At 41.4% G+C, this 57,671-nt stretch carries 43 protein-coding genes and 3 tRNA genes (1 of these 46 running past the window's edge); 11 read left to right on the top strand and 35 right to left on the bottom strand.

Annotated features, from left to right (window positions below; all coding sequences use genetic code 11):
* Positions 1-160: 160 nt before the first annotated feature.
* From L884_RS0107190 to L884_RS0107215, 6 genes are all read right to left on the bottom strand, one after another.
* A tRNA-Cys gene (locus L884_RS0107190) sits at positions 161-234 on the bottom strand.
* A 13-nt stretch (positions 235-247) separates the two neighbouring features.
* Positions 248-323: transfer RNA gene (locus L884_RS0107195), tRNA-Gly, on the bottom strand.
* Positions 324-475: 152 nt separating this feature from the next.
* Positions 476-1,024 carry a CDP-diacylglycerol--glycerol-3-phosphate 3-phosphatidyltransferase gene (pgsA, locus tag L884_RS0107200; protein ID WP_028766857.1) on the bottom strand — a complete coding sequence of 183 codons (549 nt, stop codon included), beginning with the start codon at positions 1,022-1,024 and terminating at the stop codon, positions 476-478.
* A gap of 47 nt (positions 1,025-1,071) precedes the next feature.
* On the bottom strand, positions 1,072-2,901 hold the full coding sequence (uvrC, locus tag L884_RS0107205) for an excinuclease ABC subunit UvrC (protein WP_028766858.1): 1,830 nt from the start codon (positions 2,899-2,901) through the stop codon (positions 1,072-1,074).
* 20 nt (positions 2,902-2,921) lie between these two features.
* Positions 2,922-3,566: a UvrY/SirA/GacA family response regulator transcription factor gene (gene uvrY / locus L884_RS0107210; protein WP_012277434.1), complete on the bottom strand. Its 645-nt coding sequence runs from the start codon at positions 3,564-3,566 to the stop codon at positions 2,922-2,924.
* A 209-nt stretch (positions 3,567-3,775) separates the two neighbouring features.
* Positions 3,776-3,866, bottom strand: a tRNA-Ser gene (locus L884_RS0107215).
* 383 nt (positions 3,867-4,249) lie between these two features.
* Here L884_RS0107215 and L884_RS0107220 point away from each other — a divergent pair.
* Together L884_RS0107220 and fabA are read left to right on the top strand one after the other, a co-directional pair.
* Entirely contained in the window at positions 4,250-5,956 is a 1,707-nt protein-coding gene (locus L884_RS0107220) for a S16 family serine protease (RefSeq protein WP_028766859.1), read from the top strand.
* Positions 5,957-6,023: 67 nt separating this feature from the next.
* Entirely contained in the window at positions 6,024-6,539 is a 516-nt protein-coding gene (gene fabA / locus L884_RS0107225) for a bifunctional 3-hydroxydecanoyl-ACP dehydratase/trans-2-decenoyl-ACP isomerase (protein WP_028766860.1), read from the top strand.
* Positions 6,540-6,640: 101 nt separating this feature from the next.
* Here fabA and rmf read toward each other — a convergent pair whose 3' ends face one another.
* The 5 genes from rmf to rlmKL all read right to left on the bottom strand — a co-directional run bounded on the left by rmf (position 6,641) and on the right by rlmKL (position 13,185).
* The gene (gene rmf / locus L884_RS0107230; protein ID WP_028766861.1) at positions 6,641-6,817 is read right to left on the bottom strand and encodes a ribosome modulation factor; all 177 of its coding nucleotides are present in this window, start codon (positions 6,815-6,817) and stop codon (positions 6,641-6,643) included.
* A gap of 185 nt (positions 6,818-7,002) precedes the next feature.
* Positions 7,003-8,874, bottom strand: a complete 1,872-nt coding sequence (locus L884_RS0107235; protein ID WP_028766862.1) for a DUF3466 family protein — start codon at positions 8,872-8,874, stop codon at positions 7,003-7,005.
* Between the two features lie 28 nt (positions 8,875-8,902).
* Positions 8,903-10,822: an ABC transporter ATP-binding protein gene (locus L884_RS0107240; RefSeq protein ID WP_028766863.1), complete on the bottom strand. Its 1,920-nt coding sequence runs from the start codon at positions 10,820-10,822 to the stop codon at positions 8,903-8,905.
* A gap of 1 nt (position 10,823) precedes the next feature.
* Positions 10,824-11,060 carry a glutaredoxin family protein gene (locus tag L884_RS0107245; RefSeq protein ID WP_028766864.1) on the bottom strand — a complete coding sequence of 79 codons (237 nt, stop codon included), beginning with the start codon at positions 11,058-11,060 and terminating at the stop codon, positions 10,824-10,826.
* A complete protein-coding gene (rlmKL, locus tag L884_RS0107250; protein ID WP_028766865.1) occupies positions 11,050-13,185 on the bottom strand; it encodes a bifunctional 23S rRNA (guanine(2069)-N(7))-methyltransferase RlmK/23S rRNA (guanine(2445)-N(2))-methyltransferase RlmL in 2,136 nt (711 codons plus the stop codon). The genes L884_RS0107245 and rlmKL overlap by 11 nt, the downstream gene beginning before the upstream one ends.
* A gap of 482 nt (positions 13,186-13,667) precedes the next feature.
* On the opposite strand from rlmKL, the gene L884_RS0107255 reads away from it, so the two are divergent.
* On the top strand, positions 13,668-14,273 hold the full coding sequence (locus L884_RS0107255; protein WP_028766866.1) for a peptidylprolyl isomerase: 606 nt from the start codon (positions 13,668-13,670) through the stop codon (positions 14,271-14,273).
* Positions 14,274-14,517: 244 nt separating this feature from the next.
* Here the strand turns inward: L884_RS0107255 and L884_RS0107260 are convergent, their stop codons facing one another.
* The 13 genes from L884_RS0107260 to L884_RS0107320 form a co-directional block, all read right to left on the bottom strand.
* Positions 14,518-15,054 (bottom strand): cell division protein ZapC, encoded by a 537-nt coding sequence (locus tag L884_RS0107260; protein WP_028766867.1) that lies wholly within the window; start codon positions 15,052-15,054, stop codon positions 14,518-14,520.
* A gap of 174 nt (positions 15,055-15,228) precedes the next feature.
* Complete coding sequence (gene pyrD, locus L884_RS0107265; protein WP_028766868.1) at positions 15,229-16,248, bottom strand: quinone-dependent dihydroorotate dehydrogenase; 1,020 nt, start codon at positions 16,246-16,248, stop codon at positions 15,229-15,231.
* Positions 16,249-16,307: 59 nt separating this feature from the next.
* Positions 16,308-21,152 carry an NAD-glutamate dehydrogenase gene (locus tag L884_RS0107270; RefSeq protein ID WP_028766869.1) on the bottom strand — a complete coding sequence of 1,615 codons (4,845 nt, stop codon included), beginning with the start codon at positions 21,150-21,152 and terminating at the stop codon, positions 16,308-16,310.
* A gap of 261 nt (positions 21,153-21,413) precedes the next feature.
* Positions 21,414-23,714, bottom strand: coding sequence for an efflux RND transporter permease subunit (locus L884_RS0107275; protein WP_028766870.1), 2,301 nt, complete (start codon positions 23,712-23,714; stop codon positions 21,414-21,416).
* Positions 23,715-23,726: 12 nt separating this feature from the next.
* Entirely contained in the window at positions 23,727-24,743 is a 1,017-nt protein-coding gene (locus tag L884_RS0107280) for a YCF48-related protein (RefSeq protein WP_028766871.1), read from the bottom strand.
* Positions 24,744-24,795: 52 nt separating this feature from the next.
* Positions 24,796-26,160, bottom strand: a complete 1,365-nt coding sequence (locus L884_RS0107285) for a DUF1329 domain-containing protein (RefSeq protein WP_028766872.1) — start codon at positions 26,158-26,160, stop codon at positions 24,796-24,798.
* Positions 26,161-26,178: 18 nt separating this feature from the next.
* The gene (locus L884_RS0107290) at positions 26,179-28,227 is read right to left on the bottom strand and encodes a DUF1302 domain-containing protein (RefSeq protein ID WP_028766873.1); all 2,049 of its coding nucleotides are present in this window, start codon (positions 28,225-28,227) and stop codon (positions 26,179-26,181) included.
* 316 nt (positions 28,228-28,543) lie between these two features.
* A complete protein-coding gene (locus L884_RS0107295) occupies positions 28,544-28,777 on the bottom strand; it encodes a DUF2835 domain-containing protein (RefSeq protein ID WP_037410549.1) in 234 nt (77 codons plus the stop codon).
* Between the two features lie 74 nt (positions 28,778-28,851).
* A complete protein-coding gene (gene pepN / locus L884_RS0107300) occupies positions 28,852-31,413 on the bottom strand; it encodes an aminopeptidase N (protein WP_028766875.1) in 2,562 nt (853 codons plus the stop codon).
* A 201-nt stretch (positions 31,414-31,614) separates the two neighbouring features.
* A complete protein-coding gene (gene prc / locus L884_RS0107305) occupies positions 31,615-33,660 on the bottom strand; it encodes a carboxy terminal-processing peptidase (protein WP_028766876.1) in 2,046 nt (681 codons plus the stop codon).
* Positions 33,661-33,693: 33 nt separating this feature from the next.
* Complete coding sequence (gene proQ / locus L884_RS0107310; protein ID WP_028766877.1) at positions 33,694-34,329, bottom strand: RNA chaperone ProQ; 636 nt, start codon at positions 34,327-34,329, stop codon at positions 33,694-33,696.
* 286 nt (positions 34,330-34,615) lie between these two features.
* The gene (locus L884_RS0107315; protein ID WP_028766878.1) at positions 34,616-35,074 is read right to left on the bottom strand and encodes a GAF domain-containing protein; all 459 of its coding nucleotides are present in this window, start codon (positions 35,072-35,074) and stop codon (positions 34,616-34,618) included.
* Between the two features lie 83 nt (positions 35,075-35,157).
* On the bottom strand, positions 35,158-35,454 hold the full coding sequence (locus tag L884_RS0107320) for a YebG family protein (protein ID WP_028766879.1): 297 nt from the start codon (positions 35,452-35,454) through the stop codon (positions 35,158-35,160).
* A gap of 191 nt (positions 35,455-35,645) precedes the next feature.
* Between L884_RS0107320 and L884_RS0107325 the strand changes: the two genes are divergently transcribed.
* The 3 genes from L884_RS0107325 to L884_RS0107335 are packed head-to-tail and all read left to right on the top strand — an operon-like array spanning position 35,646 to position 39,502.
* Positions 35,646-36,269, top strand: coding sequence for a paraquat-inducible protein A (locus L884_RS0107325; protein ID WP_037410553.1), 624 nt, complete (start codon positions 35,646-35,648; stop codon positions 36,267-36,269).
* Positions 36,259-36,903, top strand: a complete 645-nt coding sequence (locus tag L884_RS0107330) for a paraquat-inducible protein A (protein ID WP_028766881.1) — start codon at positions 36,259-36,261, stop codon at positions 36,901-36,903. The genes L884_RS0107325 and L884_RS0107330 overlap by 11 nt, the downstream gene beginning before the upstream one ends.
* Positions 36,881-39,502: a PqiB family protein gene (locus L884_RS0107335; protein WP_028766882.1), complete on the top strand. Its 2,622-nt coding sequence runs from the start codon at positions 36,881-36,883 to the stop codon at positions 39,500-39,502. Before L884_RS0107330 ends, L884_RS0107335 begins: the two co-directional genes overlap by 23 nt.
* A gap of 55 nt (positions 39,503-39,557) precedes the next feature.
* On the opposite strand, the gene L884_RS0107340 is transcribed toward L884_RS0107335, so the two are convergent.
* Positions 39,558-40,784 (bottom strand): nucleoside recognition domain-containing protein, encoded by a 1,227-nt coding sequence (locus L884_RS0107340; protein ID WP_028766883.1) that lies wholly within the window; start codon positions 40,782-40,784, stop codon positions 39,558-39,560.
* 59 nt (positions 40,785-40,843) lie between these two features.
* Here L884_RS0107340 and rsmF point away from each other — a divergent pair, with 59 nt between their 5' ends.
* A complete protein-coding gene (gene rsmF / locus L884_RS0107345) occupies positions 40,844-42,265 on the top strand; it encodes a 16S rRNA (cytosine(1407)-C(5))-methyltransferase RsmF (protein WP_028766884.1) in 1,422 nt (473 codons plus the stop codon).
* A 281-nt stretch (positions 42,266-42,546) separates the two neighbouring features.
* Here the strand turns inward: rsmF and L884_RS0107350 are convergent, their stop codons facing one another.
* The 8 genes from L884_RS0107350 to apbC form a co-directional block, all read right to left on the bottom strand.
* Positions 42,547-43,335 carry a TatD family hydrolase gene (locus L884_RS0107350; RefSeq protein WP_028766885.1) on the bottom strand — a complete coding sequence of 263 codons (789 nt, stop codon included), beginning with the start codon at positions 43,333-43,335 and terminating at the stop codon, positions 42,547-42,549.
* 45 nt (positions 43,336-43,380) lie between these two features.
* The gene (locus tag L884_RS0107355; protein ID WP_028766886.1) at positions 43,381-43,707 is read right to left on the bottom strand and encodes a PilZ domain-containing protein; all 327 of its coding nucleotides are present in this window, start codon (positions 43,705-43,707) and stop codon (positions 43,381-43,383) included.
* Positions 43,708-43,713: 6 nt separating this feature from the next.
* On the bottom strand, positions 43,714-44,625 hold the full coding sequence (holB, locus tag L884_RS0107360; RefSeq protein WP_028766887.1) for a DNA polymerase III subunit delta': 912 nt from the start codon (positions 44,623-44,625) through the stop codon (positions 43,714-43,716).
* Between the two features lie 7 nt (positions 44,626-44,632).
* Positions 44,633-45,271 carry a dTMP kinase gene (tmk, locus tag L884_RS0107365; protein WP_028766888.1) on the bottom strand — a complete coding sequence of 213 codons (639 nt, stop codon included), beginning with the start codon at positions 45,269-45,271 and terminating at the stop codon, positions 44,633-44,635.
* The gene (mltG, locus tag L884_RS0107370; protein ID WP_028766889.1) at positions 45,268-46,275 is read right to left on the bottom strand and encodes an endolytic transglycosylase MltG; all 1,008 of its coding nucleotides are present in this window, start codon (positions 46,273-46,275) and stop codon (positions 45,268-45,270) included. The genes tmk and mltG overlap by 4 nt, the downstream gene beginning before the upstream one ends.
* Positions 46,272-47,156 carry an aminodeoxychorismate lyase gene (gene pabC / locus L884_RS0107375; protein ID WP_028766890.1) on the bottom strand — a complete coding sequence of 295 codons (885 nt, stop codon included), beginning with the start codon at positions 47,154-47,156 and terminating at the stop codon, positions 46,272-46,274. The genes mltG and pabC overlap by 4 nt, the downstream gene beginning before the upstream one ends.
* A gap of 143 nt (positions 47,157-47,299) precedes the next feature.
* A complete protein-coding gene (gene udk, locus L884_RS0107380; RefSeq protein WP_028766891.1) occupies positions 47,300-47,938 on the bottom strand; it encodes a uridine kinase in 639 nt (212 codons plus the stop codon).
* A 12-nt stretch (positions 47,939-47,950) separates the two neighbouring features.
* A complete protein-coding gene (apbC, locus tag L884_RS0107385) occupies positions 47,951-49,066 on the bottom strand; it encodes an iron-sulfur cluster carrier protein ApbC (protein ID WP_028766892.1) in 1,116 nt (371 codons plus the stop codon).
* 160 nt (positions 49,067-49,226) lie between these two features.
* Here apbC and metG point away from each other — a divergent pair, with 160 nt between their 5' ends.
* Positions 49,227-51,266 carry a methionine--tRNA ligase gene (gene metG, locus L884_RS0107390; RefSeq protein ID WP_028766893.1) on the top strand — a complete coding sequence of 680 codons (2,040 nt, stop codon included), beginning with the start codon at positions 49,227-49,229 and terminating at the stop codon, positions 51,264-51,266.
* 79 nt (positions 51,267-51,345) lie between these two features.
* Here the strand turns inward: metG and L884_RS0107395 are convergent, their stop codons facing one another.
* Positions 51,346-52,098: a Nif3-like dinuclear metal center hexameric protein gene (locus tag L884_RS0107395; protein ID WP_028766894.1), complete on the bottom strand. Its 753-nt coding sequence runs from the start codon at positions 52,096-52,098 to the stop codon at positions 51,346-51,348.
* A 248-nt stretch (positions 52,099-52,346) separates the two neighbouring features.
* Here L884_RS0107395 and L884_RS0107400 point away from each other — a divergent pair, with 248 nt between their 5' ends.
* On the top strand, positions 52,347-52,697 hold the full coding sequence (locus L884_RS0107400; protein WP_028766895.1) for a hypothetical protein: 351 nt from the start codon (positions 52,347-52,349) through the stop codon (positions 52,695-52,697).
* Positions 52,698-52,828: 131 nt separating this feature from the next.
* Here L884_RS0107400 and L884_RS0107405 read toward each other — a convergent pair whose 3' ends face one another.
* Positions 52,829-54,703, bottom strand: coding sequence for a choice-of-anchor I family protein (locus tag L884_RS0107405; RefSeq protein ID WP_425423477.1), 1,875 nt, complete (start codon positions 54,701-54,703; stop codon positions 52,829-52,831).
* Between the two features lie 439 nt (positions 54,704-55,142).
* On the opposite strand from L884_RS0107405, the gene L884_RS0107410 reads away from it, so the two are divergent.
* Positions 55,143-56,372 carry a multidrug effflux MFS transporter gene (locus L884_RS0107410; protein ID WP_037410557.1) on the top strand — a complete coding sequence of 410 codons (1,230 nt, stop codon included), beginning with the start codon at positions 55,143-55,145 and terminating at the stop codon, positions 56,370-56,372.
* Positions 56,373-56,817: 445 nt separating this feature from the next.
* Positions 56,818-57,671: the 5' portion of an acetolactate synthase 3 large subunit gene (locus L884_RS0107415; protein ID WP_028766898.1), read on the top strand. The gene runs 868 nt beyond the window's last position; 854 of the gene's 1,722 nt are visible here — the first part of the coding sequence; the start codon lies at positions 56,818-56,820; its stop codon lies off the right edge, out of view.

Genomic DNA, 57,671 nt, shown 5'->3' on the forward strand with positions numbered 1-57,671 from the left:
CAGCGAGGGATTTTAAATCCCTTGTGTCTACCGATTCCACCACACGGGCAAACTCTTTGATTTTGATGATACGTACTGTCGGTATCAATACTGCTTGTTTCTTATCGAAGAAACTAAACTCACCAAATTCTTGTTCTGATTCTATAAACATTAAAGTTTATGGAGGCGCGACCCGGAGTCGAACCGAGATCGACGGATTTGCAATCCGCAGCATAGCCATTCTGCCATCGCGCCATTTCGATTAAATTGGAGCGACATATCGGGTTCGAACCGATGACCTATACCTTGGCAAGGTATCGCTCTACCAACTGAGCTAATGTCGCTTTTCAATTTATCTTCCAGTCAGGTTAACGCTTAACTTGCTTCCCCTTGACTACGGAATGGCATTCTACCGATTAAATGCCAAGAGTCAACGCTATAATTACCGATAAATGACTGTTTGCACACTAATCGAACTTTTCGTTGCTTTTAACAGCTATTCAGCAGTTAAATCTTTCCACGCGGCAAGAATGTAGCTCATCATAGACCATAGAGTTAAAACGGCTGCTACATAAAACAAACCAAAAGCGACGTAAGTTAAAAACTCATTGGGTTGCCAAATCAAACCTGTGATTGCAATCATTTGTGCGGCAGTTTTATATTTACCAATCCAAGAAACTGCAACCGCTCCCCTTTTACCTATCTCAGCCATCCACTCTCTGAGCGCAGAAATAACGATCTCTCGACCAATCATGATGAGCGCAGGTAAAGTTAGCCAAATATTACTGTATTCAGAAACCAACAACACTAATGCCGTGGTTACCATGATCTTATCTGCTACAGGGTCGAGGAAGGCACCAAAACGAGTAGATTGTTTTAATTTTCTCGCGGCATATCCATCTAAGGCATCCGTCACTGCAGCTAACCAAAAAACAAATGCAGATGCAAAAGGAGACCAAGGCTCTGGAATATAAAAAAGAACAACAAAAACAGGTAACAGTAATAACCTGAATAATGTTAACGCAATAGGAATGTTAAACGGCATTGTAGAACCTATTAGTCAAAAGCAGCGCCAATCTTGCCTTAATTTTGTTACCCTCGCAATGCATCATGTATCGTTTGTGCCATTTCTAAGCTAATACCGGGAACTTTTACCAATTCCGACACACTTGCGCCCTTCACTTCTTGAATACCACCTAGATATTGTAAAAGCGCTTTACGACGTTTAGGCCCAACTCCGGCGATTGATTCAAGTGAAGACGTATTGCGTGTCTTTTGGCGTTTGTTTCTATGGCCAGTAATAGCAAAACGATGCGATTCATCACGAATATGTTGGATCAGATGCAAGGCTCCTGAATCTGCAGGCAAAGTGAACGACTCTTCATTCTCACCATAGATAAGTGTTTCAAGGCCAGGTTTTCGCCCCTCGCCTTTGGCTACACCGATAAGTGTAGGCGCATTATCTAATGCAACAAATTTTTCATCGACAATCTTCTGCGCAATACGTAACTGACCTATACCGCCGTCAATGAACAAGATGTCGGGAATTTTACCTTTATCTGTAATTTTGTCGAAACGACGACTGATAGCCTGTTTCATCGCTGCATAATCATCACCTGGTGTAATACCGGCAATATTATAACGCCGATAATCGGCCTTGCTTGGTCCTTCACGATTAAACACTACACAAGATGCGACAGTGCTTTCTCCCATGGTATGGCTGATATCAAAACACTCCATACGTTTGATGCTATTAGTAGCCTCAATGGCTTCTTCCAGCAATAAGAAACGCTGCTCGACAGTATTCTTATGAGAAAGTCTAGTATTAACCGCGTTTGTCGCATTGGTTAATGCTAAGCGTAAAAAACTTGCTCTTTCTCCGCGAACGTTGGTTTTGATTTCAACCTTTTTGCTTTTCGCACTTTGAATCGCTTCAGCAAGTTCTAATTGTTCTTCAAACGGCTCACTAATTAAAATCTCTTTTGGCGTAAGACGCTGGCTGTCTGAGTTTAAATAGAATTGCAACATGAAAGAACGTAATACTTCTGACACCTCTGTGTTAGCAGGTACCTTTGGATAATAACTTCTGCTACCGAATATTTTGCCTTCACGAATAAACAGTAAATGAAAGCATGCAACGCCGGAAGCATAGTAAGCACCAATAACATCCATATCGCCTGAGGCATTAGATACCTCTTGCTGTTCAGACACCTTTCTTAACGCGGTGATTTGATCTCTAAAGGCCGCAGCTTGTTCATAGCGCATCTCAGCAGCGGCAAGTTCCATTTGCCCAACGAGTACCGACATCACTTGGCTATTTTTACCTTTCAAAAATAGCGTAGCTAAACGCACTTGCTCTTGATAATCATCCGTACTGATTTTATCAACACAAGGCGCACTGCAACGACCAATCTGATACTGCAAACAAGGTCGAGAACGAGACTTATAGTACAAATCTTCACATTGACGAATGGGGAAAATCTTTTGCATTAAATGCAAACTTTCGCGCACCGCACCACCATTTGGGTAAGGCCCAAAATATTGGCCCTTGTCGCGCTTTGGGCCTCGATGATAAGCCAAGCGTGGATGTTTATGATTACTGAGTAAAATATAAGGATACGATTTGTCATCTCTAAGCAATACATTGTATTTGGGCATGTATTGCTTGATGTAATCGTTTTCAAGAATGAGTGCGTCTGTTTCACTGTGAGTCAGTGTGACATCTATATTGGCGATATGCGAAACCAATGCTTGGGTTTTTACATTGGCCAAGTTTTTACGAAAATAAGAGGAAAGACGCTTTTTTAGATCTTTCGCCTTGCCAACATAAATTACAGTCCCTTTTTCATCATACATCCGGTATACACCGGCCGATGAAGTCACTGTTTTTAAAAATTCTTCGGCATTAAAAGCATCTGGCATAACAGCTTTGCGGCCTTAAGTTAAAATTGTCCTGTATCTAACATTTTATATCTAATCGCCAAGCGAGTCAGCTCTACGTCACCACCGATCCCCAGCTTGGCAAATAGTCGATAACGATAACTGTTCACTGTTTTAGGACTCAGGTTCAATTGCTCTGAGATCTCACTGACTTTTTCACCATTTGTGATCATCAACATAATTTGCAACTCACGTTCAGACAGCGATTTAAATGGGTTCTCTTCAGATTGATTAAACTGGCTGAGCGCCATCTGCTGTGCAATCTCTGGTGATAAATAGCGTTGCCCATGAGCAACCTGCCGAATAGCTTGTAACACTTCTGGAGAAGTTGCACCTTTGGTTAAATAGCCTGATGCACCGGCTTGCATGACTTTAGTTGGAAACGGATCTTCTGTATGGATAGTTAACACGATTATTTTAGCGTGCGCCTGAAACCGCAAGATCTTACGCGTGGCTTCTAAACCACCTATGCCGGGCATATTCATATCCATCAAAATAACATCGGCTTCATTCTTACGGCACCACTGTACAGCCGTTTCACCGTCGCCGGCCTCGCCGACCACTTTTATACCGCGCTCGTCTTCGAGGATCCGTCTGATCCCTGTTCTTACTAATTCGTGGTCATCAACTAAATATACAGAGATCAAAGCTGCTTTCCCTTTCAGAAGTCTCACCCTGACGCAATAACTAAGGTCAGAATCAAAAGTGTTATAACGCTTAATTTATCGCATATAACCAAAGATAGAAAGAAAAACTTAGCAAAAGCAAGTAGATGAAAATTTATATAACAGTTTGTTTATTATAGCTTTAAATTCAGAAAAGCAAAAAGGCAGCCGTTAGGCTGCCTTTTTAAATATGGCGGAGAGATAGGGATTTGAACCCTAGATGGGCTATAAACCCATGCCGGTTTTCAAGACCGGTGCATTCGACCACTCTGCCATCTCTCCGAGGCCGGTAAATATATGTGTTTCTCGTGATGATGTAAACCCATATAACAAAATTAATGGCCTGTAGCATCTCTTATGCTGAATATCTATCCAAATATGATGTCATTACTATTGGCACAAGCGATTAGGTCATTTGGTAAAATGGCTGTGCCATAACCATAAACAGTATTTGACTAGAGTTAATTACCACAATTATCAGCTTAGCTTTTACCTTCGATAACAAAGATCAAAAATTTACGTGACTATCAATTTAACTAAAGACAATCAATAATCAACGCAATCCTTGTATGAGAACCTATTCCAACTTTGTAATGCAGGTTAGCTATCAAAGAGTTTGCAAAACTGTGCTAGGATCAGCCTACTAAAAATAGCCATGCACTTTTATGAACTCAAACGTTATTCCAGCTCAAGCTCTTACTCCTCAGTTTACACTTGCTACTGAACATACATTCATTGCTAACGCCAGTGCCAATTTGTTAGCCCAAGAGCGCTGCTGCGACGCATTTACACTGCTAAGCGAAACAGACAATCAACATATGTTTATTGCAGAGTATTTTGGCTGCAATCGTAAACGTATAATTGAGTCTCTCATTGAAGCCCACGGCGTATTTAAAGAGCATGTTTTACAACTTGATGAGCACAATAGTCCTGTGTGGCAACAAGCACATCCGGACAAAACTCTGCTAGCAGCAAAACAGCATAAATTTCAATATTTATCTGGCACCATTCGCAAAGCAGACTTAGTTGGCCAATATAATGTTGAAACCAACGAATATAAACCAGGCCTGCTGGCAAGCTGTCATTACCTATTTATTTGCGCCGATTCCTTATGGAAAAGAGAAGCCCTTTGGGATCTGCTATTAGAGATCCTTGATAAGCAACGTTATCAGGTGCATTCGCGCTTTATAGAATTACCACTAAATTGCAAAATAGTCCTGATAGGATCGAGTCACCAATATGGTTCTTGCTGGTTAGGTGAGCCTAGTTTTTCACGACACTTTCCTTTACTAGGTGAGCTAGTAAACGAAGTAGATTTGGCAGAGCATACAATCAATGATTATTGCCACTGGCTTGCAAGTATTCTTGATGAGCATCAATTGCAGCTTGAAAGTGATGCGTTAGTACTATTACTGCGCTTTTGTTCAAAGCTTGCTGACCACCAAATGCGGCTGAGTTTAATGGCAACTAATATTGAACATTTGTTAGCTCAAGCTAAAGCCTATGGTGGTAACTCTCTCATCACATTGAACGCTTTAACTCATTCAATAGCAATGCTTAATCAAAGGCACAATGCTTCTGAAAGATTGTCTGAACAGAACTTTGACGATCTATTTATCAACTTACCGACTCAAGATGAAGTCATTGGCCAGATTAATGGTTTAACCGTTGTTGAAAACGCTGAGTATAGTTATGGCGAGCCTGCACGTATTACTGCATCAGTTCATTACGGTGACGGTGAAGTGGCAGACATTGAGCGAAAATCTGAGCTAGGAGGCAATATCCATGCAAAAGGCATGATGATTCTTTCGGCTTGTCTTTATCGAATTTTTGGTAAAGATGCACCACTTCATTTAAATGCCAATATTGTTTTCGAACAGTCCTATCAAGAAATTGATGGTGATAGTGCCTCACTTGCCGAATATTGTTGCCTGATATCAGCAATAGCAGAAAAACCAATTAATCAAAGTCTTGCAGCTACTGGAGCGATTGACCAATTTGGCAACGTACAAGCTATTGGCGGCGTTAATGAAAAAATTGAAGGTTTCTTTAAGCTTTGTAAACGCCGCGGTTTAACTGGTAATCAAGGTGTCATAATCCCCTTCTCTAATATGCAACAATTGAACCTACATCAAGATGTTATTGATGCTGTAGAGCAAGGCTTGTTTTCTATATATCAGGTTAAACATATTGATGAAGCTGTTGAAATACTGATGCAGCTTCCAGCGGGTAAGGCTGATGAAGATAATCAATTTCCCGATGAGTCTTTATACGGTTTAGTTCAATCTCGTTTAGAAAATTTGGCTGGCTATCAAGAAGAGGAAATGAGCCTTTTTGAGAAACTACGGGATAAATTTAAATTTTCTAGCTGATCGGAGTTGTTTAGCGTACACGTGTTCGCTAACCTTGGCAGCTCAAATTGCTGGAGTATGAATAATAATGAGTTACGCGAACAGTTTTACTAAAGAAGACCTTATTGCCTGTGGACTTGGCAAACTATTTGAACCAAATTCACCAAGACTACCAAAAGACAATATGTTAATGATCGACCGAGTGTTAAAAATTAATGCTGACGGTGGTGAATTTGGCAAAGGTGAAATTGTTGCGGAACTTGATATCAACCCAGATCTATGGTTCTTTGATTGTCACTTTGCAGGCGATCCGGTTATGCCTGGTTGCCTGGGCCTAGATGCTATGTGGCAATTAGTTGGTTTCTTCTTAGGATGGGAAGGTGCTTTAGGTAAAGGCAGAGCCCTGGGTGTGGGCGAAGTGAAATTTACAGGCCAAGTGTTACCTGACGCTAAGAAAGTTACCTATAAGCTCACAATTAAGCGCAAAGTATATCGTAAGCTAGTTATGGGTATTGCTGATGCGACTATGGAAGTTGACGGTCGTGAAATTTACAGTGCAAAAGATCTAAAAGTAGGTATTTTCACTGACACTACTAGCTTCTAATAAGCAACGAATAGCCAATAAAATGCCCTCTTAATTGAGGGCAAAAATGCTGAGAAACTCATTCCTTGTAATATCAAAAGACTTTCAGTAATGGCAACATATTATTTATTAAATAGGCCACTTATTCGTCCATCAACGCCTTCGCGCCAACCGCCAAGCCAATGTGATTTTGAATCAAGTGTCGAGTAAGGACAGTTCTCTTTCGATCGCCCTCCAATTCCCGCTTGGAAACCTTTTGAAAAAGCTCTATCTAATCGATCTCTTTTTTGTCTCTTCATGCAAGCATCCTCTCTTTGATAACAAAAGAAGCTATCGCTTCACCCCATAAATAAAACTTTTTTTGGTAGAGATCAATCCCCAAAACGGCTCTTATTTGCGGTTATTTTTTAAGCTACTGAGAAGTCTTACAAATTTATTGCAAAAAAAATCGAGGCATTTGCCTCGATTTTTCTCGTATTGAATTTTACTTCATACGACGTCTAAACCATAACAATGGTAAAGCAAATAACCAAGCGAAGCTCGCTGCGCCCTTACGCACATAATTCTCATTATTATCGTCTTCATCGACAACAGTACAAGCTTCAGCTGTAGCACCTGCTGGTTGCAATACAACCATACGCGGTAAGTAAGATGTCACTGGCTCACCGTTACCGTTTAATTGGAAGAATGGTAAACCATCATCACCAATCACCAAGTTACCATCATCATCGAACTTATAAGATGGTTTACGGATAAAGGCTGTGCCAACAATAGTGCCATCTTCATTAATGCTATTCGCTTCAACGATAAGAATATCGCTTTTGTAAGTTAGCTTCTTACCATCACCATCTGTCACTTCAACTTCATTACGCTGCCAGTTACCTTCTGCATTTTGCTCGTAACCTTTAGACTCACAAGTTAGCAAATCATTAAGGTTCTTAAATTCACCTTCAGGGAACTCTGAGTTAGGTAATTGATATAGGAAACCCGCTTTTGGACGCGGCTTTTCTTTATCGTGAGTCGTTTCAATATAACCAACAACTTGCCCTTGGTTATTGATATCACGACCACGGCTACCTAAATCTGAAATACTGTTATAGAAATCGTTTGGTGTAACTAACGGTGTTTCAGGATTTTTAGTATCAAAGTAGAAAAACTTATCACGACGATAGCCATTGATATATTTGTTGTAGCTACCAACCAAGATCCCATTATCGTTTATATCGTAAGCAATTGATGAATAAACATCACGAGCTTCATCAACATCGACCCAGTTATACTTATACTCACCTGTAGCAGCATCTTTAGTCCAATAAGCAGCATCGTAATACAATCTATCTTTATTGTTATCACGATATACATAAGAACGACCCGCTACCGAGCCTTCATTATTGATCCCTAATCCTTGCGCGCTATAAACTGAATCATTAGTGACTTCGAGGCCTAGCGGTAACATAGTCGGCGTGATCACACCTGCATCATATTGCCAAACATAGCCACGAATTTGATATTTAATGTCGCTATAACCGTATTGATTTGGAAATTGTGCCGCTTGAATACAGATATCTTGTGGCGCTGTTTCACTATTATTATCCACACATGAGTTAATAATATTGCCGCTATTTTCGCTGATATCGGTACTCGCATAACCAGTAATTAAACCATTCTGATTGACAGCAGTTGCACTTGAAACGCCGCCGACAGAAATAGTCTGCTCTTCAGCTTCGCCTTCTTTGTATACATAATCAGTATAAGGAGGTAATAATGCAATTTCAGCATCACTGCCCTGCTTTACAAAGCCACGTTGCTCGTAATCACGGTAATACCAAAACTCTTGAGTGTCACTACTGCCTTCATAGGGTAACGTTTTCTCGGCAGATGTCATCGCCCCCACTTTCAAGCCGGAGTCGTTAATACCGTAGAAAAACGTATCTACCGAGTTTACCGTATCTTCATCTTCAGGAAAGGTCGGAGCGGTTGTGCCGTTAACGCTTTCAAACGTAGGGAGCCATGCATTACCAATTGAATTAAAAGTAAAGTTATTGGCAATAATCGGCAAATTAACGGAGTAAGTAATAGTCTCAGAATCCGCCACACCATCTTCGATATCAATAACGCCATCATCGTCTTCTGAAACGGTCAGCTTCTTTTTACCTTTAGCAACGCCAACAGCTTCATTATTACTATTGACCGCCATGCCATAACCATTTCGAGTATTCGCTATGGTGCCGTTTAGATCATAGGTATCTAAATCAATATTGATAATTTCATATACCGGCGCCGCATGGACACCTTGAAGTACGCTTATAACGCCAACAGCTACTAACGATAGGGTTTTATCCAACTTAAACTTCATTAACTCGCTTCCTATTTCTTATTTTAGCTTACTTCAATGATTCGAGCTCTTCCCATCGCTCAAAGCAACTTTCAAGCTCTGCTTCCTTATCGGACAACGCTTGCAAGTTTTCATTCACTATTTTTTGTTCCTGACTATAAAAGTCAGGGGCGCTGACAATCGTTTGCAACGCTTCCAGCTCTTGCTCTAACTGCTCCATAAGTGCAGGAAGTGCTTCTAATTCACGCTGTAATTTATATGACAGCTTTTTCTCAGTCTTCTTTGCAGCGACTTGTGCTACCGGTTTTACCTCTGCTACAGGTGCTTCGACAACCTTAGCAGCTTGTTGTTCCTCAGAATAAAAACGTGCACCTTGAGAAACCGCATCCTCATAGCCACCAACATACTCACTCCAGCCACCATTGCCTGTATACCACCAGCTACTGGTTACAGTATTATCAATAAATGCTCTATCATGGCTTACAAGTAACAATGTACCTTTATAATCAGTGAGCAAAGACTCAAGTAACTCCAACGTCTCAATGTCTAGATCGTTAGTTGGTTCGTCGAGAATAATCAGGTTTGCAGGCCTTAGCAACAAACGCGCTAATAATAAACGGTTTTTTTCGCCACCAGACAAAGCTTTCACTGGGGTTCTTGCTCGCATAGGCGAGAATAAAAAGTCCTGTAAATAACTTAAAATATGGCGATCTTGGCCGTTAATTGTAACGGTTTTCTTACCTTCACCGACATTATCTTCAACGGTTTTCTCAGGATCTAAGGCTTCACGATATTGATCAAAGTAGGCAATTTCAAGCTTGGTTCCTACTTTAACACTGCCAGATTGCGCTTCTAACTGGCCTATCAAGAGTTTTACTAGTGTTGACTTACCACAGCCATTAGGACCGATTAACGCAATACGGTCACCACGAATAACTGTTGAACTGAAATTCTTAACCAGATTTTTTTCAGGCAAGTTATATTCTAGGTTCTCAATATCGAAAACTAATTTACCAGAACGCTCGGTATCAGCTACCGCCATTTTTGCGCCGCCTTGACGGTTTAAGCGCGCCATCCGCTCTACGCGTAACTCCTTCAGAGCACGAACGCGGCCTTCATTGCGGGTACGACGTGCCTTAACTCCTTGGCGGATCCACGCCTCTTCTTCAGCTAATTTCTTGTCAAAGTGTGCATTTTGTTCAGCTTCAACACGTAACCACTCTGCTTTGCCTTCAAGATACGCTTGATAGTTCCCCGGCCAAGAAGTGACGACACCTCGGTCTAAATCAACGATTCGAGTCGCCATACGTTGAATAAAGCCGCGGTCGTGGCTGACGAACACAATCGCGCCACGATAGCTAAGTAAAAACTGCTCAAGCCACTCAATAGTATCAATGTCTAAGTGGTTTGTCGGTTCATCTAACAACAGTAGATCTGGCTCGCTCACTAAAGCGCGCGCCAATGCAACTTTACGTTGCCAACCACCAGATAGCTCAGACAGAGGTTTATCGGCGTCTAACCCTAACAACTCACAGTTCTGATTGATACGGGTATCTAATTGCCAACCATTTAGATGATCAATATCTTCTTGTAGTCGCTCCATCTGCTTAAGCATGCGTTCCATGTCATCAGCAGAGGCCGTCGCTAAATCGTGGGACAATTGATGGTAACGCTCAAGCTTTTCACCCACTTCTTGCAAGCCTGCCGCAATGTATGCGTATACAGTACCTTGCTCTGCCTTAGGTGGGTCTTGCTGTAAACGGCTGACCTTGACGTCTGTTGCGATGTTAAATTCACCTTCATCTAGCAACACATCGCCACTTAATATTTTCATTAAGCTCGATTTACCGGCGCCATTACGGCCAACAATACAAACCCGCTCACCGGCTTCAATGGTGAAATCAGCATTTTGTAATAGTGGGGTGTAACCGTAGGCTAAAGAGCCGTTATTAATACGTACGAGACTCAACTTACGCTCCTAAAAAATGTTCTAATGCTTCGAGATCAAATGGCCAATTAAGTTCAGTCTGAGCTGCAACTAATTTAACGACTGGAATACGAATGCCGTACTCTTCAACCAGAGATTGATCATCACAAATATCGATCATGCGATAAGATACCTTTGCGGTATCAAGTAGCTCAGCAGCTAGTTCACACAGATGACAAGCATCTGTGTGATAGAGAATAATCGATGCATTACTTGGCATGTGTAATTAACCAAGTGTTATGAATATGTGGGTTACGCTTGTAATCAAGCGGTAAAGTTTGATTGTCGATATTCTTAACTGCCATGCCCCTAGCTTCAAGCTCGGCTTTTTCCATCTTAAATTTACGTTTATTGTTAGAGAAAACGATCTCTCCACCAAGATTCAGTAATTTAAAGATATCTGTCAGCATATCCACATGATCTCGCTGAACATCAAACGAATCTTCCATACGCTTTGAGTTAGAGAAAGTTGGCGGATCAATAAAGATCAAATCAAACTTATCATGAGTGCGTTTAATCCACTGCAAACAGTTCGCTTGTACAAACTGGTATTTATTGCTGTTCAATCCATTGAGTGCAAAGTTCTCTTTCGCCCAATCGATATAGGTGTTTGACATATCAACAGTGGTAACAGAGGTGGCACCGCCAAGTGCGGCATGCACTGATGCAGAGCCCGTGTAAGAGAATAAGTTACAAACACTGCGGCCTTTAGCTTTTTCACCCACAAGCTTACGAGTTAGACGGTGATCAAGGAATAAACCAGTATCAAGATACTCTTTAAGATTCAGCTTGAACTTAGCACCGTATTCAGTAGTAATAAGCTCTAATTTATTTGCTGCAATTTTCTCGTATTGATTGGTGCCCTTCTTGCGCTCACGAGTCTTTAAAATAATATTGTTTGGGTCAATACCAATTGCACTTGGTAAAGAAATAAGCACATCAGTTAAACGACGTTTAGTCACCGCCTCTGGAATTTGCGACGGCGCTGAATATTCTTGGATTACTACGTAATCAAGATACTTGTCTACTGCAACATTATATTCAGGAAGATCTGCATCATATAATCGGTAACTGTCGATGCCTTCTTTCTTAGCCCACTTTTCTAACTGCTTAAAGTTCTTTTTAATCCGGTTTGCAAAAGGTACAGCAATATCACTCACATCGCCTTCTACCTTAATGTTTGCAGGGTCGATACGGCGAGTATTTTCGGCATGTACTTTATAAAGATTGAATGCACACTCTAATGCACCGTTATTCATCTTCATCTGTTTATCAGCTTTAAGCTTTAACGCAGATAACAGTTCAATATCACTATTTAAAATAGCAATATTCCAACCACCAAATTCGGCTTTAAACTTATCGCCTAATTGATAATACAGCTGCAGCAAAGAAGTGACGTTACCTAAACGCTCACCGTACGGTGGGTTAGAAATTAAAAAGCCTGCAGTTTCTGGCACTTCAACATTGAGTGCATTACATACACTGAAATCAATCAACTCTAATACGCCGGCGTTTTCAGCATTACGTTTCGCCAACGCCACTAGACGTGAATCGATATCTGAACCGTAAAACTTAAGTTTGCAGCGAGTCTTACCAATAGATGCTCGCGCATCGGCTTCAGTTAATAGTTCTTGCCATACTTTTTTATTGTGCGGCAACCAGTGCTCAAAACCGAAGCGTTCACGATGAATGCCCGGTGCGATATCACAGGCCATCATCGCCGCTTCAATCAAAATCGTACCACTACCACAAAATGGATCTAGTAGATCTGTTGGTGTTTTCTGCCAGCCGCTACGAACCAGCATATTTGCTGCTAAGTTTTCTTTTAATGGCGCTTCACCTGTTGTAGAGCGGTAACCACGCTTATGTAGAGCTGGACCAGAGAAATTAAATCCAATAGTGATCTCACCACGTCTAAAGTGGGCATCGATTCTAAAATCAGCATCAACACGTTCAACATTTGGGCGACTGAAATCATCATCACGGAAACGATCTACAATCGCATCTTTGATTTTTAGCGCCCCAAATTGGGTGTTTTTAATAAAGCCACCCAAGCCATGAAAATCAATGCTAAATGTACTGCGATTTGAGAACTGCATTTGCCAGTCAATACCGTAGGCAGCATTGTATAGCTGTTCAGGCGATTCACATGGGCCTCGATAAATCACGTAAATAATTCTGCTAGCAAGTCTAGACCAAAGCGTGATGCGGTATCCCAGCTCTAATGGTGCAGTGAAGTACACGCCAGCGACACTTTCTTTAATGTCAGTGGCACCTAGCTCAGCAAGTTCAAGAGATAACGCGTATTCGTAGCCCCGTGGAGCTGCAGCAAAAAAATTTAACATTGATATTCATCGACACACAGTAAAAATTAGTCGGCTATTATACCTGTTAGCGACGTTAAAAGATAAAAGTTATTGGCTAAAGCAGAATTAAATCTACCTTAATGCCGACTATCGATGAAAAATATCGTTTTAAATCTCTAAACATTGGCATAAGTTGCAAGCTATCACCATAAACCAAAGCGATTATCTATGCCGTTAATTTATGTTGTTACACATAGCTAAACTTATACGATGTTTCCCGCCTGATTAAAGCTTAAGCCTTGCCAATTTCATCAATTGACCGCTTAAGCTTATGCCGTCAAAACAAAACAGACACTTTACAATCAAGTAAAGAGTACAAACTCTTAAAATGCGACACTTTGTAACTATCACCTTTAATCCATTGATTTAACAAGCTAGCTAGATAAACTTGCGCAAACAAAAAACACAACAACAAAAAAACAATCCAGCAACAGAACTATAAAGATAATAGTGAGAATAAAATGAAAAAACTGGTACCCACCTTTCTTTTATTAGGGCTTACAGCCTGTGGTGGTAGTGATAACAATAGCAGTGAGATCACCCCACCCAAAGTTGTACCCGATTTACAAGCAGACGTTTGCTATTTAATGGCAACGACTATGGGTGATATCACCCTAGCTATCGATTTAACCAACATGCCAGTCACTGGTAAAAACTTTAAAGATTACGTCGATAGTGGTTTTTACGACAGTACCCTCTTTCACCGCGTTGCTTACAATTTTGTCATTCAGGGTGGAGGATTTACCACAGGAATGGTCGCTAAGCCGGGCAATACACCCATTGTAAACGAAGCTGATGTAGGAATTAGTAATGAGCGAGGAACCATTGCGATGGCACGCACCACAGCTCCGGACTCTGCAACATCGCAATTTTTCATTAATGTGCTAGATAACCCTCAGCTTGATGCTTCAAGCTCAAGTTATGGCTATGCCGTTTTCGGTAAAGTCGTTGAAGGCATAGAAATAGTCGACCAAATTAATATTGTTGATACTGGCAGTAATAGTGAAATCCCAGTTGAAGAAGTGATTATCAACTCAGTTACAGAATTCACTTGTCCTGTTGGCTAGTCATAAACATAGTGCCAATCAGTATAAGACTACTGGTTGGCATATTTTTGCAAAGTAAAAGTGAGACGCAGTTTAGGAATAAATTATCAATAGAAATGAAATCGGTTACTAAACGCTATGACAAGCTACAAATATTATCTGGAATAAGATGACTATTACGACTAAATACAGCAAACAAATAAAGTCTGACAAATGTAAAAATAACTTACAGGCTTTGCCTTACAAATCAAAAAAACACTTATCTCTAAGCAGCGTTAACCCGATTTATTTTAACTGGTAATGGACCTAACCTATCATTCATCACCTTAATAGTATCAAACTGGAATAAGCTTTTTGTGTCAGTTAAGCGGCACTCTGCTGACATAATCATCATTAAAGATGCTTGTAAACCAGATTCCACCACGAGTGCTAATACTGAGTGTTCATTGGTTGTTAACTGTAGCAATTTACCCACTTCACTATATACACATTGATGGGAAACGTTAAAAAACCAAGATTTTGGCATTTGAGGTTTTAATAAAAAATGGGCAGCTGTTGCATTGAGGGCAATTTGAACAATTAGCGCATCATTTAATGAAAGTGATTTAGATAAACGGTCTACCAAGTCAATATAAAACTTAGCATGTTCAACACTAAACTCTAATGGTTGTTTGGCATCTGGTATTAGGGTCTTTAATCCATAAGGTGACAAAAACTCCATGTCATCCCCTAGCGAAACACTTAATACTTGGTGCTTCTCATTATATCCCCACTGCCAATCCCTTTTTGGCATTAATAACATAACGTTTACCTTTATTTTAATATAATTGGATAATAGATGATTATTTCATCAATATCAAAATAAATTTAATGGTTTTAATTTGATCCCTATTAAATAAAAAACGATCATCTAGATCTTATATTTGATCTAAATGATCGTTTAACGATCAAATAACTATTTTACGATCGGTACTAACTATTTAATACGATACGCTTCAACAATGTCTTTAATTAATTTTGGACCTTGATAAATAAATCCAGTATAAATTTGTACCATTTCAGCGCCTGCATCCAATTTATCTAACGCATCTTCTGCAGCATTAATACCACCAACACCAATGATAGGAATTTTACCTTTCAAGCAATCTGCTAGTTGTTTAATTACAACTGTTGACAATGAATTCAATGGCTTACCACTTAACCCACCGGCTTCATTAGCGTTTAATAAACCACTCACACCATCTCGAGTTAGTGTAGTATTGGTGGCAATCGCGGCATCAAACTCACTTTTAATTAGTGCTTCTGCAATCTTTTCAATTTCTTCAGTTGATAAGTCTGGTGCGATCTTTAACGCAATAGGTACATACTTTCCATGCTTCTCTGCAAGTTCTTTTTGTTTTGCTTTTAATGATCCTAATAGATCATCAAGAAGATCGCCGTATTGTAAAGTACGTAAACCAGGTGTGTTTGGAGAAGAAATATTCACCGCAATATAGGCAGCATATGGATAAACTTTATCCATACAGATCAAATAATCTTCCTTACCTTGTTCAACGGGGGTGTCTTTATTCTTACCGATGTTAACACCAACCATTGCATTAGATTTTACTGCTTTTAAGTTTGCAACAAGGTTGTCGACACCTTTATTGTTAAAGCCCATACGATTAATAATCGCTTTAGCTGGCTTTAATCTGAAACAACGAGGTTGATCATTACCAGGTTGTGGACGAGGTGTAACTGTACCAACTTCAATATGACCAAAGCCCATTGCATGAAATGCGTCGATACACTCACCGTCTTTATCCATACCCGCTGCTAAACCAACAGGGTTTGGAAAAGTCAGTCCCATCATAGTCACCGGGGCTGGCTTAATATTTTGCGCATAAAAGCAATTTAGAGGCGAATTACCAGTAGACTTTAAACTGCCCATAGCAAAATTATGCGCTAGTTCTGGATCCATCTGAAACATGAACTTTTGTGCGATTTTATAAAACATGTTTTCTCCTAGACCGAAAAAAGCCCCGGCAATTGCCAGGGCTTCTGATTTAAATCAGATTACTTTTGTCCTTCACAATGAAGGATCAAAAGGTTAAGTTCACGTAAGGCTACAGAGAACTTTGCAAACTCATGGCTTTGCGAAGTCTTAAAGTCAGATAGCATATGGAACCAACGTTCCAATAGACTTTGATTAGACTCAATCCATTCTGAGATGATCTTGTTCGCATCGCAGCTTTCAGTACAAGTTCTTAATACAACAGAACTTAATGATCTTTGCTGCCAATCAAGCTCTTCTCTAAATGCTGCTCTAGCAAGTGCTTGCCAGTGGTTCGTAACTGGTTGCGCGCTAATTTGTTCAAGGAACCAGTGTAGATCTACACTTGCGCCTAGTTTAAAGTAGGTTTCAGCAACCAATGGAACAGGCTTACTCTCAGATTCACAAATTTGAGCGATATCCAATGCTGAGAACAAGGTGCTGACATTCGCTACAACCATAGCGACGTCTTCAGGTACACCTTCTTTAATCAATGCGTTCGACTCAGCTCGAATACCCTCAACCTCTTCACTCACCATGTACTGATGAACACTTTCTTTTAATTCATCAAAGACTGGTTTAAAGAAGGCTACCGTTTGCTCGATATTCAAGTTGCGATTACGATGACGTAGGAACCATCGACTCGCACGACGAATGTTGCGACGTAATTGGTGCAACATTTCACATTGTACAACAGCAGGTATAACGCCATTCAAATCTGTTATAGATTTAGTTAAATCAGCTAAACCAAACACTTCGCGAGCCATAGTATAACAAATTGCAGCTTCCGCTACTGAGGCACCTGTCTCATCTTGCATACGTTGCACGAAATTAAGTCCCATATCATTGACTAATTCGTTGGCTAACGATGTTGCGATAATCTCGCCTCTTAGCGGATGCTGTGCCATGTTGGCGCTATACTTTTCTTGCAATTGCTTAGGGAAGTACTCAACGAGCAACTGACTCAAGAAACTGTCTTCAGTAATTTCTGGGGTTACTAACTGCTCTTTTAAAATCATCTTAGCGTAAGCAACTAACACTGAGAGTTCAGGTCGTGTTAACGATTTACCGTTTACTAAACGGTCTGCAAGCTCGTCTTCGTTTGGCAAGAACTCGAGTGCTCTATCTAGCTTACCTTCTTTCTCAAGATAATGAATAAAGCGAATTTGCTCTTTTAATTGCTCAGCACCACGCACCTGAGTAATCGAGATTGAACGCGTTTGGTCTTTACAATCTTGCAAGACAATTCGGCTAACTTCGTCAGTCATCTCTTCAAGCAGACGGTTACGCTGCTTCAAAGTTAACTCACCATCGGCAACCAAGGCATTTAGCAAAATCTTAATGTTAACTTCGTTGTCAGAGCAATCTACACCACCAACGTTGTCAACAAAGTCGGTATTCATACGGCCGCCATTCGCACAGTATTCAATACGACCTAATTGTGTACAACCTAAGTTACCGCCCTCACCGATGATCTTGGCTTGAACTTCGTTACCATTAACACGGATCGCATCGTTAGCACGATCACCCACTTCAACATGAGATTCGCTAGTCGCTTTAACGTAAGTACCAATACCACCATTCCAGATAAGATCTACTTGCATCTTAAGTAGCTCTTTTAATAATTCTAACGGTGTCATTGATGCTTTTTGGCTACCGAGCATTTTCTTCATTTCAGCCGATAACGGGATAGACTTAGCAGAACGTAAGAATATGCCACCACCTTTTGAAATCAGCTCTTTATTGTAATCTTCCCAGCTCGAACGCGGCAGTGCGAATAAGCGCTCACGCTCGACATAGCTTGTCGCTGCATCTGGATTTGGATCAATAAAGATATGCATATGGTTAAAGGCTGCAACTAAGCGTGTGTGCTTAGATAACAGCATGCCGTTACCAAATACGTCACCAGCCATGTCGCCAATTGCCAAACAGGTAAAATCTGTTGTTTGGCAGTTTACGCCCATTTCACGGAAGTGACGTTTAACTGACTCCCATGCGCCACGAGCTGTAATTCCCATTTTCTTATGGTCGTAACCGTTACTTCCGCCAGATGCAAACGCATCACCCAGCCAGAAGTTATATTCAATGGCGATTTCGTTAGCGATATCTGAGAAAGTTGCAGTGCCTTTATCAGCTGCAACGACCAAATAAGGATCATCTTCATCGTGACGAACAACATTGTCTGGGGCAACAACCTCACCATTAATAATGTTGTCACTGATATCTAGTAAACCGCGAATAAATAATCGGTAGCATTCTTGGCCTTCTGCAAAGAATGCTTCGCGGTTACCGTCTGTTGGAAGCTGCTTACAAACAAAGCCACCTTTCGCGCCAACTGGTACAATAACCGTATTTTTAACTTGCTGAGCTTTTACTAGACCCAATACTTCAGTACGGAAGTCTTCACGACGATCTGACCAACGTAGACCACCACGAGCTACTTTACCACCACGAAGGTGCACACCTTCAACACGCGGTGAATAAACAAAGATTTCGTATTTTGGCAGCGGCTTAGGCATTTCAGGGATCAAGCTCGGCTCAAACTTGAACGAGATATAAGATTTAGGTAAACCTGACTCTAAGACTTGGTAGAAGTTAGTACGATTAGTTGCATTAATTAAGTCAAGGTAACGTCGAATAATACGGTCGTCATCAAGACTTGATACGTCTTCTAAGCGCAGATCAATTTGCTCAATGAACTTGTTTAGTGTTCGTGTTTTCAACTTAGGGTTGAATTTACGAATATACATTTTCACAAGTAAATCAGCAATTTGCGGATAACTTGAGAAGGTTTCTTCAATGTAAGCTTGGCTAAATGTTGAGTCGATTTGACGCATATATTTAGCATAGGCACGTAAAACTGATACTTCACGCCCTGTTAGACCGGTAGCCAACACAAGTCGGTTAAAACCATCGTCTTCTAGCTCTTTTTTCCATACTTGTGATAGTGCAGTTTGGAAACGCTCTTGGCTATCGGCAAGATCATCTGTGGCAACATTTTGCGTTGTCATCAAGAAGTCTAAAATCCAATATGTTGCGCCATCTACCGTCTTAACTTCATAAGGTCTTTCGTTAATAACACGAAGACCGAAGTTTTCTAGCATAGGTAGTACGTCAGACAGATGGATTGGCTCATCTTTATGGAACAGTTTTAAACGCACTTTGTTGTCGTTTAACGCTGTTTCCTGTGGTTGATAAAACAGCATGCCCAATTTATGGTCATCATCTAATTCTTCAAGATGCTGAATATCCACTACCGCAGAGTTAGGCAATACATCTTCTTTGTAGCTACGAGGGAATGCATCAACATAACGCTTAATTAAGCTGTTACCGAGCTCTTCACCTTGAGCGCTTATTACTGCGCTCGCTAGTTTGTCTTCCCAAGAGCGAGCTGCTTCAGTTAAATTATTCTCAATCGCTGCCACATCGACATCCATATTATTATTGTCAACTTTGATAATGTAATGGGTACGCGCCAAAGTTGATTCAGAGAAATAAGTCGTAAACTCAACGTCTTCGCTGCTACCAAAGTGCTGCGCTAAAATGCGTTGGGTATCCTCACGTAACTTAGTGTTATAACGATCTTTTGATACATACACTAAACATGAGAAGAAACGACCAAAACCGTCTTTACGAACAAACAATTTAAGTTTGTCGCGATCTTGCATCTCTAAGACACCATGGGCGATAGACGCAAGCTGATCAACACTTGCTTGAATAAGCTCATCGCGTGGTAATGTTTCAAGAATATGCATTAATGCTTTGTAATCGTGAGAGCGAGGCGCTAAACCTGAATTATCCAAAACACGTTGCACTTTTTGCGCAAGCAGCGGAATTTCACGAGGGCTACGGTTATAAAGGTTTGATGCGTAAAGACCGATAAATCTGTCTTCACCAACGACATTGCCCTGTTCATCAAAACGTTTAATACCAATATAATCTACGTATGCTGGGCGGTGTACCCGGCTTTTTTCACTGCTTTTGGTTAACACTAATAAGCTATTATCAAGCGCTTCTTTACGGGCACTTTCAGAAAAGTTAGACAGTAATAAGCCAGATTCAGATGTGTTTTTTGCAGACTTGGTCATTAGACCTAAACTAGTCGACTTATCGGCAACAAGTTCTAAATCACCTTCTACTTTATGTAAATCGTAACGGCGGTAACCAAGTAAGGTAAGATGATGGTTATTTAGATAAGACAGGAAATTCTTTGCTTCATCAAGCTCTTCTTTCGTGCCTGGGTAAGGACGACTATCAAGTTCAGCAATGGTATCACTTAGCTTTGCCGACATGGCTTCCCAATCATTCACCGCAGCTGCAACATCGGCAATAACGGATTCAATTTCTTTGGTTAGCGTCTTAATATCTGCATCACTGCTTTGTCTGTCAATTTCAATCAGAAAAACAGCGACTTTATCGACATTACATTGCTCATCAGAGCTATAGCTAATGTGGGTTACAGTGCCATTTTCACGCTCAATAGCCAATGGAGTATGCAACATCATGTGTGCAGTAATTCCAAGACGATTAAGCGCCATGCCGACGGAGTCGACTAAAAACGGCATATCAGGCTGGATAATTTCGATAATTGAATGACTAGATTGCCAGCCGTGCTTTGACTGACTAGGGTTAAACACTCTGATATGACCTTCCCCGACGAGGGTCTTATTGAGTGCATTCCACTGACTTAACACAGCGCCGTAGAGATCGCTATCATTGCGCGCATTGAGGTCATCTTTCGACATATGCGCATATAGGCAGGTTGCGAATTGTTCTACTTGTTTTGCTTGTGAATTAGGTACTTTTGCATGAATTAGGTTGACTACATTTTCGAGCAGTACTGAAGGCATTGCATCTTTCAAGGCCATGTTGCTATTTCCTTAGGGGCTATGGCAGCGCTTTTTAATTTTTATGGATGCTTCGTAAACCGACCTGAGCCTTTTTTTGTGACCTAGGTCATAAGCCGAAGTCTATTACTAAATTCGCAACATTTCGAGAACTATTTTAGTGGTACATCCTCATTATGGCGGTGTTTTGAACGATTAATTTCACAAATTTGCGAGAACAATCGCCTATTACGTGTTTTTATGCATAAAAAAAGAGGAGCCAAGGCTCCTCTTATGCTGATATTACTTGGGCTGCCGCCAAAACAGCGCTGCAATTGCTGGTAAGATAATTATTGCTCCCAACATATTTACCAAAAACATAAATGTTAGCAATATTCCCATATCCATTTGAAACTTTAACGCAGAGAAGAACCAAGTACTCACTCCTATTGCTAAAGTTAATCCGGTAAAGATCACCGCACTACCGCGCTCAACTAGTGCTTCATAATAAGCTTGTTGAACAGGCATACCATCACGCAATCGAACAGCCATGGTAGATAAGATATAGATCCCGTAGTCAACGCCAATCCCCACTCCTAACGCGATCACCGGCAGTGTGCTCACCGCAAGACCAATATCCAATTGAGTCATCAGTGCTTGAGCCAAAGTCGAAACGACATATAACGGCAGAATAACGGCAATCGTTGCTCTCAATGAACGGAAGCTGATCAAACAAAGTATAAATACCGCACCATATACATATAGCATCATTGGAAGCTGAGCTTCTGCCACCGCTTCATTGGTCGCAGCCATCACACCAACCGGGCCTGAAGCCAACTTAAACTGGATTTGTTCATTATCCATTTTAAGTTTTAGCTCGTTTACTTTTGCTATCACCGGCTCAATAGTTTCAGCTTTATGATCCTCAAGGAACAAGTAAACCGGCATCACAGAACAATCGCTGTTGAGTAACCCTGAAGTCGTTGGCACCTGACCTACCGCCTGTACTAAGCTGGCAGTAGTTCTAGGCAACACGCTCCACTTTGGATTTCCTTCGTTAAAGCCTGCATTAACCCTTTTTGCAACCGATGCTAAGCTGGCAGTTGACTCAACTCCCGGAGTGTTACCTACCAACCACTCAAACTCATCAATTTGAGTTAATACTGAGTGATAAGTACAGGCCTCAGGAAATGCTTCAACTATTACCGTCATTACATCTGTAGTAATTGAAAACTTATCGGTGATAAAAAAGGTATCTTGGTTGTAACGTGAATCTAAATGCAGTGCGGGTGCCCCACCCTGTAAGTCACCAACCTTCATCTTGTTCGCTTGTTGCAGCCCTACAGCATAAAGTACAGCTGTAATAGCTAAGACCCAGACCGCGTACTTGAGGGTGGCAAATTTCGACAGCTTAAGCCAAATCGGGTTGGCCGCAGGTTGCTGCTCATGATTTGGGCTTACTTTGGTGTACGAGATCAACAGCGGTAATAACATCAAGTTGGTTAAAATAATAACCGCCACACCTAAAGAGGCAGAAATAGCCAACTCACGAATAATACCAATATCAATCGCTAATAAAGTCATAAAGCCGATGGTGTCAGACAAAAGTGCCACTCCACCGGGAATTAACAAACTTCTAAAAGCCAATGCCGCCGCTGCTTTGGTTGTTTGACCATCCGTAACTCGGCGTCTGACCGCATTGATCATTTGCACGCTATGACTCACCCCGATAGCAAACACTAAAAACGGGATCAGAATAGACATTGGATCTAAGCCAAATCCAACAACTGTCAGCAAACCTAATTGCCAGATAACCGCAACTAAACTACAAACCAGTGGTAAAATTGTTAATGCGACAGATTTTGAGAAAAAGTAAACCATCACCGCCGTGACAAGAATAGCGATAAGGAAAAACAACAATACACCTTTAGCGCCATCTGCGACATCACCAGCCATTTTGGCGAAACCAATAATATGTATTTTTATGGCATCGGTTTCATATTGCTCACGAAGTTGTTCTTCGAGTTGCGCAGCAAAAGCGAGGGTATCAAGTGCTTCACCCGTTTGTGGATCAAAATCCATCAACTGGGCACTGACCATTGCAGCCGAGTAATCTTCAGCAATTAAACGTCCAACAATCCCTGCTTTCTCAATATTGCCTTGTACGACTTTTAAACCATATTCTGTGGTTGAAAAATCTGCCGGGATCACAGGTCCTCCAGCAAAACCATCTTCAACGACCTCTGTAAAACGCGTCGACGGTGAAAACAGCGATTTCACCTGAGCGCGGTCTACTCCGGGAATGAAAAATAACTGATCATGGACATTCTTTAAGGTATCAAAAAAATTGGCGTTAAAGATATTGCCGCTGGTATCTTCCACTGCCACCATAATACTATTCGCACCACCAAACTGTTTTTGGTGTTTCAAGTACGTTTGCATGTAGCTGTGGTTCAGCGGAATGTTTTTAACAAATGCAGCATCCATTTTTAGATTACTTGCTTGTAAACCTAAAAATATCGTCGCTAGGGTAAATAGAAATATGACAAATGCTCTATGACGAAATAGATAAGATTCGAATCCATTAACTAATTTATCTAACATAGTAAGGCCCTATTATTTTTGTTCTAATTTGATGAGACCTTTATTGCCCGCTACCCAAATGTTTCCCTCTGAGTCTTCGGCAATCGCAACTAAGTTTTCACCTTGTCGCTGCTCCACTAATTGACTTTCTCCCGTGGTGGTAATGTCAATGATTACACCTCCATTGCCCACAGCTCGTAATGTCCGTTCGCCTAAACGCAAGCCAGCGTTAATCGTTGAGTTTACTGGTAAATTAACCTTAGACCACTCAGTCAATTTCAGGTCAGAAACAAATACATTACCTCGTAAGCCCATAACAAACGCGGTACTCTCTATCACGGCAGCGTTAAACAATGAACCTTCATATAAAAAATCCTGCTTCAACCAGGTATGGCCTTTATCGAGTGAGGTCGCGACAAGTCCCAATTCGCCAACCATAAGTAAGGTATTATTGGTTACCGGGATAATACGGTTAAAATGAGGTAATAGTGTGCTGCGTTCTGAAAGATAAAGCGCTTCATCTTCAGCTTTAAGCTCTTCTAGATAAGCCACATCTTCTTCAAATAACAGTTCTTGATGATATTCACTATTCCAAGTGTTACCACCATCTAACGTTCGATAAAATAGACCGTAAGCGCCTACAGCCACACCTTCTTGCTCATTAAAAAACAATACATCTAAAAATGGTTTTTCAATTTCAGCTGATTGCATCTGCAACTGCCAAGATTGTCCGCCATCTGCGGTATGCAAAATGGTTGCATCATGACCCACAGCCCAACCTTTTAACGGTGAGATAAAGAAGACTTTGGTTAAAAGCGCATCAGTAGGCGTGTTAACCTGCTGCCACGTTTTATTGAAAACAAAAGCGTGGCCTCGTTCACCAACTGCGACCATGGTTTGTTGATTATTTGCGATATCTAAAATAAGAGAGTTTGCAGCAAGAGGTTGAATTTGTTGTTTTAAATTTTTCTCTTGAGCCAATACAGGAACTGAATGAAAAAGGCTAAAAACACTCACTATTGAGATAAATCGAAGCATGCGAAACGACATACAAACTTCCTTTAAAATTGAGAGGGGCAAACGCCCCTCTTAGCGCGGTGGATTAACGGATACCAGCTCGGCGTAACGCTGCAGGAGTGAAGTTAGCTTCACTTAACTTGGCATCGAAATCATACATACGACCTTCATTATCAAGCCCCATAGCAATATAACGACGCGACTGTAGGTCATGGAATACTTCTAACGTGCTCCACTGAGTTGGCACTTCGTAGTAGTTAAGACCATGCGCAATCGCTACACGGTATAGTTCATCACGGTTATCGTAAAGATCCGCAACTGATACCTGCCATGAATCCTCATCTATGTAGAAAGTACGTGCCTTATAAATATGGCGCATGCCATCTTTTAAGGTTGCTTTTACAACCCAAACACGGTGTTTTTCGTAACGTACATATTCAGGGTTGATATGGCCTGGAGTGATAATTTGCTCATAATCGAGTTTGTCAGAATGCAGTTTATAATCATTATATGGAATATACAGCTCTTGCTTACCGACTAACTCCCAGTTGTAACGTACTGGTGAGCCATTAAACATATCGAAATCATCAGTGGTCCTTAAACCGTCAGATACTGTACCCGGCGTGTCAAATGCGACGTTTGGCGCTTTACGTACGCGGCGCTGACCTGTGTTATATGTCCATGCTTGACGAGGTAATTTTTCTTGATCCATGGTTTCTTTTACAAGCAGTGCTGTACCTGCTAAGCGTGCAGGCTGAGTCACAACTTGTTTAAAGAAAAACAAGGTATTTTCTTTTGATAACTTATCTAGCGTCATCTCAGGGCGAGAGTATTGGAAACGGATCTCTTCTGCGGTTTCAACGAGTGTATAGCTACCGCCAGCAGTTGGTGCCGCTTGGCTACGTGAGGTTTTAATATCTACGCCACGAAAACGCAGCACGTGATTCCATATCACTTCCAAACCATTCTCTGGGATAGGAAATGGAATACCAATTGATGCGCCTTTAATGCCGTTACCGCCATCAATAAGCTCTGCACGCGTAGCATTGTCTTTAGTTGCGTCATAGACAAACTGCGGTACCGACGCAGAACGACGAGTCTGATACACATTCATTTTGAATGTCTCTGGATAAAGTTCAAACAGCTTCATCTGTCCCGGTGATAGATACTGCTTATATTGGTCTTTATTAGCATTAGTAATCGTAAATTCGATTTTATCATTCGGAAATGGGTCTGGGTGATGCATGCCTTTACTGTAACCAGCGACTGGCTTTGTTATGCCGCCGTCCCATGCAGGAATAGAGCCATCAGCATTTCCCGCTTTTTCGCCACCTAATGGCGTCAATTCGGTGCCTAATTTAGCCGCATCTGCTTCAGAAACTTTTGCCATTACAGTTGGTGTACTGATCGCAAACATCACTGCTACAGGCAATATCGCAAGTTTATTCATTGTTATTGTCCTTGTGATTTAGATTGAATACTTAATGTTGAACGAAACGTAGTCTCGATCAGCCATAGCGTTAGTTGTTCCTACCCCACCAAAGAAGGTGTTATATGAAATATCTGCTCCCCAGCGGCTTTGATAATCAAAGTTAACTCCAAGCGCAACAGACTTCTTACCTTCAGTGAATAGGAACATTGGATCCGGCGTAATACCGTTAACATCGTGGGAGAAAATCACTCGCGGTGCGATATTGATCCCGCCCCAAACGTTGTTGTAATCCGCTTTTGCAACTAAACGATAACCCCAAGCAAAATCAGTAGGGAATGGATTAGTCTCAGGGCCATTGTGCAAGGCTTCGATTATGCCCGGCATATCAGGATTCCCGCCAGAACGTGCTGTACCAGGGCCATTCAAACGCAGCTCATCATGGCTTGGCATGTCGTGGATCCAAACACCGCCAATTTCGGCAAGCATGGTTAAGTTATCTGTACCAAGTGTTGGTCCAAACAAGTGGGTAAAAGTGGTTTGTGCTTGAGTGGTATCTAAACGAATAAAGCCTTCAGCATATTGACCTGGGCCATAATTCTGGACTTGAGAAATACCGTCTAAGTCAGGACGTAAACCTGCGTTAGCAAGCTGTTGTGGCATTGCGGCAAATAGTAACTCAACATCATCAATTTGCAGCGGCTCATCCAAGCGGTGAGCGATTTCACCAGCAACAGATGTGTCACCAAACAGAGTATTAAAACTAAAGCCCATCAGCTGAATATCTTCAGGATAAACAATCTGTGCTTTTGAAAAGGTTTCTAGCGCAAGCAGATCTTCGCGAGTCATCATCTCACCAGATTGTGCTTTGCCGCCTAAACGTTGTAAGTCACGCCCGATAGCTTCTTGAGTGAAGTTTGCAGTGGTACCACTGATCAGAGGTCGGCGGCTATGGTAGTTCATGTAGTACAGACCAAACTCCGTTTCACCTAACTCTGGAGAATAATAGCCAAGTTTCACACCCCATTGACCGTCATCACTCGCTTCTGCGGGATCTTCAACTAACGTCGCTTTTGTTGGATATGCTAGCGCCAAACTTGCTAAGGTTGCGGAATCTACTTGGCCAGAACCAACCATACCTACTAGGGTATTATATTCTGACATTAGGAAGTCTAAGTTCATATCTGGGTTTGCGTTGAAACCTAACTGCGCGTTTTGGTTATAACCACCGTAACCTGCAAAGTCGTTAGTCGAAAAAATTGACCCTGGAGTTGGTACCCAAACAGGCTCCCAATCATATTGATAAAAACCTTCTACAGATAAATTATCGGTTACACCTAGCGAGGCCCAAACCATCCCTTGCGGCCTAAAGGCTTCTTTAAGTTCAGCACCAGGAGCATTTAGAATGTTCAAGTCTACAGGGTTAATCACACCGATACCGTGAGCAATTAATGTGCTTTCACCCCACGAGACCACTTGATTACCGACACGGATTGATAATGGGTTGGCGCCGTCATTAAAATCAAAATCTGCATATACAAACGCATCGAGTAAGCGAATGTCTTTACATTGAACTTCTGATGCTTTGCTATCTTCACAAGGATCAAACTCCTTGCCTGTTAGCGGATCATTGAAGCCGAAATCCCCATCGTTAAGCTTTCTATCATAAAAATACATACCTCGGGCAAATAAGCCAAAGTTTTGGTATTTCAATGATAACTCGTGTAAACCTTTAACGATTTCTGAGGTTGTATCGCCTTGTGAATAAAGTAAGTTACTTAAGTCACCATTACTTGAATATGAACCAGGCTGGGCCCAAATTTCAGTTGAGCTATATTTTGTATCTCCAAATGCAGAATAACCAGACCAATCAAATTGAGGGTGATTCACCTTACCAATTTGATTATCCCAGTCTCTCTTCTCAACGCGCCAACTTGCACCAGCAGTCCAAGTCGAGTCGAATGTACCTTCTACTTCCCCCCAATTGAAAGAAACTGCGCTAGCTTGATTTGTCATACCAAAGCCAAGCGCAGCGACGATCCCCAAAGCGAGCGTAGACTTGTTAAAGCCGTTTTTAACCTTTTTCATTTAGCGATTCTCCGTAACCTGCTGGATTCTTTTGTTATAGGAATTGATAACCAACATGCTGTTAGCGTACAGGTAACACCATTGTTACAGCATTTACACGAAGTGAGCAAGGATGAAACATAGAAAATATTTAAAAGATTTCGCGACTTAGAATGATTTTTAAATTCACTAGTTGGCAGTGTATTTAAATCAGAAACGGCTAAAGCTATTGATCAATTAATGAATAACTATATATAGTTATTTTACAAAGCCTTACGAGTGCACTGCAGGAGAGGTTAACTTTGTTTAAAGTAATCGTATGTTTGAAGTAATTACTCTAATATTTTTTAAGGCTAATTAAATTTCCTTGTCCATCAATGGTCATACAAAAATAAGCTCGGATGCCATTAGATGTTAAAAAAGGTCGAAAATGCTTTGCATTTACCCATAACGTTTGTCCTTTGCTATCGACGACTTCTACCTTATTAACTTCACCACGATAATAAGGTAAAAACTCTTGATAACTGATATTTAGTGGAAATTGAAATTGTCTGCTTTGAACCGACACCATCATTCACTCCTATTAAAAAATACGCCTCAACTAAAGCAACAGTTGAGGCGCAATAATATTTTATAACAACAGCTCTAAGCCAAAGCTTTAGTCACTTTCTCATAAAGATCTTTTGATAAACCATCAACTTGCAAAATTCGTTTCAGTTGACTAATCATCAATGACTGACGCTGCTGGTCGAACTTTTTAAATTGAATTAATGGCGTAATGATCCTAGCCGCGACCTGCGGATTAAGCGTATTGAGTTTAATGATTGCATCGGCCAAAAACTGATAACCAGCGCCATCTTTTCTGTGGAACTCAAACGTATTCATCGCTGCAAATACACCGATTAACGAACGTACTCTATTCGGATTATTGAAACTAAATGCTTCATGCTCAAATAACGACTTAAGCGTCTCAATACAGCAGGAATGATTTAAGGTTGCGTGCAAGGCAAACCATTTGTCCATCACTAAAGGTGTTTTAAGCCACTTTTGCTCAAACTGTGTCATCAACTGCTCGCGCATCGCCGAAGGTTCTGCATTCAATGCTGTTAATGCAGCTAAGCTATCTGTCATATTGCTTGCTTGGTCAAATTGTTCGCTAGCCAAGCTGCTATAGCTATTATCAACTTTAACTAATAGGTATAAACCAATATTTTTTAGCGAACGAGTTGCTGCATCATCAACACCTGTAAGCGCTCTTACTGTTGCAGCTAGCTCATCTTCACATTGACATGCAATTTCTCCAACCACAAACTCGCGAGCAAGGGCTAAATTGTCCAAATCTACAGCTTGTGTTTGTTCAATTAATGAGCCTGCACTTGGCATAGTTAAAATCTCAGCCATTAGTGCTTTATCTAGATCTTCGGCAAGTAGTACGCCTTTAAACGCATCGATTATCCTTGGATCAATAAACATCGCTTGTTGCGATTGCAAGCGCTCAACGTTTTGCCAAACTGACTGACTAAATAACGCAACTGACGCTTCCCATTTAGCCACTTCGCTGCTGGCGTAACGCATAATATGTACGAGTTGCTCAACCGAATAATCAAAGCATAATTTCACCGGAGCAGAGAAATCTTGCAGTAATGAAGCAACAGGTTTTTGCGTTAAGCCTTTGAATTCGAATACTTGTTTTGCTTCAGTGAAATCGAGCACCTTATTAACAATCGACTGGCCGTCAATATCAATGAGTTCAATATCAAACGGTATATGCAGTGGCAATTTAGCTGAACCGTCAGGGGTTGCTGGAATAGATTGCCCTAGCGTCAGAGTGTAAGTGCTTGTTTGAGAATTAAACTCCTCGGTTACATCAACTTGCGGGGTGCCTGCTTGACTATACCAACGTTTAAATTGAGTCAGATCGACGCCGCTCGCATCTTGCATCGCCGCGACAAAGTCATCACAAGTAACCGCTTGGCCGTCGTGACGCTCAAAATAAAGTGCCATCCCTTTCTGGAAACTCGTTTCTCCCAATAAGGTGTGCATCATCCGGATCACTTCAGCACCTTTATTGTAAACAGTAACCGTATAGAAGTTATTCATCTCGATAACCGATTCCGGACGGATCGGATGCGCCATCGGACCTGAATCTTCGGCGAACTGTTGATTTTTCATCACCTTAATAGCATGAATACGGTTTACCGCCCGAGATCCTAAATCAGAGCTAAACTCTTGATCTCTAAATACCGTTAGCCCTTCTTTTAAACTTAGCTGGAACCAGTCTCGGCAAGTCACTCGGTTACCTGTCCAGTTGTGAAAATATTCATGCCCAACAACTGATTCGATACCATGATAATCATCATCTGTCGCAGAGTCTTTATCTGCCAATACAAACTTAGTATTGAAAACGTTGAGACCTTTATTTTCCATCGCTCCCATATTGAAAAAATCAACCGCGACAATCATATAAACATCTAAGTCATACTCTAAATTAAAGCGACTCTCATCCCATGCCATCGATTTTTTAAGTGATGCCATAGCATGATGCGCTTTATGTAAATTTCCTTTATCTACAAACACTTGCAGTTTAACCTTTCTGTTACTGCAAGTCGTAAACTTATCTTCCAATAGGTCAAAATCACCAGCAACTAAAGCAAATAGATAAGCCGGTTTTGGGAATGGATCATGCCATTGCGCGAAATGTAGGCCACCGTCTAGCTCACCTGCTTCTACTAGGTTGCCGTTACTGAGAAGGTATGGGAACGCTTGCTTATCGGCTGTGATACGTACCGTATAGATTGCGAGTACGTCAGGGCGATCTAAGAAATAGGTGATCCGACGAAAGCCCTCAGCTTCACATTGAGTACAATAAGCTCCGTCAGACATATACAAGCCTTCGAGACTAGTATTCGCTTCAGGATCTAGGCTAGATGAGATTTGCAATTCAAACTCATCAAGCTCAGTGTCAATGACAAGCTCACCGGTTCTTTCTGTATAACTAGCAGGTGAACCATTGATCAGTAGAGCTTGCAAAACAATATCATCACCCACCAGAATTAAAGGCGCTTTATGTTGTCCTTGACGCTTAACTTTGCTTGTAGCAACAATCTTTGTTTCTTTACCCGCTAACGAAAAGTCGAGATTTATATGGCTAATATGAAAATCGGGTGCTTGGTAATCTTTTAGGAATTTAGCTTGTGGCTGGGACATGAACTACCCTCGTTATTATGGCAAATAAACTAAGCGACACTTCCCTTCAACCTTTTAAATCAATTCCTATCGTTCGCTTGAATTGTCTAAGGCAAAGCATAGGAAAAAACTAAAAAGGAGTGTAATCACAGAGGGGTAAATGTACTTATCTAGTTTTTTTATTAAAAAAAACGCGCTTAACGCGCGTTTTTTCAGTTGTAATTATTTTTGTTGGTTTTTGGCCAACTTTTCAATGTCGACCAAATCCAGAGTGATCAGTGCCGTTTCATCTAAGAATGCATCAGCAACTTCTAAGTCATCAGGGATATCGTCGAGTGACTCAACTTTATCTTGCCCTTCTCGTACAAGTCTATCGTTGGCTCTATCTAGCTGTTTCTGATCATTTTCATCACGCTCAGCTAGACGCTCACTTTTGACCAAAGAGACAGTTTTATCATCGTGGTTCTTTTTGAACTCAGCGATATCATCAAAGATATAGCCAAACTCAACATCAGACTTAATGCGATCTTTATGCTTAGTATCTAGGTTAGCGATCAGCTGAGGATAAATTTCACCTAGAGTGCCATATTGAGCAACTGGTACTTTATCCCAAGGTAATGCGTTTTCTTCTTCAGCTTCGCCGTATTCCCCAGGCTCTAATGCGCTTGGGAATGGAATATCAGGCGTTACACCTTTGAGCTGGGTACTGCCGCCATTGATACGGTAGAACTTAGCAATGGTATATTGCACATGTCCAATAGGCTTTTCATACATATCGTAGATCCGGCCTAAGCTCTTGTGTTGTTGTACAGTACCTTTACCGAAAGTCGATTCACCAACAATCAATGCTCGGTCATAATCTTGCAGTGCTGCAGCAAAAATCTCAGATGCAGAGGCACTGTAACGATCAACCATAACCGTTAATGGGCCATCGTAGGTGACGCGACCATCATTATCACGATTTTGAGTAACACGGCCGTTAGCGTCACGTATTTGTACAACAGGTCCCTGCTCGATAAACAGGCCTGTTAACAATGTAGCCTCAGTTAACGCACCGCCACCATTGCCGCGAAGGTCAATAATAATGCCTTCAACTTTAGCTTGCTTCAGCTCTGCTAATTCTTTGGACACGTCCTTAGACAAGTCCATATAGAAGCCAGGTATTTGAATCACACCAACCTTACGGTTGGCATAAGGCCCTTCTAAAGGTTCAATAACTTTAGATGTCGCTGCGCGATCTTCTAAGCGAATCTTATCCCGGACAATGGTTAGTTCAAATGTTTTCGCACTGGTTCCACCTTTTTTAGGTAGGATCTCTAGCACGACTTTACTGCCCTTCGGACCTTTAATTAACTCAACAACATCGTCTAAACGCCAACCAATGACATCAACAATCTTTTCGCCTTCTTGACCAACACCAACGATTCGGTCTTCAGGAGACAGTTTTTCGCTAGATGCCGCAGGGCCTCCAGCTACCAAGCTTTTAATAACGGTATAGTCATCATCAACTTGTAACACAGCGCCAATACCTTCCAAGCTCAAGTTCATTTCCATCTGGAAACGCTCTGCGTTTCTTGGAGACAAGTAGCTAGTATGAGGCTCAACTGTGCGAGCAAAGGCATTCATCACGCCTTGGAATACATCTTCACTATGAGTTTGACTTAAACGCTTAATCGCATTGTTATAGCGCTTTTGTAAAACCTCAACTATCTCTTCCCAGTTCTTACCCGTTAGGGACAGATTTAGTGCATCGTATTTTACACGTTGGCGCCAAAGTTCATTTAATTCAGCTTCGGATTTTGGCCAGCTTGCATCTTCACGATCGTATTCATATTTGTCGCCAGGCACATCAAAGGCCATCTCTTCATCAAGTAAGGACAACGCATAAGCAAATCGCTCATAACGACGTTTTTGCACTAGCTCAAACATCGCATAAGCTTGAGTTAAATTACCGCTTTTTAACATATCATCAAATTCAGTCGAATAAGCTTTAAAGCTGTCAATATCTGACTGAAGTAATACATTTTTACGGAAATCTAGCTGCTTTAAATAACGGTTGAATACCTGCTCAGAGAACGCATCATCCATCTCAAACCTATGGTAATGCGAGCGAGTGAAGAGTCCAGTAACACGTTTACTGGCGACTTTATGTTGCGGTTCCTGCTTAAGAGCGGGCAACTCGCTGAATTGAATTGTTGGGCTCACTGCCCACGCCGAGAATCCGACAAAAATACCAGCAATGGATACAGCCAGAGAAAGTTTTCGCATCAACAAGTTACTCCTTTAGGTGCTTTTAAGCCATTACAGCAGTATGTGTTCTGCTCTAACTTTAATTGTTAAGCCAGAGTCTAACTGAACTTGAACATCTTCTTTCTTAATGTCCACAATCACACCTGCAACAGGTGCCTTACCTAACTTAACATTAACACGTTGATTTGCTTTAAGCTCTGTTAAAACTGCAGGTGTTAAGTTTTCAGCCACAACTGCTTCTTTAGCAGGTTTGTTAGCTTGAGCAGGCTTTGGACGTTTTGCTACAGGCTTTTTAACCGGCTTCTTCGCAGCTTTAGCTGGATTCGCATTTTTTGCCTGCGCTACTCTTTTAGCCTTTGCTTTTTCTTGGCTTTCTTTAAGTGTAGCTGCTGCATGGTCAACATGCTCTTGCTCTAGCTCACCACATTCATTGCCATCTAAGTCAATACGCTGTGCACCCGCTTTAACGCACTTAAGGTAACGCCAGCTGCTAGTGTATCTTCTTAGCGCGATTCTGAGCTGAGTTTTACTGACTTTAGAATCATCAGCTAACCTTTCCGCTAAATCTTGAAATAAACCGATTTTTAATGGCTTAGTTTCACCTTCAGCTATAAAGCATAAAGGAAATGTTTCGTACAAATACGCAAGAATAGCGTTGGTATCGGTCAACTTTTCTGTTGATTCCATCTTTACTTCCACAGTTTAAAAAAAGGGACACAACCGACAAGCAAATCGCTTGTATCAGTATCCGTGTCGTTTATATTCGTCTGATCATGGAATAAAACACAAATGAATATTGATTAACATTTGTTTTTACACTCTAAAACCAAACCTACCTTAGCAATTAGAAATAATAAACTCCAACCATTCGTTCAGCGAATAAATTGAGCTTGGTTTTTCTATTACTCAAACCGCTTATTATAGAGAGGCTTCAAATGATTGCGACCTACAATTCACGATAATTGCTCGCAGATTAACCAAATAGGCAAATTTCGAGACTTTTAACCAGAGTTTCTACGCCCTGTTGATCATTTTCAGTGAATCTTGATAACAAAGGACTATCAATATCTAACACACCAATAATGGTTCCATTTTGTTTTAACGGCACCACAAGTTCTGAATTACTCGCACTATCACAAGCAATATGCCCCGCAAACTGATGAACATCATCAACTCTTTGACTAGCATCATTCGCAACTGCTGTACCGCAAACACCTTTACCTATAGCTATACGAGTGCAAGCCACTTTACCTTGGAAAGGTCCCAACACCAATTGATCATTTTTCACTAGGTAAAAACCGACCCAGTTTATATCTTCTAGGTTATCGTTAAGTAACGCTGAAAAATTAGCTAATGCAGCAATAACATCATCTTCACCGTCAAATAGAGCCTGCACTTGACGATTTAGTGTATCGTAAAAATCTTTCACTATGCTTATCCCTAACCGTTTAAATAGCACTATCGTGTTAAGTTTGCATTCTAACAATAAACGCTAGTTTGGGATCAAGTGCTTTATTATGCGTCTTTTGCTTCTTTTGTATCAGCTTTTTTCGGCGCTTTCTTCGCTGGGGCTTTTTTTTCAAGACTGCCACCTTTTAACAATACTTGAAGATCATCTTTATTCTGCGCTAAATAAAAGCTTAGCTTTTCTACATCAGCCTCTGTTAACTCAAGTTCGCTTTTACTTAAAAAAGGCATGAGGTTGTCTGCGACATCAAGCATCTTATCGTAGGCGTCAGCTTCCTTTTTCGATGTAAAAGTCATCTTTTCAACCCCTTCTCTCACCACTACAAATTGCGTTACAACGGCCATATCCAACCCCACACTGTTTTTATATACAGTAAAGAGTCTCATAGATTGAAGTTCTTATGCAAGTTTTCTTGGATTTCTGATAAACTTCTTTGATTAATGACTCAATATTTTCAATTGCATAGCTGCATTGTCATAAGATTATTGAGTCTCTAGAGGACGGCTTACGTCTATTTGAGTGATAACGGGTGGGAATGGAAGCAATAGATCATAGTATCAGTTTATGTCGGTCTTGTGACTTAGTCATCAGGAAGCGTGCCTTACCAACTGGGGTGCGAGCCTTATGTCCGCGTTGTCACACGCCTATTTACGATACGCCATATTGTTCAATAAACGGCATGCTTGCACTTTGCTTAACAGCAATTTTCTTTTTTGCGCCTGCAAACCTCTATCCAGTATTAGCGTTAGAGTTTCTTGGTAGCTTGCGAACCACCACGGTCATTGATGGTGCGCTTGCTGTTTATAATCAAGGTTACTGGGTGGTCGGCTTTGCTGTGTTAATTTCTGCAGTTATTGCTCCCGGCTTTCTACTGTTGTCTATTTTAAGCCAAATATTGATTATCAAATATGGACTAAAGTCTTTAGTCCTAAAAAAGGTATTAAAACAACTGTTAAAGCTGCAAGGTTTGCTTACCCAACTTACAATGCTCGAAATCTATGTGATTAGTTTTTTAGTAGCAGCATTTAACCTCGCAGACTTCGCCACAGTTTCTTTTGGCTTCGGCACATTTTGTTTCACCATGCTGTTCATCATGACCTTATTTCTAATGCGCGAATACGATCTGGAGCATATGTGGAGTTTTCTCGATGAGCAATAATAACGAGACTGCAACTTTAGGTAAGGATATTGGGCTCACCCTATGTCCAACGTGCCATAAAGTCACTTGTTGTAAATCTGAACATTGCAGCCGCTGTGATGCACCACTGATTGTGCGTGATTACGCGAGTATTCAAAAAAGCTGGGCACTGTTAATTACTGCCGCTATTTTATTATTCCCAGCCAATATCTACCCTATTACAACCTTGACCAATCAAGGGCGTGTCACTCAGGACACCATTTTCTCGGGTATTGCTCATTTAGTGAAGACAGATATGATCCCTATTGCGATCATTCTTTTTACTGCCAGTATTTTAGTGCCTATTTTAAAAATTGTAGGCTTATCCATCTACTTATCAGCAATCACTTTTAAATTACCCATATCCAAAAAGAAATTGATGACAGGTTTCCACGTCATCGAGTGGATTGGCCGCTGGTCTATGCTCGACCTGTTTGTCATTTCACTTACCGTAGCAGTCGTTAATATGGGGCAATTGTTAGATGCCAAACCAGCACCAGCTGCAACAGCATTCGCACTGGTTATTTTACTCACGCAGCTTGCTGCAAAAGTCATAGATACCCGTTTACTCTGGGACAGATTGGAAGCAAAAGATGACTCAAGTACAAACACCTAAAATCGTAAAGAAAAAATTATTCTCACCGATTTGGTTACTGCCTATTATTGCACTTGCACTAGGAGCCTGGCTTGGAATAAAAAGCATTAGAGAGTCGGGTATTGAGGTCACTATCCACTTTCCAAGTGCTACAGGTATGGATATAGGTAAAACATTAGTAAAATATCAAGGACTTACTGTAGGTAAAGTTGTCGATATGAGTATCGATGACACGCTACAAGGTGTTGATGTTAAAGTGCTTATGGATTACCGTTCAGCGCCTTTTATTAACGATGGTACAAAATTTTGGTTAGTAAAACCTAAAGCAACTATCACCGGCGTTGAAGGGCTAGACACCCTTTTTTCTGGAAATTATATCAGCATATTGCCAGGTGAAGGTGACTCACGCTCCTACTTTGAAGCTGAGACAAAAGCACCTGTCATCACCCCTGGTGTAGAAGGTCTAATTGTTCATATCAAATCAGACAAATTGGGTTCACTTGATGTAGGCTCACCGATCTTCTATCGCCAAATTCCTGTTGGCCAAGTGGTTGGTTACCATTTAGAAGGTACCGATGACATTTTAGTCACCGCTTTCGTACAGCAGCAGTATGCAGAACTGGTAAAAGTCGACTCACAGTTTTGGAATGTATCAGGGATCAGCGTTGATGCTTCATTTTCAGGAATTAAAGTAAACAGCGAAAGCCTAGCATCAATTTTAGCTGGCGGAATTAGTTTTAGTTCCAATAGCCATTCATCTATTGCGCAAAATAACCATGAATTTACCTTGTTTGAAAACGAAGAAGAAGCTCTTGGTGGGATCAGCTTTAATCTAATAGGTGATGGCAGTGAATCTGTTTCAAATAACACATCTATCGTTTATCGCGGTATTCAAATAGGTCAGGTTGTAAACAAACGATTAAGTGATGACGGCATAATACTTTCAGCAAAAATTAATAACCTCTATCAAGAATTGTTAACTGATAGCGCGCATTTTTGGTTAGAAGGTGCCGATATCTCATTATCTGGCATAAAGCATCCTGAAAGGTTAATAACTGGCAGTGTGATTAATTTTATCCCTGGAACCGGCGCAGCCAGAAGCAGTTATCCATTGCTGCAGCATGCACCAGAGTCCACTAACAATAAAAAGCGCCTGTTAACTTTAAGCGCCAACTCCAATCCGGGCGTCAGTTCGGGAGCTGAGATCCGCTATAAAAAGATAAAAATAGGCCAAGTGCTATCTAGCCAGCTCTCTGACGACTTCAACAAAGTAGTGTATCAAGCAGAGATCGATGCAGATTTTGTCGAGCTAGTAAGTAGCAATAGCTACTTTGTTACCGAATCAGCATTTGAACTTGATGCCAGTATTGAGGGTGTGAAAGTCAGTACTGGAGATCTAAACACACTTACAAATGGCGCATTAACTTTAGTGAGAGGCACAGATAAAGCGTTAGCAAAAGAAGGAGATAATCTAAACGTTTTTGCAAGCGCTGATGATGCAAGTGCATTTTTCCACCAGCAAGGGCTGATCAGTAAACGTCTTATTCACCAAGATGCGGCTGACCTCAGCCCCGGTTCACCTGTTTATTATAAAAAAATGCAGATAGGTGAAGTCACACAAGTTAACTGGCAAGCAAATGACAACAATTTCGCCATTGACCTAGCTATAGAAAAGGCATTCGCAAGCTTATTAACAGAGCGCACTGTCTTTTGGCGAAATAGCGCTCTTGCAATTAATGCTAGCTTAAGTGGTGTCGAGGTTGATGTCGCACCGTTAATGGGAGCGTTAAAGGGCGGCATTAGCCTAGGCCTTTTAGACGCAGACAGAGTCAGCAATGGTAAAAACCTATACGACAATCAATTTTTAGCCCTAAGTCAGGCACAAATTATCACCCTCAGCGTACCTGCGAGCGCGAGATTGGCGGCAAAAGCGCCAATCCGTTACCTTGGCCATAAAGTGGGTGAAGTTGAAACTGTTACATTAACCCCAAATTTAAAGGAATTAACGGTTACAGCTTATCTTTACGGTGAGTATGCAGCCAGCTTTACGCAACAAGATGCCTCTTATTCAATTGTAGATGCCAATATTTCTTTGGCCGGGATCACGGCGCCAGAAACCATTTTAACAGGACCATATATTGAGGTATTTCCAGGTAGCAGCAGCGCGAAAGCTAGCTCATTTACAGCTGCAATCGCTTCAGCATTCCATAATATCGATAATGCCTTGGTATTTAACCTAAGTAACAATACCTTGGGCTCTGTAAAAGCGGGCACAGCAATCTTCTTTAGAGGTGTAAAAATCGGCCAAGTCGATAGCTATGAGCTTTCGCCTCAAGGTACTGGCGTAATTATGCAAGCTCACATCGAAAATAAATACAAACATCTCGTGAATAGCACGAGTGTATTCTGGGATTTATCTGGTGTGAAAGTTGATGTCGGCTTGTTTTCTGGCGCCCAAATTGAAACAGGCTCTCTTGAGACTATTCTAGCTGGCGGCATAGGCGTTGCGACAGAAATGCCAACCTCTTCGGCAAACCAGATCACAAATGAGCAAACGTTCCCGCTCAATAAAAACCTCGAGCCAGAGTGGTTAAATTGGGCGCCTAAGCAAGAGCTATAAATAATCTTGGATTAAAAAGCGAGGCTAAATGCCTCGCTTTTTTATTTGATTAGAATTAACCATAAAATTGATAACACACTAAAATTGCCGCAATAATCCCCGCTAAATCGGCAAACAAACCACAGGCTAAAGCATGCCGTCCATTACGGATCCCTACAGCACCAAAGTACACGGCTAACACATAAAAGGTCGTTTCTGTACTGCCCTGCAAAATAGCAGCTAAGCGGCCAGCAAAAGAGTCCACGCCATAATGCTGCATCGTTTCTAGCATCATAGCTCGCGCACCTGATCCGCTAAAAGGTTTCATTATTGCTGTAGGCATTGCATCGACAAAACGTACATCGCCACCGGCAAAAGCAACCATACCTGCAATGAGCTGAAGTAAATAATCTAATGCACCCGAAGCGCGTAATAAGGCAATTGCGAGTAGCATAGCTAACAAGTAAGGTATTAACTTTATTGATTGACTAAATCCCTCTTTAGCTCCTTCGATAAATTCATCATATACCGCAACTTTTCTTATGCCTGCGACCAATACAAAACTAAATATAAGCAACAGCAAAATACCATTGCCAAGGACTGTACTCACCTCACCTATTGCAGTAACCGTCAATGTACTTAAGTAAAAAACCAAGCCGATAATCGACGATAAGATCACCCCGGCATAAGCCAATACCACAGTATTGAATAACGACAGACGCTGTACCAAAGCAACCATAGTTAGACCCGCTAATGTCGAGGCCGTGGTCGCGAGTAATATAGGTAGAAAGATATCTGCTGGTGCAGCTGCACCTTGTTGAGCACGATATAAAAACACCGTAACTGGCACTAATGTTATTGACGAGGTATTAAGAACTAAAAATAAGATCTGCGCGTTCGTCGCCACCTGCTTGTTGGGGTTTAATGTTTGTAGATCTTGCATCGCTTTCAAGCCAAGGGGCGTAGCAGCATTATCTAGCCCCAGCATATTAGCAGTAAGGTTCATGGTCACACTGCCATATGCCGCATGTCCCCGCGGTACTTCAGGCATTAACTTTGACAGTAATGGTTCAAATAGTTTTGAAAACATCGCCACAACACCGGCCTTTTCGCCGACACGCATCAAGCCCATCCACAGCGACAGCACTCCGACTAAACCCAAGGCGATTTCAGCGGCAAGCTTGGCACTGGAAAAAATCCCATCAACGCTTTGGGATAACACTTGGGTTTGCCCTGTCAAAAGCTGTAAAACGATAGCCAACAAGGCTACCGCAAAAAAGCTAAACCAGATCTTATTTAGCACGCAATTTATCTCATTAACTCTGTTATAATCTCAGTACTTTACCGCATTATCTCCAACATATGGCTCATTTTAATCAGAATTTTCTCGACAGTATCGAACGCGAACTTCCAACACACTTATCGATGGATGACTTTATTGCCTATAGCAATAAACCTTTACGATTATCGATTAGAGTCAATACCCTCAAAATTAGCGTCGACAGTTTCATCGAATTGATGACAACCAAAGGCTGGCAATTTGATCCAATCCCTTGGTGTGCTGAAGGCTTTTGGGTTAGTAATAGTGTAGATATTCAGCTAGGTAACACTATTGAACATCTACAAGGTTTGTTTTACATACAAGAAGCTAGCTCAATGCTGCCTCCAACCGCTTTATTTGATGGAGAGCACGCAGATATCAATGCAAACCTTCGTGTACTTGATATGGCATCTGCGCCTGGGTCAAAAACCACTCAGATAGCAGCTTTAATGGATAACCAAGGCTTATTGGTTGCGAATGAGTACTCAGCCAGCCGAGTGAAAGTATTGCATGCCAATGTTGCTAGAATGGGCGTCGCTAACTGCGCTTTAACCCATTTTGATGCCCGTGTATTCGGCGAGTACCTTTATGAAACATTCGATTCAATATTATTGGATGCACCATGCAGCGGTGAAGGTACTATTCGTAAAGATCCTGACGCGCTTAAGAATTGGGATAATAACGAAAACAAAGGCATAGTTGATACGCAAAAGGCACTAATTGAGTCAGCATTTCTAGCGTTAAAAGTGGGTGGCCAATTGGTTTACTCCACCTGCGCGTTAAGTCGACAAGAAAACCAAGATGTTTGTCATCACCTAAAAACTGTGTTTGGCGATGCAGTTGAGTTTACATCGTTGAACAAACTTTTTCGTCATGCTGAAAAGGCTTGTACTGAAGAAGGATTTTTACATGTTTGGCCACAAATTTATGACAGCGAAGGTTTTTTTGTCGCAAAAATCAAAAAACTAACTTCAGTTGAGCGCCAAGTTGAAGAGCCTAGAAAACAGAAAAACTTCCCATTCTCCGAGGCTAAGCCTAAACAGGCCGCAGAGTTAAAAAGCTATTTCAAAGAGACTTTCGGTATTACATTACCAAAGCATGCCGAGATTATGGAGCGTGATTTAGAGTATTGGCTATTTCCGAAAGCCATGACTCCGTTAATCGGCAAAATGCGTTTTCAGCGTATAGGACTTAAACTGGCCGATGCGTTAAAGAAAGGCTACAAAGTTCGCCACGAAGCGATTTTAGCGCTGTCATCGCCTAATATGATTAACCTTACCGATGAACAAGCAAAAGAGTTCCTGATGGGCAGAGATATCAGCTTGACTGAAAAAGTGAAGCCTCAAGGAGAAGTCATTGTAGCTTACGCAAATGCGCCGCTTGGTGTTGCTAAGCACCTAGGTAATAAATTAAAAAACAATCTTCCCAGAGACTTAGTTAAAGATAAGATCGCTCTGTATTAGTCACTTTGCCACTAAGGAAACACAAATAGTTACATTTAGCCCCCTTGAGCTAAAAAATAACCCGTCAAAACTTAAAAAGCTAGTCTACACTGTATAGCATCGGTTTTGAGATTGAACTGCCCGTAATGTTAACCACATTAAAAAGCTAGATAGGCAGTTCATCGGAGAGTTTTACCTAAGTGGTATCAACAGTAGCGCACGGCTCCTTGTGAGCCATTCCCCTAGACCCAGAACAATTGGAATAGTTTTGGGTCTTTTTTTGTCTGGGATTTGCTAAGAAATTAACGTCCAGCTAATCGTGCAGCATCTTTAAATAAATTGAAGAAGTTTTCAGTGGTGTAATCTGCAAGATCTGGGTATTTCTCGCCGCGTAACTCTGCTACGAACTCAGCAACATCACGCACAAAAGCGGGTTGATTTTCTTTACCTCGATGCGGTACTGGTGCTAAATACGGTGAATCTGTTTCGACTAAAAGTCGATCCTTTGGTACTTTTCTAATAACTGTTCTTAATTCTGCAGCATTCTTAAAAGTAACAATGCCTGAAACTGAGATATAGAAACCAAGATCTAACGCTTGCTTCGCCATTTCCCAACTCTCAGTAAAACAATGAAGCACACCACCAACGCTATCAGCATTACCCTGCTTAAGAAAGTTAATCGTATCTTCACGCGCATCACGGGTATGAATAATTAGCGGCTTATTCACTTTAACTGCTAGATCAATCTGCTGTTCAAAGCACTGTTGTTGCAGCGATTTAGTTTCATTAGCATAGAAGTAATCAAGGCCAGTCTCACCGATAGCAATGACTTTTTCATCACGTGCAAACTGTTCCACCTCTTCAATATTCAAACCATCTTGAACATCAAGCGGATGCACACCTGCCGATAGAAAGACTTCATCAAACGCTGCCATTTTCTGCTTCATTTCTACAAAGCCTTGCTGACGAACATTAACACAAAGAAAATAGGCAATATCCCGTGCTTTGGCAGCATTGATAATTTCTTGAAGAGACGCCTGATCTGGCGCGATTTTAAGGCGATCTAAATGACAGTGTGAATCGATAAGCACGTTAAAAACCCAACAAACAACAAAAAGGACAGCAAGTCTACCCAGCTACATAGTTGAGGTCAAATCTGCAGAGGCAAGCTCACTGGAAAGCAGCTTTTCAATATGATGTTTGTGAAAATCTGCTTCAGTCAAAATCTTTACTCCGACACCAGCAGGTCGACCGCCTGACGCGCCTACTGGGTTAATCCACACGACCTTGCCACTAAAATCATAAATTTGATTCATTGCAGGTAGTTGATATGAAACCCTTACCTCTTGCCCTAATGTGAAGCTATCAGCAGTCGCAACAAACATACCTATTGGTTTAATAAAAGGCATATAAGCACGATAAAGCTGCTGTAAAGATTCAAATTTAACAACAAGATTTGGCATAGGGTTTTATTGACTCATTAACTGATTATATTCAAGGGTTAACCCTTCAAATAATGCCAATGTATTAACATTTGGCATTACAGATAAACGGTTTTCCAACTGCATTACTTTGGCAGCAAGAGTGACTAGGCTTACCCTTTTAAGCGGATCTAAATCCTGCTTTTTTACTAACACTCGGTGCAAAACAAGATATAAAACTTTAAGAGCATCAGAAACTTGCTTTTCGCTTACATTGGCTAAGCTATCACACAGATGCCCTGACGACAAACTTTGCAACCAAGCCTGCCTGTAATCAAGCAAACTTTTATCTCGGCCAGTTTCAACCGCCTCTACAATCGCTAATGGGCCACCCACGACCGGTAAACACCAAGAAACATCTTCAGTGATCGCTAGTTTTTGCTTTAGCCAGCGTTTTACTTCAGCTCGTTCAGGAATATTAATGGCTAAGCGTTGGCAGCGACTGCTAATCGTCGCTAACAACCGACTCGGTGAGTTAGCTTGCAACAACAAAATCGTCTCTTTGCCAGGCTCTTCTAAGGTTTTGAGTAACGCATTAGCTGAAGCTTGATTTAAGCGCTCCGCATTTAAGATTATCGCAACTCGGCGGCCACCTTGCTGGGAAGTGGTGGCAAGCTTTTGGCACAAATCGCGGATCTGATCGACTTTAATTTGAGCGCCGTCAGCCTCAATACGATAAAGATCTGGGTGACTATTTGCTTCTATTAGCTGACATGGTTTACAAAAGCCACAACTGCCACTGTGACCAACTTGACTGCATAAAGCCGCTTTAGCAAGCGCTAGCGTTAGCTCTTCGCCACCGTAACCCTGCTCCATACCAATTAGGTAAGCATGACCTACCCTATTGATGCTTAACTGACTACTAAAGGCTGCTATGGGATCTTGTAACCATGGTAACATCTTGCAACTACCAACTTAGTTCTTGAAGTAAGGCGATGATATCTTTATGAACCTCTGCCATTGTTTGGCTAGCATCTACAATTTTAATCGAATCATCAGCATCTGCGAATTCAAGAAAAGTCGCTCGCGTACGATTAAAAAACGCTATTTCTTGGTTTTCAATTCTGTCTAGTTCACCGCGGCGAGCGGCGCGTTCAAGGCCCAATTTTGGCTCGATATCTAAATATAGGGTTAAGTCTGGTTTAAACCCTTTTAGCGTTGCATCACTTATCGCTGATACCAAAGGCATCAGTCCGCGACCGCCACCTTGATATGCCAATGAAGATAAATTGTGCCTGTCACCTAAGACCCAATCACCTTTAGCCAAAGCAGGCTTAATAACATTGGCAACTAACTGAGCTCTTGCTGCATAAAACAGTAAACATTCAGCTTCATCACACAGTGGATCGCTTTCATGTGCAACTTTAACTAAATCACGCATCTGTTCAGCTAGCGGCGTACCACCGGGCTCTCGAGTACAAACAGGTGCTTTACCTGTATGTTTTTCAATGAAGTCTCTTACCAAAGCGATTGCACTCGATTTACCTGCGCCTTCGAGCCCTTCAATAACAATAAATTTGCCGTTACTTGGTGTATTCGTATTCATCGATTTCTCTGATATTTATTCACTGCACGGTTATGTTCGTTTAGTGTTTTTGAAAAAACATGGCTGCCATCATTTCGTGAAACAAAATAAAAATAATCCACATCAGCTGGATGTGCTGCAGCCTGTAATGCCGCAAGACTTGGTGCAGCAATAGGTGTAGGCGGTAAGCCATTAATTCTATATGTATTAAATGCGGTTGTTTCTCGCAGATCTTTACGGGTGATATTGCCCTTATACCTATCACCCATACCGTAAATCACGGTTGGATCGGTTTGTAATCGCATGCCTTTACGTAAGCGATTGATAAATACTGCAGCAATCCACGGCCGTTCACTGGCTTTGCCTGTCTCTTTTTCGATAATAGAAGCTAAGATCAATAATTCATAAGCCGATTTTAACGGTAAACCTTGTTGCCTACCTTGCCACGCTTTATCTAACTCAAGCTGCATCTTTTTGTAGCTTTTATTCAGCAAAGCTCGTTCACTACTACCTGCAATATAATGGTAGGTATCGGGGAAAAACTTACCTTCCGGTAAGCCTGATTCATCACCGTTTTCACGAAGAACCTGAGCAAAAATATCTTCGCTCAGTGTGAGTCTAGGTTGTTGTTCCAGTACAAGCTGCCACTCTTTTACGGTTTGTCCTTCTAAAAGTGTGACTGCAAATGACTTTTCTTTGCCACTTATCACTTTCGCGAGCAAACTGTTTAGCGTATCAGTAGGCTCTAGTTCATAAAGACCAGAGCGAATTCCCGCAAGCTCAGGTTTTATCCGTACTAACCATTTAAGCTTCCAGCCGTCTTCAATTAGCTGCTCACTCTCTAACAAGCTAATGAACTGATTAAAGTTGGTGCCGCGCTTTACATCTAGCTCTTGAGCTTGAGTGATCTTTATCGGTGTATCCGCATAAGTCAGCAGCGTTTGATAACCCCAATAGCCAGCAACTGCTGCAAGGGTTAAAAGTGTAAATAATGTCGCGAACAATCCTATTATTGCTTTTTTCATAATGTCAGACTGAGCTGTTCTCTTACAGTAGATGTCAAAGGAGTACGGCTAAATTGTCGATTACCAATTGCCAGTACGTCAATCAGCCCAAATAGGCTATTGGTTAAAAAAACATGTTGAGCTTTATTCAACATATCGTAATGAAGATCAGAAACCTCAACTTTATATCCCAAATTAAGCAGTTGATAGATAACTTGTTCCCGCATCATACCCGCAACTCCGGCAAAACTAATCCGTGGCGTCATGATGGTTTTATCTATCACAAAAAACAGGTTAGCCATTGATGATTCGACAATATTATCGTCACAATCCAATACCAGCCAATCTTGGGCGCCCTTGGGTAAGCTAGCAGATTTTATCAACACTTGTTCTAAGCGGTTGCAGTGTTTTATACCCGCAAGTTTTGCTTGCTTACCAAGCTTTATGTCAGATAGCGCTAAGCAAATCCCCTGTTGTTGCCAGATTGCGTATTGCGCCGGCACTGCAGAAACCGAGACAATTTCACACACTTTTGGCAAATGGCAGGCGGCTTCAGAACTGACGCTTGAAACATGTTTTTGCGGCAATAACGCCAGATTATCTCTTGAAAAATCAACACCATAACCGCGACCACCAGCACCGCGAGTAATCAATAATTTAATACATGCATTGGGATTAGCTTGAGCTAGAGAGGATAACTGAAGTTTAAGGGCGTTAGACGGCAACCAGTTAATGCCCAATCGAAACGCACCTTGGGTAAGACGATCTAGATGAGCGGCCAAAAAAAGGATCTTGCCTTGGCTTACCCGCATAGTTGCAAACAAACCATCACCATAAGCTAAGCCCCGATCTAACGGGTTAACATTACCATCGGGTTGTCCATTTACCCACACTTGTGACATTAACTACCTTGATCCTTTTAATAAGCAACTCAAAAACTGACAAAAGTTATATGCAGATGCTCGCTCAACAAACTTACCGAAAAACCACGCTTCACAAAAACTGGGCGGCTTGCAACAGCCGCCCTTTAAAAAGCGAAACAGGTTTATTTAGCAAGTAAGTGCTGAATACGCGCTTTTAAGATATCAGTTGCGATTCGGTTTTTACCACCGCGTGGTACGATGATATCAGCGTATTGCTTTGATGGTTCAATAAACTGCAAGAACATAGGGCGAACGGTTTCAGTATACTGCTGCATTACTGATTCCATTGTTCTTCCTCGCTCTGCTACATCGCGAGCAAGACGACGCATAAAACAGATATCTAACGGCGTATCCATAAATACTGATGCATCCATCTCTTTACGAAGAGCAGGATCTGTCAATAACAAGATACCTTCCAAGATAATCACTTTTTTAGGGGTAAGGCTAACTGTTTCATCAGTACGTGTATGCTCTTTGTAGCTATAGACAGGCACATCAACGGCGTTACCAGCTTTTAACTCACGTAAATGGCTACATAACAGCTCATGATCCAATGCTTTTGGATGATCGTAGTTTGTCAGCACACGCTGATCCATCGACAAATGGCCTTGGTCACGGTAATAAGCATCTTCGGCAATCACACCAATTTGATCTGTACCTAGGTCACGACAAAGCTCTTCGTAAATCGTTTTAGCGATTAAACTTTTACCTGACGCCGACGCACCAGCAATACCAATTACAACACAATCTTTAGAATTCATTTAAAATAGACCTTATTCGTCATCAGACATGCTAATTGATACTTTAGGCTGTGCTTGACATAACGCAAGCTGTGCCCCGACCTTTCTAGCGATTTCACGATAAATACCAGCGACTTGACTAGACTCATCAGCCACAACTGTAGGCGCGCCCTTATCAACATCTTCACGAATATTAAGTTGTAGCGGTAGTTGTCCTAGCAGCGGAACATTGTAGCGAGTTGCCATTTTTTGACCACCTTCGGCACCGAATGGGTGATCTTTGTGACCACATTCAGGACAAAGATGGAAACTCATGTTCTCAACAATACCCAAAACTGGAATGTTCACTTTTTGGAACATGCTCACGCCTTTTTTGGCGTCAGCTAAAGCAATATCTTGCGGCGTTGTCACAATCACTGCACCACTAACTGGTACTTTTTGTGACAAAGTCAATTGAATGTCACCGGTTCCCGGTGGCATATCGATAACTAAGTAATCTAATTCAGGCCACTCTGTTTCAGTTAATAACTGTACTAAAGCTCCTGCAGCCATAGGGCCACGCCATACTGCGGCTTGATCGCCATCTAGCATAAAGCCAATTGATTGCGCTGCTATGCCGTGTGCAGGCGCAAACGTCATCATTTTGCCATCGGGTGATACAGGTTTGAAATCTTCAACACCTAACATCATAGGAATCGATGGGCCATAGATGTCCGCATCTAATATGCCAACACTGGCGCCTTCCGCCGCTAGGGCTAAGGCTAGGTTAACCGCTGTAGTTGATTTACCCACACCACCTTTACCTGAAGCAACCGCAATTACTTGCTTAATATTTGGTAATGGTTCAACTGCGCTAATCGCTGAAACCGTTTCTGGTTGAAAATCGATTTCGCACTCTACTTCATCGATTGCATCCAAAGTGGCTAATTCTTTAGTCACTGCCATTACGATATCACGGTACTGAGTTTGACACGGGTATGAGTAACATAAGCCTAGCTGCAGTCGCTTGCCTTCGATAGCAAGTTTGGTAACCATACCAGCACTTAGCAGACTCTTGTTTAAATATGTGTCTTGAAAAGTATCGAGAATCGCCAAAACTTGGCTAAGTAAAGCATCATCGAGATGATAATTTGGATGTGTTGAAGACAAAATGCTGACCCCCTAAATAAGATTTGCGCAATTGTACCAGATATTCTGGCAAACATTAGTCTAGATTTAGTCCACTTGTGCGAGCTTTTGATGAAACTATGCGGAGGATCGGTTAGTATCTATGCCATTCCAATTTGGTTCCCAGCGATTTTGAGAAAAGATGGCAAATTCACAACGTAAAATCTTAGTCACAAGTGCCCTTCCATATGCTAATGGTCCGATCCACTTAGGTCATATGCTTGAGTACATTCAAACCGATATCTGGTCACGCTTTCAGAAGCTTCGTGGTCACGAATGTCATTATATCTGTGCTGACGATGCTCACGGCACGCCGATCATGCTTAAAGCGCAACAATTGGGGATAACTCCAGAAGAGATGATCGCTCAAGTTCAAAAAGAACATGAGCAAGATTTTGCAGACTTCAATATCCAATTTGATAACTTTCACAGCACTCATAGTGAAGAAAACCGTCAATTAGCTAGCGATATTTATGTCAAGCTACGTGATAGCGGTTACATCAAAACCAAGACCATTTCGCAGCTATTCGACCCTGAAAAGTCGATGTTTTTGCCGGACCGCTTTGTAAAAGGCACTTGTCCTCGCTGTAAGTCTGAAGATCAATACGGTGATAACTGTGATAACTGTGGCGCTACTTACAGCACAACAGATCTTATCAACCCTAAGTCTGCCGTTTCAGGTGCTACGCCAGTAATGAAAGACACTGAGCACTTCTTCTTTGACCTGCCTGCATTTGAAGGCATGTTGAAAGAGTGGATAAACTCAGGTTCACTGCAGCAAGAAATGGCTAACAAACTAGGTGAATGGTTTGAACAAGGCCTACAGCAGTGGGATATTTCACGTGATGCCCCTTATTTTGGTTTTGAAATACCAGATGCACCGGGCAAATTCTTTTATGTATGGTTAGATGCACCTATCGGTTATATGGGTTCATTCAAAAATCTATGTGACAAGCGTGATGATCTCAACTTCGACGATTACTGGAGCAAAGATTCAACCGCAGAAGTTTATCACTTCATCGGTAAAGATATCGTTTACTTCCACAGCCTATTCTGGCCTGCAATGCTTGATGGTGCCGGTCTACGTAAGCCAACTAGCGTATATGCTCACGGCTATGTCACAGTAAACGGTGCTAAAATGTCGAAGTCTAAAGGTACTTTCATCAAGGCACGTACCTACCTAGATAACTTAGATCCTGAATATCTACGTTACTACTATGCCGCTAAACTAAGCAGCAGAATTGACGATTTAGATCTAAACCTTGAAGATTTTGCGCAACGAGTAAACTCTGATTTAGTCGGTAAGCTAGTCAACTTAGCATCGCGTACCGCAGGCTTTATCAGTAAACGTTTTGACGGTAAGTTAGCAAAAATTACAGATACCAGCTTAACTGACAGCTTTTTAGCAAAACAAGACACGATTGCAAACTTCTACGAAACCCGTGAATACGGTAAAGCCATGCGTGAAGTTATGACATTAGCCGACATTGCTAATGCCTATGTAGCCGATTCAGCTCCATGGCAATTAATTAAAGAAGATGACAAGCAAGAACAAGCGCATCAAGTTTGTAGTAATGCACTTAACCTATTCCGCATTCTAGTGACTTACTTAAAGCCTGTGTTACCTAAGCTTGCACAAGATGTAGAAGCCTTCTTACAGATGGAACTTAAGTGGGACAATCTTGATACTGACTTAGCTGGCCATGAAATTGCTAAATTCAAGGCGTTAATGCAACGTGTAGAAATGAAGAGCATCGAAGCGATTATTGAAGCTTCAACTGAAAACTTACAAGTTGCAGCTGAACCTGAAGTAAAAGCAGAAGTTAAATCTCCGTTAGAGCAAGATCCAATTAGCGATGAAATTAGCTTTGATGATTTCGCTAAAATCGATCTACGCATCGCACGTATTGCTAAAGCTGAACACGTTAAAGAAGCCAATAAGCTTTTACGTCTTGAGTTAGATTTAGGCGGTGAAACCAAACAAGTATTCGCTGGTATTAAGTCTGCTTACGCTCCTGAAGATCTAGAAGGCAAGTTAACTGTTATGGTAGCTAACCTTGCACCACGTCAAATGCGCTTTGGTGTATCAGAAGGCATGGTACTTGCAGCAGGCCCTGGCGGAAAAGATCTTTGGATCATGGAGCCACATGAAGGCGCTCAGCCTGGTATGAAAGTTAAATAAGCTTTTATACTTATCCCATTAACCAAAAAGCCGCTATTTAGCGGCTTTTTTATTAGATTAGGTAACCTCTAGCAAATCCCTAAACCGGATTCACGATATCAACAAAGTGATGCGTTAAGCCAAACTTATCAGCTAAGTGCTCGCCTAAAGCTTGAATACCATAAAGTTCTGTCGCGTGATGACCGGCAGCGTAGTACTGGATCCCTTGCTCTACCGCTAAATGATAGGTTCGCTCAGAGACTTCACCGCTAATAAAGGCATCAATTCCCATATTAGCAGCAATATCAATGTAATCCTGCGCTCCACCAGTACACCATGCAACGCTTGAAACCAGTGCATTTTCATCGCCTAAATGCTGACAGCGACGATTTAGCTTTTGCGATATATGCTCATTGAATGCACTTGCTGTTATAGGCTCTGCCAATTTACCACGCCAAATTAATCCTTGCGCCACCCCTTCAATCACTTCGGCTTCAACAATATTAAGCACTTTCGCAAGTTGTGCATTGTTACCAACCACAGGGTGAGCATCGAGTGGCAAGTGATAGCCCATCAGGTTTATGTCATTAACCAATAACGCCTTAATGCGCTTTTGTTTCATACCAACAATGATTTCCGGCTCACTTTTCCAGAAAAAGCCGTGATGAACTAAAATAGCGTCGGCATTCAGTTCAATGGCGGCATCGATTAATGCCTGACAGGCGGTTACGCCAGTCACAATAGTGTTGATCTCTGAGCTACCTTCAACTTGTAAACCGTTAGGAGCATAATCTTTAAAATTTGATACCTGTAAAAAATCTGCCAAATATTGGCTCAGTTCAGTCCGCGTCATAAATCCGCCAAAAATAGCAAAAAATCTATTTTAACCTATTGTTAGTATAAATAGACAGTTAAGGCTTTAGCTGTTCGAGTCTTTGAAGAGTTGTCAATCTGTGTGTTTTTAGAGCAGCTTTTAACAAGAAATGCCAAAAACATCATAGAAATACAGCCAAATACGGCTAAAATTGGACTTTACAGTACTTTAAACGATAAAATCGGTATAAACCTTCAAGTACACACAAAAATAAACAGGTTATTATTATGTCTAAACTGACCAAAGAAGAAGTTATCAGCTCACTTGAGGCTGCGTTGACTGCCCGTGATGGCCAAGCTGTTAAAATTGAACAGAAAGGTAGCTGGTACAAAATCGATGGCGGTAAATCTTTACGCTTTAGTGATTTAGAAGCGATGTTAGCCGAAGTTGGTGGTGCAACTGCACCTGTTGAAGCTAAAACAGAGAAAAAAGCAGCAGCGAAACCTGCCGCTAAGAAAGCGCCTGCTAAAAAAGCGGTTAAAACAGATAAGCCAGCAGCTAAAAACGGTGGTAAAACACCTAAAGAGCTATGGCGTGAAAAGCTGGCAGGTAAAGGACAATTACCTCGCGGTTTCTAAACTCGATTAATGATGCCTTTATAAATAGCGAACGCTAATCAAAAAAGGCTCATGAACTTAATCAATAAAAAACTCCGTTACTAACATAACGGAGTTTTTTATTGTTTTATTTTAATGAGCACTGATTGGTATTAAAGGCCTAATGCATAGACGCTTGTAGTACCACTCACCTCATTACCAATAATCAATATTGGCTCACCTGTTGGACTGTCACTCGCTGCAACAAACTTCATCCCTTCGGGTCCTAAATCCCCCGCTAGGCTTGCGTCACCTGTAACCTCACCATTATCTGTGTTTATCTCAAAGTCAGCGTTAAAATCACGGTTCACAATGTAATCCACAAAACTCACATCAAAGGGGTTGCTGATATCATAGATCATAAAGCCACCATTACGTTCAAGTCCGATAAAGGCATAAGTCACATCACCGATTTGCCCGATGGCCAACGCCTCTGGCTCACCCGCTTTATCATCACTTCGACTATCGCCTTTGTTTTCATCATTATTGTTATTAAAGTTATCGCCTAAAATCGCTGCAGTTATACGCGAAAAATCCGATCCAGAGTCAAACACTTGATTACCGTTACCATCCCAGATTGAAAACGAGCGCGCACCGTAACTCACGATCTGATCGAAATCACCGTCATTATCTGTATCCCCTAAGCTTGTGGTCACTTTTAATCGACCTAGTTGAGTTTTATCTTGTGCAGCAGCAAGCTGAGGATGCATCGGATCTAAAGCTAAATCATCAGCCCGAGCTTCTTCAGAAAAACCAGCATAGTCTCGTGCATCACCTTCATTGGCAGTCACAATAAAATTAGCGCCTTGCCACTGATAACTTTGAATCGTGTCTGGCTGATACATGCCGTAAACACCTTGATACGCGACAAAGTTAACTCGGCCGTCTTTATCACTAGCATCAATTTTATTCGTTTCTAACCCATAGTGTTTAAGCCCTAGGGGCAATAGTTGTTCAATACGCTTATCAACTAGATTAATGACTGCAATGGCATTGTTTTCCTGTAATGAGACAAAGGCTTTGCGACTATCTTCACTCACAGCGATGTACTCGGGCTCAAGATCTTGCGCAACCGTTGCCCCAGGGCCATTAAGCTTGATCATCGGGCTCAATTCAGCCTCACGCGAGGCACCAAGATTAAACTCTTTGAAATCAATTAAAATAGCCTGAGTTGCTGGAACACCATCAACTATTTCAATAACTGATATGCTACCTTCTGGATCAACATCATAGGCCGAGTTTGGCTCTCCTTCATTAGCAACCAGCAGAAGGCTGCCATCACGGTTAAACACCACATTATCAGGCAAGGCACCAACCTCAGCATGACTGATAAACGTTGCCTCACCACTGTTATCTAATTGATAGAATGCGACATATCCGTTGCCCTGCTTACTATTTCCCGCGACATCACCACGTTCAATAGCCACTGCAAGTAAATCTTGGTAAATGCTTATGCTGTTAACACCACCTAATCTTTCAAGACCAAGATAACCACTCACGTCAACTTCATGTAATTTATTGATATTGTTTAACGCTAATGCTCCGGAGCCTGTTACTACATCGTCAATCAGCAAACTAGAACCGTCTAACACATCCACTTTGCCACTTTGAGCATTAACCACAAATATACGTTGTGATTTAGCGTGAAAATCGACAATCTCAGCAGCACTTAAACCGTAAATGCCACTTTGGAAACGACCAATTAATTGCGCAGTTAACTTATTTTTGGCTTGGTTACAAAGGTACTGAGTTTGCGCTGCGTCAATTTCATTGTCATCCAAACTTCCATTGGCATTGATATCAACCCCTGTAACAATCATTTTTCCGCCTAAAGGGCATTGTTCATGACCAATAGCAAGTGATGAAATCGCGACAAGTGAATTACTGCCATCTTTACCTGCAGCGCCATTGTCACCATCATCAGCGCACGCAGTTAACCAACATGCACCAACAAATAACGGTACTAATTTAAATTGCTTGTTCATTATTATTCCCTTATTAAATACGGGCTAAATCATCTTATTTTTAAGATACTGGAAAGCCGGTGATTTTCGCGCCCACCAACCTATGGCGAATTAACGACAGTAAGATGACAACAACAAGACATTTAGGTGACAGGATAGGATTAATAATCGCCAAATTTATTTACTTACAAATTGATGCTTTTTTGCTGTTAAAAAGTGCTCGCTTATGATTGAAAATCTAGTTTAAAACGCTACTATGGAACCGTGCAATTAGCAGTATTATGTATGCCGCCTTTATCGGCTTAATACATTTAACCAACAATATAACCACCCATAGCGTTAACACCGAAAAGCCACTCTATTGAGGCTGGCGAATAAAATTTCAGATAACCCGATTCATTCCGAATTAACACATAAATAGCTAACAAAAATGCTCTTTTAGACTCACTACATTGAGGTAACGTTGAATAATCCATCAGTGAAAACTAATCAAAAATACCCTTTTGGCGCTAGTTTAGCCTTGTTGATCCCAATGCTTTCAGCAATTATTGCTATCACACCACTCGCCATAGATATGTATTTGCCTGCTATGGCAACATTAGCAGTCAGCTTTGATACTGATATCACGTTAGTGCAGCAATCCTTGAGTCTTTATTTAGCTGGTTACGCTATTGGCATGTTATGTTTTGGCCCGCTTGCTGATAGATTTGGCCGTAAAAAACTCGTCATTATCGGTCTTTTCGGCTTCATGCTTTCAAGCCTAGGCTTAGCATTTGTCACCAGTATCGAGAGCTTTTTAGCATTGCGGTTTGTGCAAGCATTTATCGGTGCTGCAGCAACCGTTGTGGTTCCCGGCTATATCAAAGAGCTCTATGGTGAAAACACTGCCAAAGGGATGTCTTATGTTAGTTTAATCATGATGTTAGCGCCTCTTATCGCCCCTAGCATTGGGAGTTTGATCTTAGAGTTAGGTGACTGGCACCTTATTTTCTTTATCTTAGCTTTCTATGCACTGACTCTATTGCTGTTAGTGAGTCTTAAGTTAAAAATGCCCAGCGATAAAGACAAAAGTAATCGCAGCACTCAAAGCTTTTTTGGCGCTTATGCAACAGTATTGACCAAAAAGGGGGTAAAACTGAATTTAGCCAGTGGCGTACTCACCTCGTTTGCTTTCTTTTGTTATTTAACCGCCTCTCCATTTGTCTATATGGAAGTGTTTCAATTAGATAAGTCATTGTTTGCAATTTTATTTAGTACTAACGTCGGTGCCTTAATGGTGGCAAATGTTATCAATAGCAGAATTGTTGGTCGTTATGGCTCAAAACGCATGCTAAAAATGGCAACATTCTTTGGCTCTATTGCTGGTATTGGCCTATTAGCAGTAAACCTACTCGACTTAAATTATCAATTTACTGTTGCTATGCTTCTGCCGCTAATGGCTTGTTTAGGTGTCATGTCTGTTAACGCCGATGCCATCGTACTAATGAAATTTCAAAAAGAAACCGGCACAGCCACGGCGGTCATTGGTACTCTGCGCTTTGGTTTTGGCGCGTTAGCTGGTCCTTTATTGGCATTGTTTTACACTGGTACCGCTGTGCCCTTTTCAGCCTTAATGCTAGCTGCAGTAATATTGGTAGGTTTATGCCAATTCTTTTGTCGTCACCAACCCGCAAACTGCGGCGAAGAAAACTAAAATGACTAGGGCTTGGGATGATTAACAATCGCATCCCTTCCCCTTTATTTAGCTTTAGAATTGACCAGGATTTCTTTAACTCCCCCCACCATTTCTCCTCATCTGGTTATCTACAATGCAACACTCTAGATTTAGCCTATAAGCATCTTTAACTCATTTTATGCACACAGTGTTGTTTTTATGGACTATTTGCTAGTCAATAATGAAAATTCTTCATTCAGAACAGTTTTTGCTCTAAAGCTCTTGAAATCAGGCTCGGTTTTTATATGATGAAAATACATTCAGTTTGAGTGTTTGCCGAACAATATTTTGTAAAAGATAACTTTTCCCAAGATTATTCTGGCATTTCGTGAGCGAAGATTACCGTCTTAGCTTAATTTTTAGAGCGATTACCGTCGCTGTATCAAGATACTGCATACGTCGCGGTAACTTATGAGGAAATACTATGGAGAAGCTATCAGGCGCCAGTATGGTTGTCCGTTCTCTTATTGATGAAGGTGTAAAACATATTTTCGGTTATCCAGGCGGCTCCGTGCTGGATATCTACGACGCCCTACACGAAAAATCCAACATTGAACATATCCTAGTTCGCCATGAACAAGCCGCCGTGCATATGGCTGATGGCTATGCCCGTGCAACAGGCGAAGTTGGTGTTGTACTCGTTACCTCAGGCCCTGGTGCAACCAATACCATCACAGGTATTGCGACCGCCTATATGGATTCGATTCCTTTAGTAGTGATCTCAGGTCAGGTGCCAAGCAGCCTTATCGGTAATGATGCATTCCAAGAGTGCGATATGATCGGTATTTCGCGACCAGTGGTTAAACATAGTTTTTTAGTCACAGATCCTAGAGATATTCCTGCTATCTTAAAAAAAGCATTTTATATCGCCTCAAGTGGCCGCCCTGGTCCAGTTGTCATCGATATTCCGAAAGATTGCATGAATCCTGCCGTGCTATATGATTACCAGTACCCAGAAGACATTAGCATGCGCTCTTACAATCCAACAACGTCAGGCCATAAAGGCCAAATTCGACGTGGTTTGCAAGCATTGTTGAATGCTAAAAAGCCGGTGCTTTATGTTGGTGGTGGCGCAGTAATTTCTGGCTGTGATGCCCAGATTTTAGCGTTATCTGAAAAATTGCAAATTCCAGTGGTTAGTACACTAATGGGCTTAGGTGCATTTCCGGGTACCCATAAAAACAGCGTCGGTATGTTAGGTATGCACGGCTGCTATGAAGCCAACATGACTATGCATAACAGTGACTTAATTTTTGGTATTGGTGTTCGGTTCGATGA

It is taken from the genome of Shewanella fidelis ATCC BAA-318, from assembly GCF_000518605.1.
GTDB lineage: Bacteria > Pseudomonadota > Gammaproteobacteria > Enterobacterales > Shewanellaceae > Shewanella > Shewanella fidelis.

Excerpts from the sequence above, each read along its gene's own strand:
- pgsA (WP_028766857.1), bottom strand. The coding sequence starts at position 1,024 with ATGCCGTTTAACATTCCTATTGCGTTAACATTATTCAGGTTATTACTG.
- uvrC (WP_028766858.1), bottom strand. The coding sequence starts at position 2,901 with ATGCCAGATGCTTTTAATGCCGAAGAATTTTTAAAAACAGTGACTTCA.
- L884_RS0107220 (WP_028766859.1), top strand. The coding sequence starts at position 4,250 with ATGAACTCAAACGTTATTCCAGCTCAAGCTCTTACTCCTCAGTTTACA.
- fabA (WP_028766860.1), top strand. The coding sequence starts at position 6,024 with ATGAGTTACGCGAACAGTTTTACTAAAGAAGACCTTATTGCCTGTGGA.
- rmf (WP_028766861.1), bottom strand. The coding sequence starts at position 6,817 with ATGAAGAGACAAAAAAGAGATCGATTAGATAGAGCTTTTTCAAAAGGT.
- L884_RS0107235 (WP_028766862.1), bottom strand. The coding sequence starts at position 8,874 with ATGAAGTTTAAGTTGGATAAAACCCTATCGTTAGTAGCTGTTGGCGTT.
- L884_RS0107245 (WP_028766864.1), bottom strand. The coding sequence starts at position 11,060 with ATGCCAAGTAATGCATCGATTATTCTCTATCACACAGATGCTTGTCAT.
- rlmKL (WP_028766865.1), bottom strand. The coding sequence starts at position 13,185 with ATGTTAAATTTTTTTGCTGCAGCTCCACGGGGCTACGAATACGCGTTA.
- L884_RS0107255 (WP_028766866.1), top strand. The coding sequence starts at position 13,668 with ATGAAAAAACTGGTACCCACCTTTCTTTTATTAGGGCTTACAGCCTGT.
- L884_RS0107260 (WP_028766867.1), bottom strand. The coding sequence starts at position 15,054 with ATGTTATTAATGCCAAAAAGGGATTGGCAGTGGGGATATAATGAGAAG.
- pyrD (WP_028766868.1), bottom strand. The coding sequence starts at position 16,248 with ATGTTTTATAAAATCGCACAAAAGTTCATGTTTCAGATGGATCCAGAA.
- L884_RS0107270 (WP_028766869.1), bottom strand. The coding sequence starts at position 21,152 with ATGGCCTTGAAAGATGCAATGCCTTCAGTACTGCTCGAAAATGTAGTC.
- L884_RS0107275 (WP_028766870.1), bottom strand. The coding sequence starts at position 23,714 with ATGTTAGATAAATTAGTTAATGGATTCGAATCTTATCTATTTCGTCAT.
- L884_RS0107280 (WP_028766871.1), bottom strand. The coding sequence starts at position 24,743 with ATGTCGTTTCGCATGCTTCGATTTATCTCAATAGTGAGTGTTTTTAGC.
- L884_RS0107285 (WP_028766872.1), bottom strand. The coding sequence starts at position 26,160 with ATGAATAAACTTGCGATATTGCCTGTAGCAGTGATGTTTGCGATCAGT.
- L884_RS0107290 (WP_028766873.1), bottom strand. The coding sequence starts at position 28,227 with ATGAAAAAGGTTAAAAACGGCTTTAACAAGTCTACGCTCGCTTTGGGG.
- L884_RS0107295 (WP_037410549.1), bottom strand. The coding sequence starts at position 28,777 with ATGGTGTCGGTTCAAAGCAGACAATTTCAATTTCCACTAAATATCAGT.
- pepN (WP_028766875.1), bottom strand. The coding sequence starts at position 31,413 with ATGTCCCAGCCACAAGCTAAATTCCTAAAAGATTACCAAGCACCCGAT.
- prc (WP_028766876.1), bottom strand. The coding sequence starts at position 33,660 with ATGCGAAAACTTTCTCTGGCTGTATCCATTGCTGGTATTTTTGTCGGA.
- proQ (WP_028766877.1), bottom strand. The coding sequence starts at position 34,329 with ATGGAATCAACAGAAAAGTTGACCGATACCAACGCTATTCTTGCGTAT.
- L884_RS0107320 (WP_028766879.1), bottom strand. The coding sequence starts at position 35,454 with ATGGCCGTTGTAACGCAATTTGTAGTGGTGAGAGAAGGGGTTGAAAAG.
- L884_RS0107325 (WP_037410553.1), top strand. The coding sequence starts at position 35,646 with ATGGAAGCAATAGATCATAGTATCAGTTTATGTCGGTCTTGTGACTTA.
- L884_RS0107330 (WP_028766881.1), top strand. The coding sequence starts at position 36,259 with ATGAGCAATAATAACGAGACTGCAACTTTAGGTAAGGATATTGGGCTC.
- L884_RS0107335 (WP_028766882.1), top strand. The coding sequence starts at position 36,881 with ATGACTCAAGTACAAACACCTAAAATCGTAAAGAAAAAATTATTCTCA.
- rsmF (WP_028766884.1), top strand. The coding sequence starts at position 40,844 with ATGGCTCATTTTAATCAGAATTTTCTCGACAGTATCGAACGCGAACTT.
- L884_RS0107355 (WP_028766886.1), bottom strand. The coding sequence starts at position 43,707 with ATGCCAAATCTTGTTGTTAAATTTGAATCTTTACAGCAGCTTTATCGT.
- holB (WP_028766887.1), bottom strand. The coding sequence starts at position 44,625 with ATGTTACCATGGTTACAAGATCCCATAGCAGCCTTTAGTAGTCAGTTA.
- tmk (WP_028766888.1), bottom strand. The coding sequence starts at position 45,271 with ATGAATACGAATACACCAAGTAACGGCAAATTTATTGTTATTGAAGGG.
- mltG (WP_028766889.1), bottom strand. The coding sequence starts at position 46,275 with ATGAAAAAAGCAATAATAGGATTGTTCGCGACATTATTTACACTTTTA.
- pabC (WP_028766890.1), bottom strand. The coding sequence starts at position 47,156 with ATGTCACAAGTGTGGGTAAATGGACAACCCGATGGTAATGTTAACCCG.
- udk (WP_028766891.1), bottom strand. The coding sequence starts at position 47,938 with ATGAATTCTAAAGATTGTGTTGTAATTGGTATTGCTGGTGCGTCGGCG.
- metG (WP_028766893.1), top strand. The coding sequence starts at position 49,227 with ATGGCAAATTCACAACGTAAAATCTTAGTCACAAGTGCCCTTCCATAT.
- L884_RS0107395 (WP_028766894.1), bottom strand. The coding sequence starts at position 52,098 with ATGACGCGGACTGAACTGAGCCAATATTTGGCAGATTTTTTACAGGTA.
- L884_RS0107400 (WP_028766895.1), top strand. The coding sequence starts at position 52,347 with ATGTCTAAACTGACCAAAGAAGAAGTTATCAGCTCACTTGAGGCTGCG.